The sequence below is a fragment of the Streptomyces sp. NPDC034037 genome (genome assembly GCF_055575715.1).
This window is the reverse complement of record NZ_JBVISC010000002.1, coordinates 915,705-971,775: the sequence shown is the minus strand read 5'-3', so window position 1 is coordinate 971,775 and position 56,071 is coordinate 915,705. Positions and strand designations below refer to the sequence as shown.

Annotated in this window: 49 protein-coding genes and 1 tRNA gene (2 of these 50 only partly in view); 21 read left to right on the top strand and 29 right to left on the bottom strand. The window is 73.0% G+C overall.

Annotated elements, in window-relative coordinates; all coding sequences use genetic code 11:
* On the bottom strand, positions 1-470 hold the 5' portion of the coding sequence (locus ACZ516_RS09855; protein WP_469009451.1) for a helix-turn-helix domain-containing protein. Its footprint begins 385 nt before the window's first position; the window shows 470 of its 855 coding nt (coding positions 1-470); its start codon is at positions 468-470; its stop codon lies off the left edge, out of view.
* Between the two features lie 65 nt (positions 471-535).
* On the opposite strand from ACZ516_RS09855, the gene ACZ516_RS09850 reads away from it, so the two are divergent.
* From ACZ516_RS09850 to ACZ516_RS09835, 4 genes are all read left to right on the top strand, one after another.
* A complete protein-coding gene (locus tag ACZ516_RS09850) occupies positions 536-841 on the top strand; it encodes a 4a-hydroxytetrahydrobiopterin dehydratase (protein ID WP_469009449.1) in 306 nt (101 codons plus the stop codon).
* Positions 842-849: 8 nt separating this feature from the next.
* Positions 850-1,599, top strand: coding sequence for a class I SAM-dependent methyltransferase (locus ACZ516_RS09845; protein WP_361086547.1), 750 nt, complete (start codon positions 850-852; stop codon positions 1,597-1,599).
* 112 nt (positions 1,600-1,711) lie between these two features.
* Positions 1,712-2,728 (top strand): class I SAM-dependent methyltransferase, encoded by a 1,017-nt coding sequence (locus ACZ516_RS09840; protein ID WP_469009448.1) that lies wholly within the window; start codon positions 1,712-1,714, stop codon positions 2,726-2,728.
* A 135-nt stretch (positions 2,729-2,863) separates the two neighbouring features.
* Positions 2,864-3,250 carry a CU044_2847 family protein gene (locus ACZ516_RS09835; RefSeq protein ID WP_469009447.1) on the top strand — a complete coding sequence of 129 codons (387 nt, stop codon included), beginning with the start codon at positions 2,864-2,866 and terminating at the stop codon, positions 3,248-3,250.
* A gap of 98 nt (positions 3,251-3,348) precedes the next feature.
* Here ACZ516_RS09835 and ACZ516_RS09830 read toward each other — a convergent pair whose 3' ends face one another.
* The 3 genes from ACZ516_RS09830 to ACZ516_RS09820 form a co-directional block, all read right to left on the bottom strand.
* Positions 3,349-4,140, bottom strand: a complete 792-nt coding sequence (locus ACZ516_RS09830; RefSeq protein ID WP_469009637.1) for an aldo/keto reductase — start codon at positions 4,138-4,140, stop codon at positions 3,349-3,351.
* A 217-nt stretch (positions 4,141-4,357) separates the two neighbouring features.
* A complete protein-coding gene (locus ACZ516_RS09825) occupies positions 4,358-6,181 on the bottom strand; it encodes an AMP-dependent synthetase/ligase (protein WP_358584412.1) in 1,824 nt (607 codons plus the stop codon).
* Positions 6,182-6,470: 289 nt separating this feature from the next.
* Positions 6,471-7,982, bottom strand: coding sequence for an MFS transporter (locus ACZ516_RS09820; protein WP_469009446.1), 1,512 nt, complete (start codon positions 7,980-7,982; stop codon positions 6,471-6,473).
* Between the two features lie 121 nt (positions 7,983-8,103).
* Between ACZ516_RS09820 and ACZ516_RS09815 the strand changes: the two genes are divergently transcribed.
* Positions 8,104-9,084: an Lrp/AsnC family transcriptional regulator gene (locus ACZ516_RS09815; protein ID WP_469009444.1), complete on the top strand. Its 981-nt coding sequence runs from the start codon at positions 8,104-8,106 to the stop codon at positions 9,082-9,084.
* Here ACZ516_RS09815 and ACZ516_RS09810 read toward each other — a convergent pair.
* A complete protein-coding gene (locus ACZ516_RS09810; RefSeq protein WP_358584415.1) occupies positions 9,081-9,986 on the bottom strand; it encodes a LysR substrate-binding domain-containing protein in 906 nt (301 codons plus the stop codon). The genes ACZ516_RS09815 and ACZ516_RS09810 overlap by 4 nt on opposite strands.
* A 167-nt stretch (positions 9,987-10,153) precedes the next feature.
* Between ACZ516_RS09810 and ACZ516_RS09805 the strand changes: the two genes are divergently transcribed.
* Positions 10,154-11,251: a bile acid:sodium symporter family protein gene (locus tag ACZ516_RS09805; protein ID WP_469009443.1), complete on the top strand. Its 1,098-nt coding sequence runs from the start codon at positions 10,154-10,156 to the stop codon at positions 11,249-11,251.
* On the opposite strand, the gene ACZ516_RS09800 is transcribed toward ACZ516_RS09805, so the two are convergent.
* The 3 genes from ACZ516_RS09800 to ACZ516_RS09790 all read right to left on the bottom strand — a co-directional run bounded on the left by ACZ516_RS09800 (position 11,187) and on the right by ACZ516_RS09790 (position 15,643).
* Positions 11,187-12,452 (bottom strand): hypothetical protein, encoded by a 1,266-nt coding sequence (locus ACZ516_RS09800; protein WP_469009442.1) that lies wholly within the window; start codon positions 12,450-12,452, stop codon positions 11,187-11,189. The genes ACZ516_RS09805 and ACZ516_RS09800 overlap by 65 nt on opposite strands.
* Positions 12,453-12,462: 10 nt before the next feature.
* The gene (locus ACZ516_RS09795; protein WP_469009440.1) at positions 12,463-14,361 is read right to left on the bottom strand and encodes an exo-alpha-sialidase; all 1,899 of its coding nucleotides are present in this window, start codon (positions 14,359-14,361) and stop codon (positions 12,463-12,465) included.
* A 358-nt stretch (positions 14,362-14,719) separates the two neighbouring features.
* Positions 14,720-15,643: a quinone oxidoreductase family protein gene (locus tag ACZ516_RS09790; protein ID WP_469009439.1), complete on the bottom strand. Its 924-nt coding sequence runs from the start codon at positions 15,641-15,643 to the stop codon at positions 14,720-14,722.
* Between the two features lie 107 nt (positions 15,644-15,750).
* On the opposite strand from ACZ516_RS09790, the gene ACZ516_RS09785 reads away from it, so the two are divergent.
* Complete coding sequence (locus tag ACZ516_RS09785; protein WP_469009437.1) at positions 15,751-16,191, top strand: MarR family winged helix-turn-helix transcriptional regulator; 441 nt, start codon at positions 15,751-15,753, stop codon at positions 16,189-16,191.
* 90 nt (positions 16,192-16,281) lie between these two features.
* Here the strand turns inward: ACZ516_RS09785 and fdhD are convergent, their stop codons facing one another.
* The gene (fdhD, locus tag ACZ516_RS09780; protein ID WP_469009435.1) at positions 16,282-17,130 is read right to left on the bottom strand and encodes a formate dehydrogenase accessory sulfurtransferase FdhD; all 849 of its coding nucleotides are present in this window, start codon (positions 17,128-17,130) and stop codon (positions 16,282-16,284) included.
* A gap of 327 nt (positions 17,131-17,457) precedes the next feature.
* Between fdhD and ACZ516_RS09775 the strand changes: the two genes are divergently transcribed.
* Entirely contained in the window at positions 17,458-18,405 is a 948-nt protein-coding gene (locus ACZ516_RS09775; RefSeq protein WP_469009434.1) for a beta-ketoacyl-ACP synthase III, read from the top strand.
* A gap of 58 nt (positions 18,406-18,463) precedes the next feature.
* On the opposite strand, the gene ACZ516_RS09770 is transcribed toward ACZ516_RS09775, so the two are convergent.
* Positions 18,464-18,892: a PaaI family thioesterase gene (locus ACZ516_RS09770; RefSeq protein ID WP_358587877.1), complete on the bottom strand. Its 429-nt coding sequence runs from the start codon at positions 18,890-18,892 to the stop codon at positions 18,464-18,466.
* Positions 18,893-19,167: 275 nt separating this feature from the next.
* On the opposite strand from ACZ516_RS09770, the gene ACZ516_RS09765 reads away from it, so the two are divergent.
* Positions 19,168-19,255: transfer RNA gene (locus ACZ516_RS09765), tRNA-Leu, on the top strand.
* Positions 19,256-19,763: 508 nt separating this feature from the next.
* On the opposite strand, the gene ACZ516_RS09760 is transcribed toward ACZ516_RS09765, so the two are convergent.
* The 7 genes from ACZ516_RS09760 to ACZ516_RS09730 all read right to left on the bottom strand — a co-directional run bounded on the left by ACZ516_RS09760 (position 19,764) and on the right by ACZ516_RS09730 (position 26,869).
* The gene (locus ACZ516_RS09760) at positions 19,764-20,426 is read right to left on the bottom strand and encodes a GntR family transcriptional regulator (RefSeq protein ID WP_469009432.1); all 663 of its coding nucleotides are present in this window, start codon (positions 20,424-20,426) and stop codon (positions 19,764-19,766) included.
* A 111-nt stretch (positions 20,427-20,537) separates the two neighbouring features.
* Positions 20,538-21,542 (bottom strand): proline racemase family protein, encoded by a 1,005-nt coding sequence (locus tag ACZ516_RS09755; RefSeq protein ID WP_469009431.1) that lies wholly within the window; start codon positions 21,540-21,542, stop codon positions 20,538-20,540.
* A 77-nt stretch (positions 21,543-21,619) separates the two neighbouring features.
* Positions 21,620-22,528 carry a dihydrodipicolinate synthase family protein gene (locus ACZ516_RS09750; protein WP_469009429.1) on the bottom strand — a complete coding sequence of 303 codons (909 nt, stop codon included), beginning with the start codon at positions 22,526-22,528 and terminating at the stop codon, positions 21,620-21,622.
* A complete protein-coding gene (locus ACZ516_RS09745) occupies positions 22,525-24,270 on the bottom strand; it encodes an FAD/NAD(P)-dependent oxidoreductase (protein ID WP_469009428.1) in 1,746 nt (581 codons plus the stop codon). The genes ACZ516_RS09750 and ACZ516_RS09745 overlap by 4 nt, the downstream gene beginning before the upstream one ends.
* Positions 24,251-24,541 (bottom strand): (2Fe-2S)-binding protein, encoded by a 291-nt coding sequence (locus tag ACZ516_RS09740; protein ID WP_469009636.1) that lies wholly within the window; start codon positions 24,539-24,541, stop codon positions 24,251-24,253. The genes ACZ516_RS09745 and ACZ516_RS09740 overlap by 20 nt, the downstream gene beginning before the upstream one ends.
* 217 nt (positions 24,542-24,758) lie before the next feature.
* On the bottom strand, positions 24,759-25,979 hold the full coding sequence (locus tag ACZ516_RS09735; protein WP_469009634.1) for an NAD(P)/FAD-dependent oxidoreductase: 1,221 nt from the start codon (positions 25,977-25,979) through the stop codon (positions 24,759-24,761).
* Positions 25,980-26,074: 95 nt separating this feature from the next.
* Complete coding sequence (locus tag ACZ516_RS09730) at positions 26,075-26,869, bottom strand: AraC family transcriptional regulator (protein WP_361086764.1); 795 nt, start codon at positions 26,867-26,869, stop codon at positions 26,075-26,077.
* Positions 26,870-27,466: 597 nt separating this feature from the next.
* On the opposite strand from ACZ516_RS09730, the gene ACZ516_RS09725 reads away from it, so the two are divergent.
* Together ACZ516_RS09725 and ACZ516_RS09720 are read left to right on the top strand one after the other, a co-directional pair.
* Positions 27,467-28,666, top strand: a complete 1,200-nt coding sequence (locus tag ACZ516_RS09725) for an MFS transporter (RefSeq protein WP_469009427.1) — start codon at positions 27,467-27,469, stop codon at positions 28,664-28,666.
* Between the two features lie 334 nt (positions 28,667-29,000).
* A complete protein-coding gene (locus tag ACZ516_RS09720; protein ID WP_469009425.1) occupies positions 29,001-31,334 on the top strand; it encodes a collagenase in 2,334 nt (777 codons plus the stop codon).
* A gap of 31 nt (positions 31,335-31,365) precedes the next feature.
* Here ACZ516_RS09720 and ACZ516_RS09715 read toward each other — a convergent pair whose 3' ends face one another.
* Positions 31,366-32,877: a glycoside hydrolase family 3 protein gene (locus tag ACZ516_RS09715; protein ID WP_469009424.1), complete on the bottom strand. Its 1,512-nt coding sequence runs from the start codon at positions 32,875-32,877 to the stop codon at positions 31,366-31,368.
* Between the two features lie 236 nt (positions 32,878-33,113).
* On the opposite strand from ACZ516_RS09715, the gene ACZ516_RS09710 reads away from it, so the two are divergent.
* Both ACZ516_RS09710 and ACZ516_RS09705 read left to right on the top strand, forming a co-directional pair.
* A complete protein-coding gene (locus tag ACZ516_RS09710; RefSeq protein ID WP_469009423.1) occupies positions 33,114-34,115 on the top strand; it encodes a zinc-dependent alcohol dehydrogenase in 1,002 nt (333 codons plus the stop codon).
* A gap of 25 nt (positions 34,116-34,140) precedes the next feature.
* On the top strand, positions 34,141-35,091 hold the full coding sequence (locus tag ACZ516_RS09705; RefSeq protein WP_469009421.1) for a Gfo/Idh/MocA family protein: 951 nt from the start codon (positions 34,141-34,143) through the stop codon (positions 35,089-35,091).
* A gap of 16 nt (positions 35,092-35,107) precedes the next feature.
* Here ACZ516_RS09705 and ACZ516_RS09700 read toward each other — a convergent pair whose 3' ends face one another.
* From ACZ516_RS09700 to ACZ516_RS09680, 5 genes are read right to left on the bottom strand one after another with little or no spacing between them, the layout of a single operon-like run.
* On the bottom strand, positions 35,108-35,968 hold the full coding sequence (locus ACZ516_RS09700) for a phytanoyl-CoA dioxygenase family protein (RefSeq protein WP_361086675.1): 861 nt from the start codon (positions 35,966-35,968) through the stop codon (positions 35,108-35,110).
* Between the two features lie 16 nt (positions 35,969-35,984).
* Positions 35,985-37,106 (bottom strand): acyl-CoA synthetase family protein, encoded by a 1,122-nt coding sequence (locus tag ACZ516_RS09695; RefSeq protein ID WP_469009420.1) that lies wholly within the window; start codon positions 37,104-37,106, stop codon positions 35,985-35,987.
* A 9-nt stretch (positions 37,107-37,115) separates the two neighbouring features.
* Positions 37,116-38,303: a hypothetical protein gene (locus tag ACZ516_RS09690; RefSeq protein ID WP_469009418.1), complete on the bottom strand. Its 1,188-nt coding sequence runs from the start codon at positions 38,301-38,303 to the stop codon at positions 37,116-37,118.
* The gene (locus ACZ516_RS09685; RefSeq protein WP_469009417.1) at positions 38,300-40,438 is read right to left on the bottom strand and encodes a DegT/DnrJ/EryC1/StrS family aminotransferase; all 2,139 of its coding nucleotides are present in this window, start codon (positions 40,436-40,438) and stop codon (positions 38,300-38,302) included. Before ACZ516_RS09685 ends, ACZ516_RS09690 begins: the two co-directional genes overlap by 4 nt.
* Before the next feature lie 7 nt (positions 40,439-40,445).
* On the bottom strand, positions 40,446-41,651 hold the full coding sequence (locus ACZ516_RS09680) for a radical SAM protein (protein WP_358586516.1): 1,206 nt from the start codon (positions 41,649-41,651) through the stop codon (positions 40,446-40,448).
* Positions 41,652-41,878: 227 nt separating this feature from the next.
* Here ACZ516_RS09680 and ACZ516_RS09675 point away from each other — a divergent pair, with 227 nt between their 5' ends.
* Complete coding sequence (locus ACZ516_RS09675; protein WP_469009414.1) at positions 41,879-42,955, top strand: NAD(P)H-dependent amine dehydrogenase family protein; 1,077 nt, start codon at positions 41,879-41,881, stop codon at positions 42,953-42,955.
* Positions 42,956-42,958: 3 nt separating this feature from the next.
* Positions 42,959-43,450 (top strand): carboxymuconolactone decarboxylase family protein, encoded by a 492-nt coding sequence (locus ACZ516_RS09670; RefSeq protein WP_469009413.1) that lies wholly within the window; start codon positions 42,959-42,961, stop codon positions 43,448-43,450.
* A gap of 30 nt (positions 43,451-43,480) precedes the next feature.
* On the opposite strand, the gene ACZ516_RS09665 is transcribed toward ACZ516_RS09670, so the two are convergent.
* Both ACZ516_RS09665 and ACZ516_RS09660 read right to left on the bottom strand, forming a co-directional pair.
* A complete protein-coding gene (locus ACZ516_RS09665) occupies positions 43,481-45,133 on the bottom strand; it encodes a GMC oxidoreductase (protein WP_469009412.1) in 1,653 nt (550 codons plus the stop codon).
* Positions 45,134-45,257: 124 nt separating this feature from the next.
* Positions 45,258-46,169: a LysR family transcriptional regulator gene (locus tag ACZ516_RS09660; RefSeq protein ID WP_469009411.1), complete on the bottom strand. Its 912-nt coding sequence runs from the start codon at positions 46,167-46,169 to the stop codon at positions 45,258-45,260.
* A 70-nt stretch (positions 46,170-46,239) separates the two neighbouring features.
* Between ACZ516_RS09660 and ACZ516_RS09655 the strand changes: the two genes are divergently transcribed.
* From ACZ516_RS09655 to ACZ516_RS09645, 3 genes are all read left to right on the top strand, one after another.
* The gene (locus ACZ516_RS09655; protein WP_469009409.1) at positions 46,240-46,890 is read left to right on the top strand and encodes a maleylpyruvate isomerase family mycothiol-dependent enzyme; all 651 of its coding nucleotides are present in this window, start codon (positions 46,240-46,242) and stop codon (positions 46,888-46,890) included.
* A gap of 93 nt (positions 46,891-46,983) precedes the next feature.
* A complete protein-coding gene (gene qcrB, locus ACZ516_RS09650; RefSeq protein ID WP_469009407.1) occupies positions 46,984-48,630 on the top strand; it encodes a cytochrome bc1 complex cytochrome b subunit in 1,647 nt (548 codons plus the stop codon).
* Between the two features lie 29 nt (positions 48,631-48,659).
* The gene (locus ACZ516_RS09645) at positions 48,660-49,511 is read left to right on the top strand and encodes a metallophosphoesterase family protein (RefSeq protein ID WP_358586555.1); all 852 of its coding nucleotides are present in this window, start codon (positions 48,660-48,662) and stop codon (positions 49,509-49,511) included.
* 16 nt (positions 49,512-49,527) lie between these two features.
* Here ACZ516_RS09645 and ACZ516_RS09640 read toward each other — a convergent pair whose 3' ends face one another.
* Both ACZ516_RS09640 and ACZ516_RS09635 read right to left on the bottom strand, forming a co-directional pair.
* Positions 49,528-50,826 (bottom strand): MFS transporter, encoded by a 1,299-nt coding sequence (locus tag ACZ516_RS09640; RefSeq protein ID WP_469009406.1) that lies wholly within the window; start codon positions 50,824-50,826, stop codon positions 49,528-49,530.
* Positions 50,827-50,896: 70 nt separating this feature from the next.
* Positions 50,897-51,757, bottom strand: a complete 861-nt coding sequence (locus ACZ516_RS09635) for a hypothetical protein (RefSeq protein WP_469009404.1) — start codon at positions 51,755-51,757, stop codon at positions 50,897-50,899.
* Between the two features lie 95 nt (positions 51,758-51,852).
* Between ACZ516_RS09635 and ACZ516_RS09630 the strand changes: the two genes are divergently transcribed.
* Both ACZ516_RS09630 and ACZ516_RS09625 read left to right on the top strand, forming a co-directional pair.
* The gene (locus tag ACZ516_RS09630; RefSeq protein ID WP_469009403.1) at positions 51,853-53,229 is read left to right on the top strand and encodes a 6-phospho-beta-glucosidase; all 1,377 of its coding nucleotides are present in this window, start codon (positions 51,853-51,855) and stop codon (positions 53,227-53,229) included.
* Positions 53,226-53,615 (top strand): (2Fe-2S) ferredoxin domain-containing protein, encoded by a 390-nt coding sequence (locus ACZ516_RS09625; RefSeq protein WP_469009402.1) that lies wholly within the window; start codon positions 53,226-53,228, stop codon positions 53,613-53,615. Before ACZ516_RS09630 ends, ACZ516_RS09625 begins: the two co-directional genes overlap by 4 nt.
* 9 nt (positions 53,616-53,624) lie before the next feature.
* On the opposite strand, the gene ACZ516_RS09620 is transcribed toward ACZ516_RS09625, so the two are convergent.
* Positions 53,625-54,125: an FBP domain-containing protein gene (locus ACZ516_RS09620; protein WP_358699746.1), complete on the bottom strand. Its 501-nt coding sequence runs from the start codon at positions 54,123-54,125 to the stop codon at positions 53,625-53,627.
* Between the two features lie 65 nt (positions 54,126-54,190).
* Positions 54,191-55,396: a serine hydrolase domain-containing protein gene (locus ACZ516_RS09615; protein WP_469009400.1), complete on the bottom strand. Its 1,206-nt coding sequence runs from the start codon at positions 55,394-55,396 to the stop codon at positions 54,191-54,193.
* Between the two features lie 272 nt (positions 55,397-55,668).
* Here ACZ516_RS09615 and ACZ516_RS09610 point away from each other — a divergent pair, with 272 nt between their 5' ends.
* Positions 55,669-56,071: the beginning of a phosphocholine-specific phospholipase C gene (locus ACZ516_RS09610; RefSeq protein WP_469009398.1), read on the top strand. The gene runs 1,655 nt beyond the window's last position; only the first 403 of its 2,058 coding nucleotides appear in the window; its start codon is at positions 55,669-55,671; its stop codon lies beyond the right edge, outside the window.

The window sequence follows — 56,071 nt, the reverse complement described above, 5'->3', positions numbered from 1 at the left end:
GGCGCCAGCAGACGCTCCGGAAGGCCCTCCAGCAGCAGCGCGATGCCGCGGTTCGCCGCGACCACGTCGTACGCCGCGTCGACCACCAGCGCCGGATACGGCTCATACCCCGTCAGAAGCTGCTCCAGGCCCTCGCGGAGCATCCCCATCGAGGGGTCCCCCAGCGGCGTCTCCCGGAAGCGCGGCGCGTAACCGGCTGCCAGCAACAGGGAGTTGCGCTCCCGCACCGGCACGTCGAGGTGGTCGGCGAGGCGCAGCACCAGCTCCTCGCTCGGGCGTGAGCGGCCCGTCTCGATGAAGCTGATGTGCCGCGCGGACGAGTCGGCGCGCAGGGCCAGTTCCAACTGGCTCAGCCGGCGCCGCTCGCGCCAGCAGCGCAGCAGCGGGCCCACTCCGGTGGCGTTCCCCCTGATGTCGTTGCCCTTGGCCTTGCCTTTGATGGTCCCCGTGGCGGGCGCGGCGGTGGTCATACGTAGACGGTAGTCCAAAGGGGCTGTGGCAAGGTGGGAGCGACCCCGAGGAAGGACCATCCCCCATGTCCCGCGCACCGCTCCCGCACGAAGAGATCGAGGACCGTCTGACCGAGCTGCCCGGCTGGTCCCTGGCCGACGGCAAACTCACCCGCTCCTACCGGCTCGGCTCGCACTTCGCGGCGACCGGCCTGGTCGTCCACATCGCGCGGACGCAGGACGAACTCGACCACCACGCCGACCTGACCCTCGGCCACCACACCGTCACGCTGTCCGTGCACACGCACAGCGCGGGCGGCGCGCTCACCGCCCTCGACTTCGAACTCGCCCGCAGGGTCGAGGGGTTGGCCCCGGCCCACGGCGCCGAGTGAGCCTCGCCATGCTGGACTACAGCGAGGAAGCCGACCGCTACGACGCCTCGCGCGGCGGCGAACCCCGCGCCGCGGCCGCCGCGGCCGCCGTCCTCGGCCTGCTGCCGTCCCCCACCCGCACCCTCCTCGACGTCGCCTGCGGCACCGGCCTGGTCACGCGCCGCCTCGCCGCCCATGAGGGCCTGCGGGTGACCGGGGTCGACGCGACGTACCGCATGGCCCGGATGGCGGCGGACCGGCTGCCGGGCGCCATCGTCCTCGGCGACAGCCGACGACTGCCCTTCCCCGACGACACGTTCGACGCGGTGAGCACCGTGTGGCTGCTGCACCTGATGCCCGGGCCCGAGGAGACGGCGGCGGTCGTCGGCGAGTGCGCGCGCGTGCTGCGGCCCGGCGGCACCTATGTCACCACCGTGGACAAGGCCGCCTCGCACGACGTCGGCAGCGACATCGACGTCGTGCTCGCCCCGCGACCGGTGCGCCCCGCCGTCGACCGCGCCGAGGCCGTCGCGGTGTACGCGGCCGAGCACGGCATGGCTCCCGCCGGCCGGTCCCGCTTCACCGGCCACGGCCAGGGCCGCTCGCCCCGCTCCACCGCCGACGACCTCCGCCGGGGCTGGTTCACGCAGATCCCGCCCGACGGGCCACTGGCCGCGCGCCTCGCGGCCCGGCTCGCCGCCCTCCCCGACCAGGACGTGCCGCGCCCCGACCCGCGCTTCGGCCTGCGCGCGTTCCGCAAACGGACACGAGCCGCGTGAGGGCCCTGCCGTCTTTTGCGGTATCGGCAACGTGAGTGGGCGAAAACCGGGAGGCGGGAGCAGGCTGGTCCCTGACCACCACGAGGGCAGCGAACCGGAAGGCGGCACAGCGATGGCGCAGCGGCAGGGACAGGTCCAGGACGAGAACCAGGCGCCGGGAGACGCGCGGGGGGAGGGTGTGGGCGCGGGCCACAAGAGCGACGGCCACGGAGGCGGGCACGGCCACAGCGGCCACAGCCACAGCGGTCACAGTCACAGTCACGGCCACGGCCATGACGGCAAGGACATGGACTGGGCCGCCATGGGCACCATGCTGGAGCGTTACGCGCGGATCGCCGCGCCGCTGTACGGCGAGGTCGCCGCCTGGCTGCGCGCCTGGGTCCCGGAGCCCGGCGTCGTCGTGGACGTCGGCAGCGGCCCGGGCGCCGTCTCCTTCCTGCTGGCGGAGGCCTTCCCCACGGCGCGGATCGTCGCGGCGGACCCCGAGGAACCCCTCCTGGAGCGGGCCCGCGAGCGCGCCGCCCGCGAGGGCCTGACCGGCCGCTTCGACGCCGTGCGCGCCGCGCTGCCGGACGACATCGGCGACGTACCGACCGCCGACCTCCTGTGGCTGTGCAAGTCCCTGCACCACGTCGGCGACCAGAGCGCCGCGCTGGCCGCGCTGGCCGGCCGCCTCGCCCCGGGCGGCGCGATCGCCCTCCTGGAAGGCGGCCTGAACGCCCGCTACCTCCCCCGTGACATCGGCTTCGGCCGCCCCGGCCTCCTCTCCCGCCTCGAAGCCTCCGACGAGGCGTGGTTCGCCGGCATGCGGGAGAGCCTGCCGGGCACCAAGGACGCGCCGGAGGACTGGCCGGCGCTCCTCACCGGCGCGGGCCTGCGCCACGTGGCGACCCGCAGCTTCCTCCTCGACCTGCCGGCGCCGCTCCCCGAGGACGCCCGCGCCCACGTGATCGAGGAGTTCACCCGCCGCCGCGAGATGCACGAGGAGCGCTTCACCCCCGAGGACCTCGCCACGTTCGACCGCCTCCTGGACGAGAACGACCCGCAGAGCCTGCACCACCGCCCCGATCTGTTCCTGCTCTCGGCGCAGACGGTGCACGTGGCGGTGAAGGACCCGGCCGACGTGTAGGGGTCAGCAGCGGCTCGGGCGCGCCCAGTGGCACACGTATCTGCCGAACACCCGCTACCGCAAGCCCTGTTGACGCTACCTTCGAGAGCCGGGGCAGCGCCGGGCGAGGCCCGAACCGTGGAGGGGGAGCCGCACGTGGGTGAGTTGGTGCGCTGGGAGTCCGAGCAGGGGCCCGTCGTGGTCGAAGTGGAGTCCACGGACCCTGGTTTGCGGTCCGTGTCGCGGCGGGGCGAGGCCGGTGAGGTCCACGAGGTCGAGGGGCGCTTCGAGTCGGCGCTCGGGCAGGTGCGGGGCGCCGCGCTGTCGGCGCTGCGGACCTTCCGGGAGCGGGCCCTGGACCCCGACACGATCGAGCTCGAATTCGGCGTCAAACTCACGGTGGCGGCCGGCGCGGTCATCGCCAGGACGGCGACCGAGGGCCATCTGACCGTACGGCTGACCTGGTCGCGCCGCGCTGAGCCACAGGGCGGCGGGCGGACGGATCAGGACGCGGGGGACGAGGGGCGCCGGGACGCGGGGTAGGAACGGGAAGGGCCCGGGCAGGCCCGGGTAGGCGAACGGGCGGGCCCGGACCCTTGCCTGTCCGGGGCCGCCCGCCCGTCTTGCACCGCTTACACCGCTTACACCGTGTCGAACGTCGCCGGGTCCGGGCCGAGACGGCGGTCCTCGTTCAGGGCCGAGATCGCCGCCATGTCCTCGGGGTCCAGCTCGAAGTCGAAGACGTCGATGTTCTCCTTGATCCGCGACGGGGTCACGGACTTGGGGATCACCACGTTGCCCAGCTGGATGTGCCAGCGCAGCACGATCTGCGCGGGCGTGCGCCCGTGCTTGCGCGCGATGGCGACGATCGCCGGGACGTCCAGGAGCCCCTTGCCCTGGCCGAGCGGCGACCACGCCTCCGTGGCGATGCCCTGCTCGGCGTGGAACTCGCGCGAGGCGCGCTGCTGGAGGTGCGGGTGCAGCTCGATCTGGTTGACGGCGGGGATGACCGACGTCTCGGAGATCAGCCGCTCCAGGTGCTCCGGCAGGAAGTTCGACACGCCGATGGACTTGGCGCGGCCGTCGGCCTGGATCTTCTCGAAGGCCTTGTACGTGTCGACGTAGGTGTCCTTGGACGGCATCGGCCAGTGGATGAGGTACAGGTCCACATGGTCGAGCCCCAGCTTCTCGAGCGAGGTGTCGAAGGCACGCAAGGTCGCGTCGTGACCCTGGTCGCTGTTCCAGAGCTTCGTCGTGACGAACAGCTCCTCACGGGGCACACCGGAGGCGGCGATGGCCTTGCCCGTGCCCTCTTCGTTGCCGTAGATCGCCGCGGTGTCGATACTGCGGTACCCGGCCTCCAGTGCCGTCGTGACGGCCGCCTCGGCCTCGTCGTCCGGCACCTGCCACACGCCGAAACCGAGCTGCGGCATCTCGACGCCGTTGTTCAGGATGATCGGGGGGACCTTGCTCACGAGCTCTCGATCCTTCAGTCGTCGGGTGGTTCTCCCATGGTCAACGATCAGGGGCGACGCCGCATTCCTGAGACGGAAGCATGCGGTCCCGCACGCCCCGGACGTGCGACCACATGCCATCGTGTGCCCACGATCACGCCACCGATGCGCGGGGCCGGGCGAGGGAAGTGCCTGGTCAGACGTGGTACAGGGCGTCGACCTCGGCCGCGTAGAGGTCCTCGATGGCCTTCCGCTTCAGCTTCAGCGAAGGCGTGAGCAGTCCGTGCTCCTCGCTGAACTGATGCGCCAGTATCCGGAACGTACGGATCGACTCCGCCTGCGAGACGAGCGTGTTGGCGGCGACGACGGCCCGCCGCACCTCCGTCTCCAGATCCGGGTCCCGCACCAGCTCGCCGGCGGGAAGGAGCGGCTTGCGCCGCATCGTCAGCCAGTGCTCGACGGCTTCCCTGTCCAGGGTGACGAGGGCGGCGATGTAGGGGCGGTCGTTGCCGACGACGATGCACTGCGCGACCAGCGGATGGTCGCGCACCCGCTCCTCCAGCTGGACCGGCGAGACGCTCTTTCCGCCGGACGTCACCAGGATCTCCTTCTTGCGCCCGGTGATCGTCAGGTAGCCGTCCTCGTCGAGCGAGCCCAGGTCGCCGGTGGCGAGCCAGCCGTCGCGCAGGGTCGCCTCCGTGGCCTGCGGGGCGTTCAGATAGCCCTGGAAGACGTTGTCGCCGCGCAGCCAGATCTCCCCGTCCTCCGCGATGTGCACCGTCGTCCCCGGGATGGGCTGCCCCACCGTGCCGTAGCGGGTGCGCTCGGGCGGGTTGGCGGCCGCGGCGGCCGTCGACTCGGTCAGCCCGTACCCCTCGTAGATCGTCACGCCGGCGCCCGCGAAGAACAGGCCGAGCCGCCGGTCCATGCCCGAGCCGCCCGACATCGCGTGTCGCACCCGGCCGCCCATCGCCTCGCGCACCTTGGCGTAGACGAGCTTGTCGAACAGCTGGTGCTGCACGCGCAGGGCGGCCGACGGGCCGGGGCCCGAGCCGAAGGCCTTCGCCTCCATCGCGTCCGCGTAGCGCACCGCGCACTCGACGGCCTTGTCGAACGGACCCGCCCTGCCCTCCTTCTCCGCCTTGCGCCGCGCCGCGTTGAACACCTTTTCGAAGATGTAGGGCACGGCCAGGATGAACGAGGGCCGGAACGCGGCCAGGTCCGGCAGCAGCGCCGCCGCGTTGAGGTTCGGCTGGTGCCCCATCTTGACCCGCCCCCGCACGGCGGCGACCTGCACCATCCGGCCGAACACGTGCGCGAGCGGCAGGAACAGCAGCGTCGTGGCCTCTTCGCCGCGCTTGGCGCGGAAGACCGGCTCCCAGCGTGCGACCATCACATCCGCCTCGAACATCAGGTTCGCGTGCGAGATCAGACAGCCCTTGGGGCGGCCGGTGGTGCCGGACGTGTAGATGATCGTGGCGATCGAGTCCGGGGTGACCGCCCGGCGGTGGCGGTGCACCACCTCGTCGTCGATGTCCAGGCCCGCGCCGTTCAGTTCGGCCACGGCGTCGGCGTCCAGCTGCCACAGGCGGCGCAGCTGCGGCAGCCGGTCGACGACCGAGCCGATCGTCATCGCGTGGTCCTCGTGCTCGACCATCGCGGCGCTGACCCCCGCGTCGTGCAGCATCCAGTGGACCTGCTCGGCCGAGGAGGTCGGATAGACGGGCACGACCTGGGCGCCGATGGTCCACAGCGCGAAGTCGAACAGCGTCCACTCGTAGCGGGTGCGGCACATGATGGCGACGCGGTCACCGAACCGTACGCCCTGCGCGATCAGGCCCTTCGCCAGGGCCAGCACCTCGTCACGGAACTCTCCCGAGGTGACGTCGTGCCACCGTCCGTCCGACTTGCGGCCCAGGGCGACGCGCGTCGGATCCGCACGGGCATGGTCGAAGACAGCGTCGGCAAGACCGCCCGCCGGCGGCGCCGACGCCGTCGGAGGGTTCGTGAACTCGCGCAATGATGCTCCTCGTGGCGCTCCGCACAGCGCCGTGACCGTACCCCACGCCACGGCGTCGCGGGAGGGGGCCGATGGGCGGGCGGTACGGACCATCAGCACAGGTCAGCAGGTGGAAATGCGGCCACAAGGGGAACGGCGGGACAGATTACTTACGCTTGAGTAAGTTTCGGTACCGTAATCTCCACCGAATCTGTACGTGGCGTGCAGAGGCGCGGCACCCCCCAGCTCGGACCCCCGCGCGGGCAGCACCCTGCGCCCGCAGGGTGCCGCCCACCGCCCGCCGCCGTGCCTACGCCCGCTGCCGGGCGGTGGCGGGCTCCCGCTCGTCGCGGGACACGCCCGAGGCAACCGCGTCCGCCGCCCCCGGCCGCCGCCCCGGCGTCCGCACCAGGACGAGCACCAGCACCCCGGCGGCGAGCCCCGTGACGCCCGCCGCGAGGGACGCCCCGTTCAGCCCGTCCGCGAAGGCCGCCCGCACCGCGTGCTCGGAGAGGGTGCCGTGCGGGTCCCGCGCGCCGCCGCCCGCGACGGCGTGTGCCGCGTCGTGCCCGAGCGAGTCCGCCATGCGCGAGGTCAGCACCGTGCCGAACAGGGCGACCCCGACCGCGTAGCCGAGCTGGCGGAAGGTGTTGACCGCGCCGCCCGCCATCCCGGCGTTCGCGGGCGGCACCGCGGCCAGCGCCGCCCCGGCGAGCCCCGGCGCCACCAGCCCCGTACCGAGCCCCGCGAGGGTCAGCCCGGGGGCGAGCGCCGTCCAGGACGAGGAGGCGTCGAGCACCGCCGTGCACAGGCCGCCCGCGCCGACAAGGAGCAGACCGACGCCGATGACCAGGCGCGGCGCCACACCGTGCAGCAGGCGCCCGCTGATCAGCGCGACCACGAACGACGTGGCCGCCAGCGGCAGCAGCACGAGTCCGCCGCGCACCGGGCTCAGGCCGAGCACGGTCTGGAGCCACAGCGAGAAATAGGGGATGACCCCGAACGCCGCCGCGTTGTAGCCGAGCGCGCCGATCAGCACCCCGGTGAACGCGGGCTTGCGCAGCAGCCGCAGATCGAGCAGCGGATGGGCGACCCACCGCTCCACCAGCACGAAGCAGAGCAGCGCGAGCGCGGAGAGCGCGAAGGCCGCGGCGGTGGGCGCCGACGTCCAGCCCTCGGCGCCGCCGCGCAGCACGCCATACGTCCCCGCCCCCGCGAAGCCCGCGAACGCGACCGTCCCCGCCCAGTCGACCCGCCGCCCGGCGGCGGCCCGGGACTCGGGCACCACACGCAGCGTCAGCCAGATCGACACCACGCTCACCGGCAGGTTCACGAAGAAGATCCAGCGCCAGCCCGGCCCCTCCGCGAGCACCCCGCCGACGATCGGGCCGAGCGCGGCCGACGCCCCGCTCACCGCGCCCCACACGCCGAGGGCGACCGACCGCTCGCGCCCCTGGTAGGCGGCGCCGAGCAGCGGCAGGGTCGTCGCGAACATGGCGGCGGCGCCCACTCCTTGCAGCGCCCGGGCCGCCACCAGCAGCTCGGCGTCCGACGCCAGGCCGCACCCCAGTGAGGCCAGGGCGAACAGCGCGGTCCCCGCCACGTTGAGCCGCCGCCGCCCCAGCACGTCGGCGGCGGCGCCGATCCCGAGCAGCAGCGCGGCGAGGGCGAGGGCGTAGCCGTCGATGACCCATTGGAGGTCACTGAGCGAGGCGTCCAGCGCCCGCGCCATGTCGGGCAGCGCCACCACCACGATGGTCACGTCCAGCAAAAGCATGAAGGTCCCGAGAGACACCGCCGTGAGCGGCCCCCATCTGCGCATTTCCCTCTTCCTCCGACTTGTCGTACGAGCATGTGTGCGTATCCGTACGATGAGGCGGCGGCGACCGGTCCCGGTGCCTGGAGGCCTCTGCGCGCACGGATCCGACACAGAGGAGGGCTCAGTGGTGGAATCCGATGTCTTCGACGCCCTGGACCGCCAGGTGGTGCACGCCCTGGAGATCGACGGCAGGGCGTCCTTCAGCCGCATCGCGGGCGTGCTCGGCGTCTCCGACCAGACCGTCGCGCGCCGCTTCCGCCGGCTGCGCGCCGGCGCGGGCCTGCGCGTCATCGGCGTCCGGGACAGCGCGCTGCTCGGCAGGGACCAGTGGATGCTGCGGCTGCGCTGCACACCGGACGGGGCCGAGGCCATCGCGGCCGCCCTGGCCCGCCGCCCCGACACGGCCTGGGTCCACCTGACGTCGGCGGGCACCGAAGTCGTCTGCATGTCGCTGCCCCACACCCCCGGCGACTACGACGACCTGCTCTTCGGCAAGCTCCTGCGCACCCGGAAGCTCATCGAGATCACCGCCCACCAGCTCATGCACCGCTTCTACGGCGGACGCACCGGCTGGATCGGCAAGCACCGCCCGCTGACCGACGCACAGGCCGCCGCCCTGCGCCCGGCCACGGTCGCCGCGCCCCCGGGTCCCGTGCGCATCGCCCCCGACGACGAGCCCCTGGTCGCCGCCCTGAAGGCCGACGGACGCGCCACCTACCCCGAACTCCAGCGGCGCACGGGCCTGTCCGAGTCCTCCGTCAAGCGCCGCGTCGCCGCGCTGTTCGGCTCCGGGGCGCTCTACCTGGACACCGAGTACGACACCGCGTGCTTCGGTTTCGCCACCGCCGCGATCCTGTGGGTCACCGTCGCGCCCGGCGCCCTCGACGCGGTGGGCCGGGCGATGGCCGCACACCCGGAGGTCGCCCATGTCTCGGCGACCTCCGGCTCCGCCAACCTGATGGCGAGCGTCCTGACCCGCGACACCGCGGAGCTGTACCGCTATGTGAGCGGCAGGCTCGGCCCGCTGGACGGCGTGCGCCACATCGAGACGGCCCCCCTCCTGCGCCGCTTCAAGGAACTCACCTACCCGCGGCCCCTGCGCTAGAGCGTGCCGTCCCTTTCCGGTCGTCCGCCCGGCGGGCCGGCCCCGTGCCGCAGCCGGTCGCCGCTCGCGAGGATCGCCGCCGCCAGCGCGTCCGCGGCGCCCTGGTCGGCGGCGCGGCGCTCGCCGTGCAGCAGGACGAAGTCGACCCGGCCCAGCTCGGGCAGGCCCGCCCGGTCCGGGACGCGGACCAGGCCCGGCGGGATCAGACCGCGCGAGTGCGCCATCACCCCGAGCCCCGCGCGGGCCGCCGCCACCAGGCCGTTGAGGCTGCCGCTGGTGCACGCCACCCGCCAGGCCCGGCCGCGCCGCTCCAGCGCCTCCAGGGCGAGGGCGCGGGTGATGCCCGGCGGCGGATAGACGATCAGCGGTACCGGACGCTCCGGATCCAGCCGCAGCCGCTCCGCGCCGATCCACACCAGCTCGTCGTGGCGCACCAGCTCGCCGCGCGGATCCTCCGGGCGCCGCTTGGCGAGCACCAGGTCGAGCCTGCCCGCGTCCAGCTGCTCGTGGAGCGTGCCGGACAGTTCGACGGTCAGCTCCAGGTCGACGTCCGGGTGGTCGTGCCGGAAGGCCTCCAGGATGTCGGTGAGCCGGGTCAGGACGAAGTCCTCCGACGCCCCGAACCGCAGCCGCCCGCGAAGCCGCGTCCGCGTGAAGAACGCCGCCGCCTGCTCGTGCACCACGAGGATGCGGCGGGCGAAGCCGAGCATCGCCTCGCCGTCCTCGGTCAGCTCGACGCTGTGCGTGTCACGGGTGAACAGCTGCCGGCCGGTGGCCTCCTCCAGGCGCCGCACGTGCTGGCTCACCGTGGACTGGCGCAGGCCGAGGCGCCGGGCGGCCTGCGTGAAGTTCAGCGTCTGGGCGACCGCGAGGAAGGTGCGCAGCTGCGAAGGGTCGTACACCCGCACCAGCCTAGCCGCGCCCATCGTGTTCCGTGATGGCAGTCAGAGCGGTGTACGGGTTTCCCGATCGCCCGGCTCGGGAGGAGCATTGGGGGACGAGACGTTCCGGCCATCCCGGCGCCGGGACCGTCCGGAACCACACCCCCGCACCGAGAGCATGGAGCGCCGTGAAACGCCTGAAGTGGCCGTCCTGGATGCCGGTCGACCCCTACATCGTGGCGTTGCTCGCGACCGTGGGCATCGCGGCCCTCCTCCCCGCGCGGGGTACGTCCGCCGAGGTCGCCTCCGGGGCCTCCACCGCCGCCGTGTCGTTCCTCTTCTTCCTCTACGGGGCCCGGCTGTCCACCCGGGAGGCGCTCGACGGACTGCGGCACTGGCGGCTGCACCTCACCGTCCTCGCCTGTACGTTCCTCGTCTTCCCGCTGCTCGGGCTCGCCGCGAAGGGGCTCGTGCCCCACGTCCTGACGCCCGCCCTCTACAGCGGCTTCCTCTTCCTCACCCTGGTGCCTTCGACGATCCAGTCGTCCATCGCCTTCACCTCCATGGCCCGGGGCAACGTCCCGGCGGCGATCTGCGCCGGCTCCTTCTCCTCGCTCGCCGGCATCGTGCTGACCCCGCTGCTCGCGGCGGCGCTGCTCGGCGGCACGGGCGGCGGCTTCTCGGCGGACTCCGTCGTCAAGATCGTCGTCCAACTCCTCGTGCCGTTCGTCACCGGCCAGGTGCTGCGGCGCTGGGTCGGCGGTTTCCTCACCCGGCACAAGAAGGTCCTCGGACGCGTGGACCGGGGCTCGATCCTGCTCGTCGTCTACACCGCCTTCAGCGAGGGCATGGTCCGGGGCATCTGGCACCAGGTGACCTGGCCGCGGCTGCTCGCGCTGCTCGGTGTCGAGGCCGTACTGCTCACCATGATGCTGGCGCTGACCTGGTACGGCGCGAAACGGCTCGGCTTCGGGCGCGCCGACCGGATCGCGATCCAGTTCGCCGGGTCGAAGAAGTCCCTGGCCGCCGGCCTGCCCATGGCCAGCGTGCTGTTCGGGGCGCACGCCTCCCTCGCCGTCCTGCCGCTGATGCTCTTCCACCAGATGCAGCTCATGGTCTGCGCGGTCATCGCCAAGCGCCGCTCGCGCGATCTGACCGACTCCGCCGTGACCGACTCGGACCTGACCGACGGCGTGACCGACTTCGACGGGCGGGACCCCGTCAGCGGGGCTCCGCCAGCCGCAGCGACACGAAGCGCGGCCGGTACAGCGACACGTTCCGATTGACGTTCGCCTGCGCGCTCGCGGGCACCGGGTCCAGCCAGTTCACGTCGTAGCTCAGCACGACGCGCCCGTCCCCGCCGAGCGCCGGATGGGCCTGCGGGTTGTAGGCGGCCGTGTCCTGGCGCGCGGCACCGTCCTTCGGCAGGGGCGCCTCGAACGCCTTGGCCGGGCCGTGCCAGGGGCCGGTGGGGGAGCAGGCCCAGTACGACGTGACGTCGGTCAGCCCCTCGGCGCCCGCGGCCATGGTGAACAGCACGTACGTCCCCTTCTCCCGCACCACCGTGAACGCGCTGCCCACCCCCTTGCGTCCGCCGTTGCCGAGGACCGCCCGCGAGGCGCTCTCGCGGCCCCAACCCTGGCCGTCCCAGTACTCCCACGCGCCGGCCTCGGCGAGCCGGCCGTGCGGGACGCGCGCGACGTGCGCGTGCGAGGTGGGCCGCGAGGCGGCCTGCGCGTCCGTGCCGCCGAAGACGTACGTCCAGCGCTCGTCCTCGACCGTCGTCGTGCCGTACAGGACCCGCTTCTCGGGGTCCGCGACCCGCTGCTGGTCGGACACCTTCACGATGCCCTCGACGCGCAGGTCCGGCAGGGAGAGCGTGGCGACCTCCGTGGCCATGGGGACGCCGTAGATCCAGGGGCCCTGACCCGTCATCCGGCTCCACAGCAGGACGCGTACGACCCGCTCCTGCGAGCCCGGTGAGCGGGGTTCGACACGGGCCGCCACCGGCCAGCGCCACTGCTGGGGCCCCGGGTCGGCGAAGAGCGGGGCGGGCAGGGTGCGCTGAAGGGTGCCGGAGCGGGACATGACCAGGGCGGAGTTGCGGACCATGGGCGCGTTGGCGTCCCGCCAGGGGTGGGGCTGGCCCGCCGGGTTGGGCGGCGCGTGGACCTGGCCGAGGAAGGTGTCGGAGAACAGCCACAGCACGCGCCCGTCCGGCAGCCGCACCGAGTGGGTACCGTCGCCGCCGGTCCAGTCGTCGGCCCGGGCCGGGTCGTCGCCGTAGCGGGCGAACTCCCCGGTGGATCGGTCGTCGGCGGACCAGGAGGCCACCGTGCGCGGCCGGCAAGCGGCCGCCCGCGTGTCGTCGCCCTCGCGGTCGCGGCCGGGCAGGGCGACGAGCAGGACGGCCGCGCAGGCCAGGGCGAGCGGCAGGATCAGCCAGATCCTGCCGCTCGCCCCGCCGTGACGCTCTTGGTCGGACACGCCCGGGACGTTAGTTCCTGCCGCGCACGCGGTCCATGGGGAGCCGGGCGACGGTGTCGTGTGTCACAGCGTCGCAGGTGGTGCGCAAGGCGTCCGTCTCGGCGTCGCTCAGGGCCCTGTCGTACACCCGCACGTCGTCGACCGCCCCGGTGAAGTGGGCGCGGCTGTCCAGGCGTTGCCCGATGTGCACGCCGAACGGCGAGTTGCGGCTGACCGAGCCCGGTACGTCGGCGGCGGTGACCCGCGTCCCGTCGAGGAACAGCGTCAGACGTCCGTCACCGCGGCGCAACGCGATGTGGTGCCAGCGGTCGTCGTTGTACGCGCCCGTGGTGCGCACGGCGGCGGACCTCGGGGGCGCCGCGCCGTCCCGCGTGGTGATCAGCCCCGTGACGCGGTCGCTCGCCGGCTCGCCGCGCAGCCACACCTGCGGCTGGTTGGTGCCGATGCCGCCCATCCACAGCAGCGGCTGCTCGCCGGTGGTCGCGGAGTAGCGGAACCACATCGAGGCGGTGAAGTCCCCCGAGCCGAGGGCCAGTCGGCGGCGGAAGGGCAGCCGTACGGCGTCGTCGGTGCCGTCGAGGGTGAGGGCGCCGCCGAAGCGGCCCTTGGTCTCGCGCGCCCCGCCGAGCACGGCCGCGGCACGGGCACCCGGCGCGTGGTCGCGGGTCGTCGGGTCGGGGCCGCGGCGCGGCCGCAGCCACTCCTCGGTGAAGCGGGCGAAGCGGATCTCGTCGCGCGCGTCGACGGTGCCGCCCTCGTACAGCAGGCCGACGTGCGCGCCGTCGGCCCGCACCAGGTCGGAGTAGCCGGACCAGTCCGCGGTGACCGTCGTGCCCCGGTCGACGCTGTCCCAGGTGCGGCCGCCGTCGTAGGAGGAGCGGATCTGCATCGTGCGGCGGCGGTCGGGGTCGCCGGGGCAGCCGAGCAGCATCCGGCGGCCGAACTGGAGCGTGGAGCACTGCACTTGGGGCGCGTACAGGTCCGGGATCGCCTCGAAGGGGGCGGCGAAGGTGTCGCCGCCGTCACGGCTCACGGTGTGCGTGCGGTGGCCGAGGTCGGTGCCGTCCTGCTCGCGCCCGCTGACGTACACCGCCCCGTCGGGCCGTTCGGTGACCGTCATCTCCGACGGCTTCTGGCGGAACGTGCCGTCCGCGCCGACCGGGTACGAGTCGGTGGCGCCGACCTTCCAGTGGTCGCCGCCGTCGTCGCTGACGACCAGCGCGGCGTGATTGGCGCTTATCCGGCTGCCGTCCCACGTCTCGGCGTTGACGGCCAGGACGAGCCGTCCGGCGTGCCGGCCCCCGGAGAGCTGGACCCCGTGCACGGGACCGGTCGCGTACCAGGAGTTCCACTCCCTCGGCAGGATCTCCTCGCTCAGGTCGCGCGGCGCCGACCAGCTGTGGCCGTCGTCGTCGCTGTACTGGAGGTGGGGGGTGCGGTCGCAGGGCACCTCGCAGTTCTTGCCGTCCGTGCGGCCGGTGTTGTAGGTCTCCGCGAGCAGCACACGGCCGCTCTCGCGGTCGACGACCGGCGCCGGGTTGCCGTGCGTGTCGCCGGCGCCCTCGTTGATGACGCGGAGCGGGCCCCAGGTGCGGCCCCCGTCGTCGGACCGCTTCAGGACCAGGTCTATGTCGCCCGCGTCACTGCAGTCGTTGACCCGGCCCTCGGCGAAGGCGAGGAGGGTGCCTTTCGTCGTCCGCACGACGGCGGGGATGCGGAAGCAGGTGTATCCGGGATCCTGGGAGGCCTTGAACAGCACCTGCTGCTCGAACGGCGGCTCGGGTTCGGCCGCCGCCCGCGCGAGGGGCGCCGGCAGCAGGGCGCCGACGGTGAGCGCCAGCACGGCGGCGGTGGGCCCAAGGGATCTGAGGCGTACACGGAGGCTCGAACTCGACGACCTCGACGACATGGTGCGGCCCGCCTTTCCTGGCGACGGCGATGGCGACGGAGCGACGGCGGTGGTGATGGAGCGATGGCGACGGAGCGACGGTGAAGGCGATGGAGCGACGGCGGTGGCGGGGGAGCGACGGCGGTGGCGGGGGAGCGACGGTGAAGGCGATGGAGCGACGGCGGTGGCGGTGGAGCGGTGGCGGTGGAGCGGCGCGGTGACTTTGGAGCGGCGACGGCGACGGGACGTCCTGACATCCCACGTCCTACGTGCGCGCCACAGACGGTACTGGCGCCCACCGCACCTCACAAGAACCGTGCGCCGGGGGAGCCCCGCGTGCCGCTCCCCCTTCGACGTGCGGGGGGCACGGGCCGGGCGGTCACGGGACGAGGACCACCTTCCCGAGGTTGGCCCGCTCCTCGATCGCCGCATGGGCGAGGGCCGCGTCCTCCAAGGCGTACCGGGCGTGCACGGCGGGCCGCAGCTCACCGGCCGCGTACAGCTGCCACAGCTCCCGCCGCCAGGCCTCGTACAGCGCGGGCTTCCCGCGGGCGATGAGCGCCATCTGGAAGCCGATGACGGACTTCGCGCCGACGAGCAGGTCGTACGCCGCCACGGTGCCGCCGCCCGAGCTGTAGGCCACCAGGCGCCCGTGCGGGGCGAGGGCCGCCACGGCGGGCGCGAGCAGGTCGCCGCCGACCGCGTCCAGGGCGTAGTCGACGGGCTCGCCCCAGTCCTCGCGGTCGTACGTGATGACGTCGTCGGCGCCGAGTCCGCGCACGAAGTCGGCCTTGCCGGCGTCGGAGACCGCGCCGACGACCCGCCCGGCCCCCTTCGCCCGCGCGAGCTGCACCGCCAGGTGGCCGACGCCGCTCGCCGCCGCCGTGATGAGCGCGGCCTCACCGGGCTCGGGGCGCGCGGCCTCCAGCGCGCCCCTGGCGACGAGCCCGGAGCGCACCAGCGCGACGGCGTCGACCGCGCTCGTGCCGCCCGGCACGGGGGAGGCCATCGCGGTGTGGAGCAGGGCGTAGTCGGCGTAACCGTGCCCGAAGACGAGCCCCGTGACACGGTCGCCCACCGCGTGGCCGGTGACGCCCTCGCCGAGTGCGACGACCTCTCCGGCGATCTCACCGCCGAGGGCGATCGGCTCGCGGGGCTCGCGGACCTTGCGGACGACGGGCAGGGTCACACCGGCCGCCTCCACGCGGACGAGCAGTTCGCCGGGGCCCGGCCGGGGGACGGGCGCCTCCTCCACGAACAGGACCTCGGGACCGCCGCTGCGTTCGTAACGGACGCGACGCATCCGCACCACCTCCGGAGTGGATCAGAAAGTCATTGGGAGCCCCAACGGTATAGGAAATTTCATAGGGAGGTCCAATGATTTCGTTCCGCTCTCGCTAGGCTCCTCCCATGCCCACGACGCCACCCGCCCCCAGCGCGATCCGTACCCTCCCCAGCTGGCTGCTCGGCCGCGCCGCCGCCCGTGGACGTGCCCTGGTCGCCGACGCGCTGGCCCAGGAGGGCCTGAAGATGTGGCACCACGTGGTGCTCGCGGCCGTCGCCGACCTCGGCCCGGTCGCCCAGGCCGAACTGGGCCGCAGCGTGTTGCTCGACCCCAAGGACATGGTCGGCGTCCTCAACGACCTCCAGGCGGACGGACTCGTCGACCGCGCCCCGGACCCGAAGGACCGCCGCAAGAACGCGATCACCATCACGGCCAAGGGGCGGCGTCTCGTGGCGCGCTGCACCGAAGCGGCCGAGCGGGCCAACGAGACGCTCCTCGCGCCCCTGTCGGACGCCGAGCGCACCCGGTTCCTGGAGATGCTCACCCGGATCTCCGGGGTGTCCTGAAGCGACCGGTTGGCTGGCCGGCCGGCTGGCCGTCCGTCCGGCCGGACGGGTCGGGGCCGGGTCAGGGCCGTGCCGCTGTTCGGAGCCGGGTCAGCCCTGGGCGGCCGGGGCCCGCAGGGCGACGCGGTGCTCGCCCGCGTACACGTTCATGGAGGAGCCGCGCAGGAAACCGATCAGCGTCAGACCGGTCTCGGCGGCCAGGTCGACCGCGAGGGAGGACGGCGCGGACACGGCGGCGAGCACCGGGATGCCCGCCATCACCGCCTTCTGGGCGAGCTCGAACGAGGCGCGGCCCGAGACGAGCAGGATCGCGCGCGACAGCGGGAGCCGCCCGTCCTGGAGCGCCCGGCCCACGAGCTTGTCGACGGCGTTGTGCCGCCCCACGTCCTCCCGTATGTCCAGCAACCGCCCCTCCTCGTCGAACAGGGCCGCCGCGTGCAGGCCCCCGGTCCGGTCGAAGACCCGCTGGGACTCGCGCAGCCGGTCGGGCAGACCCGCCAGCAGCTCGGTGCCGACGCGCACCGGGGGAGCGTCGGCGATCGGCCACCGGGCGGTGGTGCGCACGGCGTCCAGGCTCGCCTTGCCGCACAGGCCGCAGGACGAGGTCGTGTAGACGTTGCGCTCCAGGGTGATGTCGGGCAGGAGGAGGCCGGGCGTCGTGCGGACGTCCACCACGTTGTACGTGTTCGAGCCGTCCTCGGTGGCGCCCGCGCAGTACACGATGTTCCGCAGGTCCTCGGCGCCCCCGAGCACCCCCTCGCTCACCAGGAAACCCGCCGCGAGCGCGAAGTCGTCGCCCGGCGTGCGCATGGTGATGGCGAGCGGCCCGCCGTTCAGCCGGATCTCCAGGGGCTCCTCGGCGACCAGGGTGTCGGGCCGCTCGGAGACGTGCCCGTCCCGGATCCGGATGACCTTGCGTCGCTCCGTGACTCGTCCCATGTCCTGATCAGCCCCGGTTCTGTACGTGCTGGCGGCCGAGGTGGCCGTCACCTTGCCATTGTCCTGCACGCGAGGCGCGCCCCCGCGGCCGAGGCCGCGGCGGGGCTCGTACACGCGGGACGCGACTCGTACACGCGGGACGCGTGGAACTCGTGGCAAGTCGTGAAAACTCGCACATAAGGTCACACAGTTCTTCGGAGGGTGACCGGATCATGAGAAGCATCCAAAGCACACGCGCCTTTCCTGTCGCTTTACACCCCCGGTTACCGGTGAGTCGCTGACCAGACTGGAGGGTCCCGCATCTCCGGCAACAAGGGGGACCCGTACATGCACGGCTCGCGCATCGTCGCCATCGGCCACTATCAGCCCGCCAAGATCCTCACCAACGAGGATCTCGCGGGCCTGGTCGACACCAGCGACGAGTGGATCCGGTCCCGGGTGGGTATTCGCACCCGTCACATCGCGGGCCCGCAGGAGCCGGTCGACGAGCTGGCCGCGCACGCCGGGGGGAAGGCCCTGGCCGCCGCGGGCCTGACCCCCGACGCGATCGACCTGGTCCTGGTCGCCACCTCCACGGCCATCGACCGGTCACCGAACATGGCCGCCCGCGTCTCGGCCCGGCTCGGCATCCCCTCGCCGTCCGCGATGGACATCAACGTCGTGTGCGCGGGCTTCACGCACGCGCTCGCCACCGCCGACCACACGCTGCGGGCCGGGGCCGCCACCCGGGCCCTGGTCATCGGCGCCGACAAGATGTCCGAGGTCACGGATTGGACGGACCGCACCACCTGCGTGCTGACCGGGGACGGGGCGGGCGCGGTCGTCGTCGAGGCCTGCGGGCCCGGCGAGGGGCCCGGCATCGGCCCGGTGCTGTGGGGCTCGGTGCCCGAGATGGGCAACGCCGTGCGCATCGAGGGCACCCCGCCGCGCTTCGCCCAGGAGGGGCAGAGCGTCTACCGCTGGGCGACCACCCGGCTGCCGCCGCTGGCCCGCACGGCCTGCGAACGCGCCGGGCTCACCCCCGCCGACCTCGCCGGGGTCGTCCTGCACCAGGCCAACCTCCGCATCATCGAGCCGCTCGCGGAGCGCATCGGCGCGGTCAACGCCGTCGTCGCCCGCGATGTGGTCGACTCCGGGAACACCTCGGCGGGCTCCATCCCGATGGCCCTGTCCAAGCTGGTCGAACGCGGGGAACTGCGCTCCGGCGACCCGGTCCTGCTGTTCGGCTTCGGCGGGAACCTCTCGTACGCGGGGCAGGTCGTGCGCTGTCCGTGAGCGCGGGGGCGCGCGGCGTGTTACGGGGGCCCCGTGCCGGGGCTCAGGCCGCTGGGGCTCAGGCGCCGCGGGCGGCGAGGACCGCCTGGGTCTGCGTGGTCTGCCCGACGAGGCGCTCCTGATCGTCGTACATCTCGGTCTGTACGACGATGAAGGAGCCGCCGATGTGCAGCGGACGGGCCACCGCGCGGGCCGTCCCGGAGCGCACGGCCCGCAGGAAGTTGGTCTTGGACTCGATCGTCGACGTGGCCGCGCCGTCGGGCAGATTGAGGTACGCGCACACCGCGCCGACCGTATCCGCGAGCGTCATCACCGCTCCGCCGTGCAGCACGCCGCCCGCCGTGCACAGCTCCGGCGACCAGGGCAGGGTGCCCTCCACACGGTCCGGCCGCGTCTCGGCGAAGGTGATGCCGAGGTGCCCGGCGAAGGGGACGGCGGCGAGCAGCTGGGCGCGCGGATCGTCGTTCTGGGGCAGGGTGTCCGACATGGGTTGACCTTCCGCTGGGGGGCGTGGCGACCCCATCGTGCGGCACGCCGGCGGCGGCCGTCGATTACCCCGGAGGTAAACCGGCCGGGATCACCGGGCCACCTTCGTCCCCGTACCGTGAAGGGATCATCACTCCGGGTGAGAACCCGCGCGAGCCGGGACACCCGCCGGGCATCCGGCGGCCGGCGGGCCGATACGCAGGTGAAAGGCACTCCGAAACCTTGGTATTGTTGTCCATGTCGCCGCGGGGAACACCACACGGCGACAGACACCTGGTCCGGGTGGCGGAATGGCAGACGCGCTAGCTTGAGGTGCTAGTGCCCTTTATCGGGCGTGGGGGTTCAAGTCCCCCCTCGGACACCAGCTGAGACCCCACTTCATGTGGGGTCTTCTGCGTTTCCGGGGTGCGGCGGGACCACTTCACGTGACCAACGGGCCCAGCGATCTTGGCCCAGGTCAGGGCGGCGGAGACCGAGTCGGCCCGCACCGGACCGGCCTCGCGTGGACGGGACTTGATGACGGTACGAGCGAGGGCCCCCTGGGGCGTCTATGAAGGAAGGCGACTATGCGCGTCTTCGCCTAAACCGGGTGCCGAACTGTCGGAGCGAGACCAACCGACGAGACAGGACTGCGACGTGAGCCGTGCGGCGAACCGGGATGAGGTAATGGAGGCGGACTACGCGGACGCTGCCGCCCGTCTGGAGAAGGCGGAGGAGCGCGCCGCCCGCTTCATGGCCGAGCGCGAGCGCTGACGCTGTTAGCTTCCGGCTACGCGCGGGGATATTCCCCGCACTGGAGTGGTTGGCCACGTGACCACCCCATGACCAACACCCCAACGAAGCCCCTGGGCAGGCCGAAACGGGCGAGGGTGTCAGGACGTGGCCCAGAGGGAGCGGACGTGGCCTAGGTGGCGGGCCATGCAGTGTTCCGCTGCCGTCGCGTCGCCCGACAGCATCAGGTCGAGGAGTTCGATGTGCTCCTCGGCCGACGGGGTCAGCTGGTCCCGTTCGTCCAGGGCGGTGAGACCGTAGAGGCGGGAGCGCTTGCGGAGTTCGCCGACGGTCTCGACCAGGCGGTCGTTGCCCGAGAGGGCGAGGAGCGACAGGTGGAAGCGGCGGTCCGCCTCCAGATAGGCGATGAGATCGTGCTCGCGGGCGGCCCGGACGATCTCCTCCGCGACCGGGCGCAGCACATCCAGGTCCTCGCGGGCCGCGGTGCGGGTGATCCGGCCGATCATGGGGATCTCGATCAGGGCCCGGATCTCCGTGTACTGATCGAGGTCGCGCTCGTTGACCTCCGTGACGCGAAAGCCCTTGTTGCGGACCGGCTCGACCAGGCCCTCGCGGGCCAGATCGAGCATCGCCTCGCGCACCGGCGTCGCCGAGATGCCGAAGTCCTCGGCGAGGCCCGGCGCGGAGTAGATCTCGCCCGGCCGCAGCTCGCCGGAGATCAGGGCGGCGCGCAGGGCATGGGCCACCTGGTCGCGCAGCCGCTCCCTGGTCGTGATGAGGTTCTTCTGCTTCAGGTGCCCCATGGTGCTCCCCTCCGGTGATGCCCGCGCCCGCGCGGATCACCAAAGTACAATGTCACGTTGCGAGTTGCGGGGGGTGGGGAGCGTTCCGGCCGGGACCGTTCCGGCCGGGGGTCAGAGGGTGAAGCCGGCCGGGAACGGGTCGGTGGGGTCCAGGAAGTACTGGGCCGTGCCGGTGATCCAGGCGCGGCCGGTGATCCGGGGCACGACCGCCGGCAGGCCCGCCACCTCCGTACGCGCGATCAGGCGGCCGGTGAACTCCGTACCGATGAAGGACTCGTTGACGAAGTCGCGGTCCAGCGGGAGTTCGCCGCGCGCGTGCAGCTGAGCCATGCGCGCGGAGGTGCCCGTCCCGCACGGGGAGCGGTCGAACCAGCCGGGGTGGATCGCCATCGCGTGCCGCGAGCGCTGTGCGTCGGAGCCGGGCGCGGCCAGGTAGACGTGCTTCAGCCCTGCGATGTCGGGCTGCTCGGGGTGTGTCGGACGCTCCGGCGAGGCGTTGATCGTCTCCATGAGGGCCAGCCCCGCCGCGAGGAGATCGTCCTTGTGCGCCCGGTCGAACGGCAGGCCCAGCGCGCCCAGCTGGACGAACGCGTAGAAGTTGCCGCCGAAGGCCAGGTCGTACGCCACCGTGCCGAGGCCCGGCACCTCGGCCTCGCGGTCCAGGGCCACGCAGAACGCCGGCACGTTGGTGAAGGTGACCGACGTCGCCACGCCGTCGGCCACCTGTACGTCGGCGCGGACCAGGCCCGCCGGTGTGTCCAGGCGGACCGTGGTGACCGGCTCGATGACCGGGACCATGCCGGTCTCGACCAGCACGGTGGCCACCCCGATGGTTCCGTGCCCGCACATGGGCAGTACCCCGGAGACCTCGATGAAGAGGACGCCGTAGTCGGCGTCGGGGCGTGTCGGGGGCTGGAGTATCGCGCCGCTCATCGCGGAGTGCCCGCGCGGCTCGTGCATCAGGAGGGTGCGCAGGTGGTCGAGGTGCTCGATGAAGTGGACCCTGCGCTCGGCCATGGTGGCGCCGGGGATCACCCCCACACCCCCGGTGATCACCCGGGTGGGCATGCCTTCGGTGTGCGAGTCGACGGCGTGGAAGACGTGACGAGTGCGCATGCGTCTCCTCTTGGAGTGTAGAGACGTGGAAACGTAACGGGACAGGGGATAAGGGCGGGTGGCTGATGGCTGGTGGGCTAGTGGTGGCCGGCCGCCAGTGCCTTTTCCGTGGCCGACCGCACCAGGGCCTCCGTGGCGCCCGTCAGCGCGAGACGCGGGGGGCGACTCGGCCCGCCGAAGCGGCCCGCGATGTCCATCGACAACTTGATGGACTGCACGAACTCGGTCTTGGAGTCCTGGCGCAGAAGCGGGTGCAGTGACCGGTAGAGCGGGAGCGCCGTTTCCAGATCGCCCGCGCAGGCGGCGTGGTACAACTCCGCGCAGGACGCGGGAAAGGCGTTCGGATAACCGGCGACCCAGCCGACCGCGCCCGCGAGGGCCAGTTCGACGAGGACGTCGTCCGCGCCGATCAACAGGTCCAGTTCAGGCGCCAGTTCGGCGATCTCGTACGCCCTGCGCACATCGCCGCTGAACTCCTTCACCGCCACGATGCTGCCGTCCGCGTGCAGTTGGGTCAGCAGGTCGGGCGTCAGGTCGACCTTCGTGTCGAGCGGGTTGTTGTACGCGACCACGGGCACCCACGCCTTGGCCGTCTCGGCGTAGTGGGCGCGCACGGCGCCTTCGTCGGCGCGGTAGGTGTTCGGCGGCAGGAGGAGCACCGAGCCGCAGCCCGCCTCCGCCGCCTGTTCGGCCCAGCGGCGGGACTCGGCGCTGCCGTAGGCGGACACGCCGGGCATCACGCGTGCTCCGTCGCCCGCCGCTTCGACGGCGGTGCGGACGACGCGGGCGCGTTCGTCGTCGGTGAGGGTCTGGTACTCGCCCAGGGAGCCGTTGGGGACCACGCCGTCGCAGCCGTTCGCGAGGAGGTGCCGGACGTGCTCGGCGTAGGCGTCGTAGTCGATCGAGAGGTCCTCGCGCAGGGGGAGCGCCGTGGCGACCATGATGCCGCGCCAGGGGCGGTCCGGGGTCCAGGTGGCGGAGGTCATGAGGGGTGCCCTTCTGTGGGGTCGTCGGCGGGGTGGCCCGTGGGCTGGTCTGGCTCTGTTCGGGGTGTGCGCTTAGGGGGGTGGGTCGGTGCGTCGGGTGTGTTGGGCGTGGTGGAGGTCATCGGGGGTGCGCAGGAAGTGGCGGGTGGGGCTTGTGCGGGGGGCGGGCCCTGAGGGGTGAGGCGTGGCTCGGGCAGGCGGGCCAGGACGCCGAGGGGGACGGGCGCGGCCAGTGGGCGCCGGTCAGGGGGCATGGTGGTGGGGGGTGCCGGGGTGTCGGGGGTCGCAGGGGTGGCGGAGGGCGCCGTGGTCTCGGAGGTCGCGGGGGTGCCGGTGGGCGGCGCCGCGAGACAGGCCACGGCGGTCCCGCACATGCGGCCCTGGCACCAGCCCATGCCCGCGCGGGTGAGGAGCTTGACGGTACGGGCGTCACGGGCGCCGAAGTCGGCCACCGCCTCGCGGACGCGCCCGGCCGGCACCTCCTCGCAGCGGCATACGTCCGTGTCGTCGGGCAGCCACCGCGTCCAGCCGGGGCCCGGCGCGTGCGCGGCGGTCATCGTCTCGGCGAAGACGCGGGCGCGGTCGCGACGCCGTCGCAGGGCGCGCAGGTGGGACAGTGGGGCCCGAGGGGCGCCGGTCAGGCGGGACACGATCGCGTGGGCCGCCAAGGTGCCTTCCGTTATGGCCAGTTGGGCGCCGCCGATACCCGATGTCTCTCCCGCCGCCCACAGGCCCCGGAGCGAGGTCTCCTGAAGGGGGCTCAGTTCGAGGGCGTGGGTTCCGTCGGGGGCGCGGCGGGTGGCGCAGCCGAGTGCGGTGGCCAGGTCGATCTGCGGGACGAGGCCGTGACCCACCGCGAGCGCGTCGCAGGCGATGCGGCGCGCCGTACCCGGGATCGGCCGCCAGTCGCGGTCCAGGCGGGTGACCGTCACGGCCTCCACCCGGTCTGTGCCGTGCGCCCGGGTCACGGCGGTGCGGGTGCGCAGGCGTACCCGGTGGCGCAGCAGGGCCGTGCCGTGGAGCGCGGCCTCCGCGAGCTTGTGCGGGTTGGCGGCGAGGGCGCCGGGGCGGCGGGCGTAGCCGAGGTATCCCGAGGCCTCGATCACCTCGGGGACGCGGGCCCCGGCCGCGGTGAGCGAGGCGGCGACGGTGAGCAGCAGCGGGCCGCTGCCCGCGACGACGACACGGCGGCCGGGCAGGGCGAGCCCCGACTTGAGCATGGCCTGGGCGCCGCCCGCGCCGACGACGCCGGGCAGGGTCCAGCCGGGGAAGGGCAGGTGGCGCTCGTACGAACCGGTCGCCAGGAGGACCGCTCGGGCCCGCACGATGACCGGCTCCCTCCCCGAGTCGGGCTCTTCTCCGGCAGACGGGTGATCCGGGTCTTCTCCGGTGAGGGCGTGGACGGCCCACTGGGGCGGCAGGGGTGCGCCAGGCGGCGCCGGGCCGTCGGCCGCCTCGCGTGTCACCGTCCAGACGTGGTGGCCGAAGAGCAGGGTGACGCCGCTCGCCGCCAGTCGAGCGCGCAGCCCGGCGAACGTGGACCAGTCATGGTGCAGGGCCTCGGGACGGGTGGCGCCCGTGGCCGGTGAGGGGTGCCGGTAGAACTGGCCGCCCGGCTGACCGGCGGCGTCCAACAGTGCGACCCTCAGGCCAAGTTCGGCGGCCGTCACCGCGCCGGCCAGGCCCGCCGGACCGGCGCCGAGTACCGCGAGATCGTACGTCTCAGACGGCGAGCCCGGCATGGCCGTCCCCTTCCTGTGTGGTCACCACGTCACCGGGCCGCGCGGTGACCAGGCACGCTCGCCGGTTCGGGCGTCCGTTGACGGTCGCGAGGCAGTCGTAGCACTGGCCGATGCCGCAGAACGCCCCACGTAACCGTCCGCCGATCCGGGTACGGCGCCAGGCGAGGATGCCCGCGGACCAGAGAGCGGCGGCGAGGGACTGCCCGGGCAGCGCGGTCAGTTCGCGTCCGTCGAAGGTGATGGTGAAGGCGGCGTCCGGGGTGACGCCCACGAGCGCTGCGGGTGAGCGGCTGCCGGGATACTTCCGGTCCTGGTCCTGGTCCTGGTCGTAGTCCTGGTCCTGGTCCCCGTCCCGGACCCGGCCGTCGGGCCTTTGGTCGGTGGATGTTACGTCGTCATCTGCCATGGGCCCGGCCCCTCTCGCGCCGCTCATTCGCTCGACCCGGTGTGCCTCATGGGCCTCGTACGTCTCGTGCGCCTCGTGCTTCTCATGTGTCCCGCACCTTCTCGTCGGCCTTTCCCGTGAAGCGTTCCGGGGCGAACGGCGTGACGTCCAGCGGTGGCTCACGGCCCGTCAGCATCGCGGCGATGAGCAGGCCCGTCGCCGGTGCGAGCCCGATGCCCGCGCCCTCGTGGCCGCACGCGTGCAGCAGCCCGGGGACGCGGGGGTCGGGGCCGATCGCGGGGAGGTGGTCGGGGAGGTAGGGCCGGAAGCCCGCGTAGGCGCGGATCGCTCGTACCTCGGCGAGGGCGGGGAAGAGCCGGGTGGCCTGGGTCGCGAGGCGCCGCAGGACCTCTATGGACAGAGTGCGGTCGAAGCCCACCCTCTCCCGGCTCGCCCCGATGAGCACCGGGCCCGCCGGGGTGCCTTCCACCACCGCGGAGGTCTGGAGGGCGGCGGAGCCGCTCGCGACGTCCGCGACATAGTCGGCGGAGTACACCTTGTGCCGCACCACGCGCGGCAGGGGTTCGGTGACGAGGACGAAGCCGCGACGGGGCAGCACCGGCAGTTCGACGCCCGCGAGGCGGGCGAGCCGGCCGCCCCAGGTGCCGGTGGCGTTGACGACGTGCGGTGCGCGGAGGTCGCCCTGGGGCGTCCGCACTCCTCGTACCGCGCCGCCGGACCCGGTGAGTACCGCGGTGACTTCCACGCCGAGCCGCAGTGTGAGGCGTCCCCTGTCGCCGCCGTCCTTATTTCCTTCCAAGGCTGCCGCCCGGAGCAAGAGCGCTGCTGCCAGGGCCGGTTGGACCTGGGCGTCCTGCGGGTAGTGGATGCCGCCCGCGAGACCGTGGGCCAGGTGGGGTTCCAGGTCGGCCAGGCGGTCGGCCGGGACCTCGGCCGCTTCGACGCCCGCACGTTGCTGTCCTGCCGCGAAGTCCCACAGCGCGGCCAGCCCGGCCTCGGTGGAGGCGACGACCAGGCCGCCCTTCCTCTCGTACTCGACGCGTGCGGGGAGCGAGGTCGCGAGGTCGCGCCACAACTGGGTCGACAACAGGGCCAGTTGGAGTTCCGGGCCCGGCTCCTTGTCGGAGACGAGCAGGTTTCCCTCGCCCGCGCCCGTGGTGCCGCCCGCGACGGGGCCGCGGTCGACGACGGTGACGTCGAGGCCGAAGAGGCAGGCGTAGTAGGCGCAGGCCGCGCCGACGACTCCCGCTCCCACGACGATGAGATCCGAGGTTTCCGGCCGTCCGTAAAGGTGTCCCGTCAGCACGGTAGTAATATTTCACATGGCACTGGTGCTGCCAAGGGTGCGTGCGGGGACGGGAGTTGGCGCAGGCGAGGGCGGGGCGGTCGGGGGAGTGGTCAGTCGCGTCGGTTGTGGGTGCCGGGGGTGTAGCCGTACGCGCGGCGGAACACGTCGATGAAGGCGCTGGTGGACGACCACCCGCAGCGGTGCGCGACCGTGGTGACCGGCAGTCCGTCGGCCAGCATCCGCAGGGCGTGATAGAGCCTGAGCTGGGTGCGCCACTGCGGGAAGGTCATGCCCAGTTCGCGGCGGAAGAGGCGGCTGAGGGTGCGTTCGCCGGCCCCGGCCGCGGCCGCCAGTTCGGCCAGGCCGCGTGGGTCGGCGGGGTCGTCGCGCAGCAGGTCGCAGACGGTCGCGAGGCGGGGGTCCGAGGGGGTGGGCAGCTGGACGGGCTGCTGGGGTGAGGCGCGCAGTTGGTCCAGGAGCACCGCGCGCAGGCGCCGGCGCTCCGGGGTGTCCTCGTGCGGCTCCCGTGTGCAGGCGAGGATCAGTTCGCGCAGCAGCGGGCCGACGGTGAGGACCGTCGGGGCATCGAGGCCCAGCGGGTTCGTGGTGGCGGGCAGGCCCAGCAGGTGCAGGGCCAAGTGGCCGTGGGCGCGGTGGGCGTGGACGCATCCGGCGGGAACCCACAGGGCCCGGGTACCGGGCGCGAACCAGGTGCCGGCGCCGGTGGTGACGGCCACGACGCCGGAGCCCGCGTAGATGATCTGGTGGTCGTCGTGGCGGTGCGCGTCAATGCGTTCGCCGGGGGCCAGGGCCTGGGTGCGGGTGGGAGCCTCGGGGGTGTGGCGGATGCCGGGGGCCGGCTGGGCGGCGGGGGTGACCGGCTCTGGCTTCTGGGGGTGGGGGATGTCGCGCGCTGGCTGGGGGTGGTGGGTGCCCGGGACTGGCTGGGGGTGGTGGGTGCCCGTCACAGGCGGCGGATGGGCGACGTCCGGTGCTGGGTGGGTGTGGCCAATGTCCGGTGCTGATTGGGGGTGTTGGGTACCTGGAGGCGGCCGATGGGCGGCGTCCGGCACTGGCTGGACGTGGCGGGTGCCCGGCACAGGCGGGAAGTGCGCGACGTCCGGCATGGGCGGGGCGTGGGCGACATCCGGCTCTGGCTGGGCGTGGTGGGTGCCCGGCACAAGCGGGGGCTGGGCGGTGCCCGGCACTGGCCCGGGATGGTGAATGTCCGGCTCCGGCGAAGAGTGGCGGTTGTCCGGCATGAGTTGGCATTTTATCGGAAGCGCGCCAGCGGAACGGGTCGCGACGATGATGCGGTGAACCATTCCCGAGTCGGCGGGCCTCTGCGGAGCATCCGCCACGCCCAATTCATCCGCCGCCCCCAACGCTCCCAGTCCACTCGTCGCACCGGCACCAAACGCCCCCGCCTTACCCGCCGTTCCCGAACCGTCGACCGCCCCCGCCCCACTCGCCGCCCCCGCCTCATCCGCCGCTCCCGAACCGTGGACCGCCCCCGCCCCACTCGCCGCCCCCGCCCCATCCTCCTCCTCGCCCTCAGTCACGCCTGCGTGGACGTCTATCAGGGAGCCGTCGCCGCGCTCGTGCCCTTCTTCGTGGCGGAGCGTGCCTACAGCTACGCCGCCGCGTCCGGCATCGTGCTCGCCGCGTCCCTCCTCTCCTCCCTCGTGCAGCCGCTGTTCGGCGCGCTGACCGACAGATGGGCCATGCCGTGGCTGCTGCCGGTGAGCACGTTGGTCGGCGGGGCCGGGGTGGCCCTCGCCGGGGTCGGCGGGCACTACGTCCTGACGCTGCTCGTCGTCGCCGTGTCCGGGATCGGCGTCGCCGCGTACCACCCGGAGGCGGCACGCGTGGCGCGGCGGGCCGGCCGGGGCGATCACACCGCCATGGGGTGGTTCTCCCTGGGCGGCAACCTCGGTTTCGCGACCGCGCCCCTGCTGACCGCCGCCGTCGTCGCCACAGGCGGCCTGCGGGCCTCCCCGCTCCTCGTGGTCCCGGCCCTCGCCGGGGCGGCGCTGTGCGTGGCGGCGCTGCGGGGCATCCGGGCGGTCGAGACGGCCGCCGCCCCGAGCGGGGCGCCGGACCCCGTCCTCGCGGAGGACGACTGGCCCTCATTCCTGCGGCTGTCCGCGGCCATCGCCTGCCGCTCCATCGTCTTCACCGGGCTGAGCACGTTCATCGCCCTGTACGTGCGGCAGCGCACCGGCGGCGGGGAGACCGCGGGCACCCTCGCGCTCTTCGTCCTCTACCTCGGCGGCGCCGTCGGCACCGTCGCCGGCGGGAAGCTCGCCGCCCGCCACGGACGCCTGCCGGTGGTGCGCTGGTCGTACACCCTGACGGTGTTCGCCGTGGCGGGCGTCGTCCTCGCCCCGGCGCCGCTGCTCCTGCCCTTCGTCGTTCTCACGTCGGCCGGCCTCTACGTGCCGTTCTCTCTGCACATCACCCTCGGCCAGGACTATCTGCCCCACCGCGTGGGCACCGCGAGCGGGGTCACGCTCGGTCTGACGGTGAGCATCGGCGGCCTCGCGAGTCCCCTCGTCGGAGCACTCGCCGACGCCACCTCCCTGCGCACCGCCCTCGTACCGCTGATCGCCCTGCCCGCCCTCGGCCGGTTCCTGCTGCGCACCCTGCGCGAGCCGGGGGAGCCGGGGGAGCCGGGTGAGAAGGCCGCCTCGCAGCCCTGACCGGCGATGAATGACCCTGACCTGACCTGACCTGACCTGACCTGACCTGACCTGACCTGACCTGACCTGACCTGACCTGACCTGACCTGCCACGCCCCGTCCCGCGTGCCCCCCCGTGACCCCGCGCGGGGCGGTCCGCAGAGTCCCCGGGACCCGGGAGATTTCCCGTTTCCTCGTTCCTGAGGGGTTGTCAGTGCAATATCACATTACTACGTTACGCATCACATGGTCAGGCGGCGGCCATGCACACGTCACTCGCACGCCACCTCAAGGGCCGTCGCGCACAAGGCAGTTGACCGAGGCAGTACCTTCCCACCCCACACAGGAGCCATCGGTGTCCCAGCCACGTCCACGAACCCTGCGCAGATCCGCGCTCGCCGGCGCGATAGCGGCGACCCTCTGCGCCACGGCCGCCCAGTACGGATACGCGGCGGCCGACCCCGCCCCCGCGGCCCCCCGCCACGCCTCCGCCTCCGTCGCCACGGGCAAGGCCGCCGAACCGAACCCCTTGGACATCGTCGACCGCCGGGCGAAGGCCCCCAGGCCCGGCGTGTACAAGATCCCGGCGCCCGGTGGCCTCACGGGCGGCGGCACCCCCGGCCGTACCGCCAAACCGCAGGGCGCCGGGGCGAAGGGCGCGGTGGCCCCCTGCACCCTCGACGGCGTCACCGGTCTGTCCCCCGAGCGGTTCACCGACTTCCTCGCCGACCCCGCCGTCACCGCCAACGGCTGTCTGAGCGGGCTCATCTGGAACTGGGACCGGCGACTCGCCCCCGTCATGTCCGACGCGCACGTCCAAGCTGTCTCCGCCCGCGTCACCCGGCTCGCCGCCACCCACGACGGCAAGAACGGCAGCAACCTCCTGGAGCTGCTCACCTACCTCCACGCCGTCGCCTACCAGGACTTCTCGCACGACGAGATCGACGTCACCGACGCCCCGACCGTCGACGCCATGCGCCGGGCCGTCGCCGCGTACGGCACGGCCCCCCGCACCTTCGACGTGACCCGCTCCAACGCCGAGTCCCTGCGCGAGGCCCTCTACGCGGCGAGCGCCCCCGGGCTGCGCCAGCACCAACTTCCGCTCGTCAAAAGGGTGCTGGCCACCATGGACGCCGCGCACCCCGAGACCGCCAAGGACACCTTCTGGGCCGGGTCGGCGCTTGCCGCGCTGTCGCTGAACTACCTGGGCGTGTATCCCGGCAACCAGGACACCGCCTTCCACGCGGCGGTCAAGGCCGACCCGTCCTACCGCGCCGCCTTCAAGGCCTTCGCCGGCCACACCCACCTCAAGGGCACGGCCAACGCCTGGGTGGTCCGCGACGCGCTCAGCGAGTACGGCAGGTTCGGCCAGATCGAGGGGCTGAGGAGCGAGATCGTCTCCGGACTCGGCGGCCTGGTCGCCGTCACCACGCGCAACTTCGGCGAAGGCAGCGCCCCTTGGGCCAAGGTCGCCACCTGGCTGAACGAATACGGGGCCTGCGCGCCGTACAAGGTCTGCAAGGCGGACATCGAACGCCGCCTCTTCCCGCGCACCTTCACGTACGACAAGGGCGGGATGAAGGCCCGTACCGCACTCGACCGGGGGACCGTCGACCAGCTCTACTACGCGAGCAAGCAGGTCAAGGCCCAGTTCCACCGCGTCATCGGCACCCGGGAACCACTCGCCGGCGACCCCAACACCACTCTGACCACGGTGCTTTACGCCTCCCGCGCCGACTACGAGAACTACCACCCGCTGCTCACCGGGATGGACACGAACAACGGCGGCGTCTACATCGAGCAGGGCGCGACCTTCTACACCTACCAGCGGCGCGTCCCGCAGGACTCGACACTGACCCTGGAAGAGCTCTTCCGGCACGAGTACACGCACTATCTCAACGGCCGCTGGGCGGTCCCCGGCTTCTTCGGCGAGGGTCCCTGGTACGAGGGCGACCGGACCACCGCGATGGACGAGGGCACCGCCGAGTTCTTCGACGGCGCCACCCGCGACGACGGCGTCAAGGTCCGCAAGTCACTGGTCCAGGGCATCATCGACGACACGGCGGGCGGCGGCCCGAGGATGAGCGTCGACCGGCTGCTGCACGCCACGTACGACGGGGACGGCTTCCGCTTCTACGACTACGCGGGCACCTTCTTCGAGTTCCTGTGGAGCGAACGGCCCACGCTCATCCGGGAGATGTACGCCCTGCTGCGCGCCGACGACCCGGCGGGCTTCGACGCCTGGCGCGACCGGCTCGGCAAGGACAGCGGGCTGCAGAGCGCGTACGACGCCTTCCTCGACCGGCAGATCGCCCACGTCGACGAGCTGTTCGTGCCGGACACGACGTACGTGCCGGTGGCGCGGCTGCGCGACACCACGGCCGCCCAGGTCCGCGACTCCTTCAAGGCGACGACGGGCAGCACGCCCGAGTGCCGCTCGAACGGCGCCCCGGAGCGCCCCCGCTACCTCTGCACCGGGCGGATCACCGCCAACCTGAGCGCGTCCGGCGATCCGGACGCCGTGTTCGAGGACATGTCGGAGACGGTGGACTACTACCTGCTCGACCGTGCCGAGGCAGGGCACAACAACCTCGCCGACATGAACTGTTCGTTCGGCCAGGTGGAGATCTGGTCCAACGGCCGGGCGGGCAGCGCCGATTACGACTGCGAGGGCCCACTCAAGGGCTGAACCGTACGGGGCCGGCGCCCGGCGGGGCGGGTCAGGCGCCGGCCCCCACCAGGAGTTCCGCCGCCGCGATCCCGGACACCCGGGTCGCACCGTGCGTGATCAGATGGGCGGCGCCCGGCGTGTCGCCCCCCGGGACGCCCATCTCGACCACCAGCGCGTCGGGGCGGCTGCGCAGGAGGCGGGTCAGCGTGTCGGTCATCCAGCGGTGGCGGGCCGCGTCGCGGACCACCACCACCAAGGCGCGGCCCGTCGCCGGAGCCAGGGCCTCCCGCTCCAAAAGGTCGCCCTCGTGGGCCAGTTCGGGCTCGGTCAGGCGTACGGACGTCGTGCCCGGGCGCAGGTCGCGCAGGGGGCCGGCGACGCCCCACGGGGTGTGGCCGTCGACGGCGAGGTTCATCGTGGGGGACAGCTCCACCACGTGCGGCGCGCCCGTGACGGGCAGCGCCGTCTTGGAGCGGTGGCGCACGCGGACCGCGCGGCGCGCCGCGACCAGGCCGATGTCCGAGTCCCGCACCGCCCCCGCCACGGCCCGGGAGCGCTCACCCGACCACGCGGCGAACGCCGCGACCCGGGCGCTCGCCGCCGCCAGCCGCTCCTCGGGGAGCGAGCCGCCGAGCACGGCCTTGACCAGGGCCGTGGCGAGCAGGTCGACCGTGGCCTCCGCGGCGCTCTCGCCGCCCACGCACACCGCGTCCACCCCGCCCGCGACCGCCCGGACGGTGGCCCCGTCGATGCCGTAGCGGTCGGTGACGGCGCCCATCTCGATGCCGTCGGTGACCAGGAGCCCGTCGAACCCCAGCTCGCCGCGGAGCAGGTCCACCAGAATGCGGTGGCTGAGCGTCGCCGGCAGGTCGGGGTCGTACGCGGGAGCCAGCACATGGGCGGTCATCACCGCGCGGACGCCCGCCTCCTGCGCGGCGATGAACGGCGGCAGCGCCGTGAGCGCGATCTCCTCGGCGGAGCCCCGCACCTGCGGCAGACCGTAGTGCGAGTCGACCACCGTGTCCCCGTGGCCGGGGAAGTGCTTGGCGCAGGCGGCGACGCCGGCGCTCTGCAGGCCGCGGATCCAGGCGGCCGTGTGACGGGAGACGAGGTCGGTGCGGGAGCCGAAGGAGCGTACGCCGATCACCGGGTTGAGGGGATTGGAGTTCACGTCCGCGCTGGGCGCGAAGTTGAGGGACACGCCGGCGGCGTGCAGGTCGCGGCCGATGTCGTGCGCCACGCGCTCGGTCAGGTCGATGTCGTCCACCGCGCCGAGGGCGAGGTTGCCGGGCCGGGACGAGCCCGTCCACGCCTCCAGACGGGTCACGTCGCCCGCCTCCTCGTCGATGGCGACGATGAGGTCCGGGTTCTCCGCGCGCAGGCTCGCGGTGAGGCGGGCGACCTGCTCGGGCGTCTCGATGTTCCGCGCGAACAGCACGACGGAGCGCAGGCCCTCGGCGATGCGGCGGCGCACCCAGTCGGGGGCCGTGGTGCCCTCGAAGCCGGGCTGCAGCACGGAGTTGGCCAGCTGCTCCAGAGTGGGGTCACTGCTCGGTGCCATGGCGCGACCTCCGAAGGTGCGGGTACGTGGCGTACGGGGCGTGGCCCGTGGGACGTGGGGCACCCAGCGGGGCTCCTGCAGATTGGTCCAGGCCAATCGGATAGTGGATATTGGCGCGCGGCGATCGGAGCTGTCAAGAAGCCGGAACCGGCCGAGGCGGGCGAATCGAACTCCCGCGAGGAGATGTTGGGCGATGCTGGAGTCGTCCGCTGATCGCAACCGGTGGGGGGAAGGCCATGCGCAGGTATGAACTCGTCGGCAGGCGCGACATCAGACTGGTCACCGACGTGGCGGTGCCGGAGCCGGGGCCGCTGGAGGTGCTCGTGCGCGTGCGCGCCTGCACGGTCTGCAACCGCAGCGACCTCGCCTACTTCCACTACTACGGCCTGCGCGCGCACTGCTCCGAGGGCTGTTTCGGTCATGAGATCGCCGGGACCGTCGAGGCGACCGGCGCCGGCGTGAGCCGGGTCGTGCCCGGGCAGCGGGTCTTCGTGCGGACCCCGCTCACCACCGGGTACGCCGACTTCGCGCTGGCCCGCGAGATATCCGTGGGTGCGCTGCCCGACGCCGTCCCCTTCGAGCAGGGCGCGATCCTGCAACTGCTGCCGCTGGCCGTGCACGCCACCCGCGGCGTGCGGCTCGGCGACCGTGTGGCGATCGTCGGGCAGGGTCCCGTCGGGCAGCTGGCGCTGCGTGTCGCGCTGGCCCGCGGCGCCGCCGAGGCCGTCGTCGCCGACCTCGACGCCTGGCGCCTCGAACGGTCGTCCGCCGCGGGCGCCGACGCGGTACGCCGCGTGGACGGCGGCAGCGAACAACTGGCGGCGATCGGCGCGGACTTCGACGTCGCCGTGGATGCCGTCGGCACGCCCACCACGCTCAACGCCTGCGTCGGACTCGTACGCCAGAACGGTCTCGTCGTCCTCCTCGGCACCCATCACATCGACACGCACGTCACCCTCGACCTGGTCACCTGGGAGCGCAAGGGACTGCGGGTGCACAGCTCCGCCGAACCCCTGGACACCGCGCGCGCCGAAGCCCTCGCCGCCGCCGAACGCCTCGCCCACCGCCGCACGGACGCCCTGCGCCTGCCCGACCTGCACACGCACACCTACCCCCTGGACGAGCTGCCGAAGGCCATGGAGCAGCTCTCCGCGAGCCGCGCCCTGTACCCCGACGGCGAGCACGCCCCCTACGCCGGGCCGCCGCGCGAGACGCTGAAGGTGGCGATCGTCCCGTGAACCCGCGGGCGTGCGCCCTGAACCCGTGAGGTGGGCCATCGCCGGATACGGCGACATCGTGACGCGCCGCGCGCTGCCGGCCCTGCGCGCGCTCGGCGAGGAACCGGCCGCCCTGTGGGGCCGCGACCCGCACCGCGCGGCGCGCGTCGCCCGGCGGTTCGGCGTCGCCAGGTCCGGCGCCGACCCCGGGCTGCTGCTCACGGACGTCGACGCCGTGTACGTCGCCACGCCCGTCGCGAGTCATGTGCCGCTCGCCCGCGCTGCGTTGGACGCCGGGCTGCCGGTCCTCGTCGAGAAGCCGCTCGCCGGGGGCCTGGCCACCGGCGGCACGCTGGCGGTGGCCGGGCGGTGCGCGGGCGTCGCGTACTACCGCAGGCTCGCGCCCGCCCCGCGCCGACTGCGCGCGGAACTCGCCCGGTGGACGCCCGAGCGGGTCGACGTGCGCTTCCGGTGCTCCTTCGATCCGGGCCCCGGCGACCCGATGCGCTGGCGCACCGACCCCGCCGTCTCGGGCGGTGGCGTACTCGCCGACGCCGGAAGCCACCGCGTCGACCTGCTGCTCCACCTCTTCGGGCAGCCGTACGAGCTGACGGCGCGGCTCGGCGACCGCTTCCCCGAAGGCGCGGAGCGGCGGGCCGACCTCACCCTGACCTGGCCGTCGGGGCTGAGGGCGCGCTGCCTCCTGGAGTGGGGCGAGGGCCCGCCCGTGAACCGCGTCGAGCTGACCGGGGGCGGGCGCGCCGTGACGCTCGACCCGCTCGATGCGGGACGGCTCGTGGGGCTGACCGGGGCCCCGCTCCACCTGCCCCCGGCGGCCAACCCCCACCAGCCGCTGTTCGCCGACTTCGCGGCGGCCGTCAGGCAGGGCCGGGCGCCGGTGTGCCCGGTGGCGGAGGCCCGGCTGGTGGATGATGTGATCACGGCGGCACAGCGTTCGAACGCGATGGGCGCCCGCCCGATCCGACTCGGGACCTGATCGCCCGACGGGCACCTCACGCCCCGTCGTCCGCCGACCAGGGCCGCAGCCAGCGCGGGTCGGGTCGGTCGTCGCGGCGTACGAAGCGGGCGTCGACGGACAGGCGCATCGTGTCCGTCGTGGTGTCCAGGGACGCGTGGATGATGTGCGGCAGGTGCACCATCACGTCGCCCGCCGCGAAGTCCGCCCAGAGCCAGCGGCGGCCCAGCGTACGGGCGGTGAGCGCCAGGTCGTGGCAGATCTGGCGGCGGTCGCCCGGCCGGTCGGTGATGTCGCGCAGCGGCGCGTACTCCTCCGGTGCCAGCCGGTGCGAGCCCTCCAGGTACACGAGCGCGCCGGTCGCGGGCGGGCAGTCGCCGACGGGGATCCACAGGGTGACGACGCGCGGCGAACCCCGGTCCATGTAGTCGAAGTCGACATGGGCGCGCGAGGCGCGGCGCGTGCCCCGGTGGAAGTGGCGCAGGATGCGGCGCGGCAGCATCCGGACGTCGGCGTCGAGGAGCTGGGAGGCGAGCGCGGCGAGGGCGGGGTCGCCCACGAACCGGGCGAAGGGCGCCGAGCGCACGAAGGCGTACGCGGGATGCCCCGGAACCCCGTACTCCGGGATCCGCGCGGGCACCCGCCCGGAGAACACGCCGTCGCGCGGGTCGCTGCCCGCCGCGAGCAGCCCCGGCGGGAACAGCGAGAAGTACCGGCCGCGCAGCCCCAGCACCTCCCCGCGGTCGAGCAGCCCCGGCAGGTACAGGTAGCCGTCCGCATGGAGCCGCGCGCGCAGCGCCGCCGCATCGCGCGGCGACAGCAGGTCGGCGCTGGGCCGCAGCCGGCCGAAGAGTTCCGGCGTGAAGGGGATGGGCACGCCGTTCGACGACAAGTTCACTGGGGGTGTCCTTCGGTCAGTAGACGCCTTCCACCGCCTCGGCGGAGCCCTCGCCGTCCGCCCGGAAGGGCCGCACCGCGGCCACCCCGTCCCAGGGGAACCAGGGGTGCGGGCCGGTCCTGACCGCGCTGTCCCGCTCCAGGAGGTTCGGCAGGAAGAGGTCTTCGAGGAGCGTCGTGGCCCGCACGCGCCCGCGCCCGCCGACGGCGACCTCGCGCCACGGGTCGGCGGGGTCCACGACCCGCAGCACCGCGAAGGGCGGCGGCAGATGGTAGGAGTGCCCCGCCCCGTCCGGCAGCCCGGCCGCAGCGCCCGCCGCCGCGTCGCCCTGGAGCGCGTGCCCGACCAGCGTGTTGCCGTACGTGTCGATCCACTGCACGCCCGCCAGGTGCTCCTCGCGCAGGAACCGGGCCTCGGCCGCGGTGCACGACGTCCCGCCCGTGCACACCGCGCGGACGCCGAAGGCATGCAGGGGGCGCGGCAGCCGCATCGCGAGCTCCAGAAGCAGCCGCGAGGTGGTGAAGAGCAGTGCGGGGCGCTCGGCGGCCAGCAGGGTCAGGGTCTGGTCGACCAGGTGCGCGGTGTACGCGTCCGTCTCACCGCCCGAGCGCAGCGCGGCCTTCACCCAGCGCGGGTCGAAGTCGATGGAGTGCACGGCGCCGCACCAGCTGTCCGCGAGGCCCTCCACGAAGTGCCCGTAGGCGTGCGGGCCGCTCGGCGTCATGGCGAGGACGTCGCCGCCCGCCACGCCGCGCGCCTCCAGGACCGTGCGGTAGATCTCCACGTCGTACGCCAGGCGCGTGACGTTGACGATCCGGCAGGGCGCGCCGGTGGTGCCGCCGGTCTCGAAGACGCGGAAGGGCCGGTCGCGGTAGCCGCGGGGCAGCAGGTCACGGGCGTGGGCGGCGCGCAGTTCCGCCTTGTCGAAGAGGCCGAACAGCTTTAGCGCGGCGAAGCCGTCGACGTCCTTGACGGGGTCGAAGCCGAGCGAGCCGCGCCGGGCCGCCCAGAAGGGGCTCGCCGTCCGCGGGTCGAAGTGCCAGCGCATCATGCGCCGCGTCCACGAGTCGAGGTCGATGCCCAGCTCCGGGACCCGCGTGCGCAAGGTGGCGGCAAGCGTGCCGAAGGCGGTGGTCATCACGGGGCCTCACTTCGCTGGGCGGGGCGCGGACGGCACAGGGCGGTGCACGAACAGGGACCCGGCGGTGAAGGACCGCACGGCGTCGGGCCGCGCGTGCAGGACGGCGGCGAAGGGGAAGGGGACTTCGTGGCCGACCAGGGGATGGCCTTCGGGGTCCTGGATCAGCACGAGCCGGGGCAGTACGCAGGGGGCTCCGTCGACGAGGGCGATCGGGCCCCGGCGGGTGAGCATCCGGTCGTCCGGGCGCATCCGCTCCCGGACCGAGCGCAGGGCCTGGTGGGCCGTTTCCGGGTCACGGAAGACGGTGAGCGGCCAGTCGGTGTCGTGGCGGCCCGGGGCGATCGCGTCGAGGGCGTCGGCGAGAGAGGACGCGAGGGAGGCGCTCTGTTCTCGGTCCGCGCAGACGATGGTGCGTACGTTGCTGCAGAACCGCCCCGAATCGCCCGCGACCAGGGGCAGCAGCCAGGCCACGGCCTCGCCGGCCGGCATCCCGGAGGGCACCAGGGCGCAGCCCCGGCCCGGCCCGTGCAGGGTGAGCGTGGGGGCCGTACGCAGTGCCGCGGCCAGGCCGGTCCCGCCGTAGACCACCTGGCGGTCGGCGCGCCGCAACAGGCCGTGCAGCGACCGCTGCGCGCAGGGGTAGAGGCCGAGGCGGGCGGCGGGCCAGCCGACGGCGAGCAGGGCGGCGACGAGCCGGGCGGCGGAGAGCGGCTCGCGCCGGCTGGGGCGCACCCACACGGCTCCGGACCGCTCGGCCTCGCCGAGCACGGAGTCCAGGCAGGTGAAGGTGTTCCCCGGCAGCGCGACGAGGGCCAGCCGGTCGTCGGCCGGCGCCCCGGCGTCCACTTTCAGCAGGCTCTCGCGGAGCAGTGCGCACCAGCGGTCCACGAGCGGTCCGGGCAGCCCCGCCGTCTCCCACAGCGCCGCGCGGAAGCCGTCGGCGTCCTGCTCGCCGAGACCCCCGATCTCGACCCTGCCCTGGGCGAACAACTCCAGGGCGGCGAGCAGCAGTTCACGGCGGTCGGTGAGCGGCGGCAGATCGGTGCGCACGGCCTGCCACCACTTGTGGTCGGCGTCGGCGACGATCTCCGGGACCAGCGCGAGACGGTACGCCGTCCTCGTGCCCGGCAGCGCGGCGGTGTCCGGGGAGGTGTGCCAGCCACCCCTGCGGAACGCGCCGACCACCGCCGTCACGACAGCTCGCTGCGGAGCGCGGCGACCACCCGGATCTGCTCGGCCTCCGTCAGGGACGGGTACAACGGCAGCGCGACATGGTGCCGGGCGAACCAGCGGGCGTGCTCGAACCCGCCGGGCGCCGCCCGGTGGGCGCCGGACGCGAAGTAGGGGTGGTCGCACAGCAGATGGTCGTACACCTCACCGGCGAGCGCCACGCCGTGCCGCTCCCGCAGCCGCTTCTTCAGGAGCGCGCGGTCCAGCGGCCCGTCGGGGTCGGGATAGGCGAGGTACTTGTAGAAGTTGCCGCCCGAGGCACGGGGCACGGCGTGCGGCCGGATACCCGGCACGTCGGCGAGCAACGCGTCGTAGCGGGCCGCCAGTTCGCGGCGCCTCGCCAGGGTGCGGGAGAAGCGCTCCAGGTCGACCGTGCCGACGGCGGCGTGGAGTTCGCTCAGCCGCCAGTTGCCGCCCGGGCGGTCGTGCAGGGTGGAGCCCTGGGCGCTCTTGCCGTGGTCGCGCCAGCGCCGCACCTGCTCCAGATCGCCGGGCAGCGCGGCGGACAGCAGGCCGCCCTCACCGCTGACGGCGACCTTCGTCGGGAAGAAGGAGAAGGCGCCGAACCGGCCGAAGCCGCCCGCCGGACGCCCGTCCAGCGTGGCGCCGAAGGCGTGCGCGGCGTCCTCCACCACGGGGATGCCGCGCTCCCGGCAGTGCGCGAGGACCCCGTCGAGCGCGGGTGACACGATGCCGCCAATGTGGACCGGCAGCACGGCGGCCGTATCGGGATACCGGTCCAGGGCGACGCGCAGCGCGTCCGGGTCCATGCCGAGGCCGTCGAGCTCGATGTCGACGAAACGTATGGCCGCCTGGGCGCGCACCGCCGCCGCGGCCGTCGCGAAGAACGTGTTGACGGGCATGAGCACCGTGCGGCCGGACACGCCGATGACGCGCAGTGCGATCTCCAGGGCCGCCGAACCGGAGGCGACGGCGGCGGTCCGGGTGCCGGTCCAGGGGCGGGCCAGCTCCTCGAACCGGGCGACCTGCGGGCCCTGGGTGAGGACACCGGAGGCGAGCGCGGCGTCGACGCGGTCGAGCACGGCGCGCCGGTCGGACACGGTGAAGTGGACGCGCTGGGCCGGGACCGGAGCGGGAGCGGCCCGCCGCCCTGCGGACAGGGCGCGCGTGAAGAAGTCCGCCGCGTGGCCGACGTGCGTGCCGTGGCCCATGGGCAGCTCGTGCACCTCCAGCGCAAAGGCGCCCGAGGAGGCGGCTGCCGACCCGGCGCTCTCGTACGCCACGCGGACCGTCTCCGCGGCGGCCCGCGCGTCGGCCGGTTCCAGGTAGGCGTCGGCCGTGCCGTACTGGAGCTGGAGCGGGGCCGGAGCGAGCGCGGCATACAGGTCGGCCAGGTCGGCGTACTCCAGGATGCCGGGAAGCACCGCTCCCTCGTGGCCCGTCAGGAGCCGCACGAACAGCGCATGGTAGCTGCCCAGATGACTGGCCGCGCAGAGCGGCAGACCCGCGCGGGGTGCGAGCAGCGCGGTGTGCAGGGCGACCGCCGCGCCGAGGCTGTGCCCGAACAGGCCTACGCGTTCGGCGTCCACCCGTGGATGGGCCGCGAGGACGTCGAGTGCGCCCAGGGCGTCACCGACGAGCGCGCCCAGCAGCGAGCGGCCGGTCAGCGTGAACGCGTGGGCGAGCAGCGTGCCCTCGTCCCGCCCGGCCCTGCGCCCGCCGTCCAGGCCGCCGCCGATGCCGTGGTCGAAGGAGAGGGTGACGAAGCCCGCGCGGGCCAGCTGTTCGGCGACGTTGCGGTCCGGGTGGTCGGGGGGCTCGGCGCCGGTGAGCTGGTCGAGGCGGGCGTTCTTGCCGCCGAGGACGAGGACGGCCGGGCCGGGCGCGCCGTTCGGCGGGGCGAGGAGCGTGCCGGGGAAGGCGCCGCGTACCGGCGAGTCGAACATCAGCCGTTCGCGGTGCAGGCCGTCGCTCACGGCGGTGTGGCTCCCGGTGACGGTGAGCGGCGCCCGCTCCACGCGGGCCAGCCGCGCCACCACGGCACGCAGCCGCGAGGGGCGGCTTCCGGCGCCGTCCAAGGGCTCGTGGCGCAGGGCCGGTTCGGCGGCCAGGAGCCGGCGCAGGTGACGGAGCTGCATGCGCGGCTCAGACGAAATCGGCGTGCAGGGTGCTGGGCACTTCCAGCGCGTAGGCGTCCAGCGCCTCGTCCAGTTTGATCTGGCCGCGTTTGAGGAGTTCCAGGAGTTCGTTCTGCGGGCGGTAGAAACACGATTTGCACAGGTCGGTCCGGCGCGGGTTGGAGGCTTCCCACTCGGCGCGCGGGCCACCTTCGAGTACTTCGGCATACCCCTGCTCGACCACGTCGCCGATCAGATAGCGGCTGTTGAGATGCACCTGGGGGCACGGATACAGGTTCCCGTCGGCACCGACCGCCGTGACGAAACGGCTGTAGTGGCAGTGCTCGAAGTCGCCCTCCACCTCTTCCACCTGGTCCATCGGCCCGCGGTCCAGCTTGGGCACCGACACCTCGAAGTCCGGGGTGGAGAGCGCGGCGGCGGCGGTGAGCGACTCGGAGATCTCCGGCATCACCGATTCGATGGTCTCGTGGCCGAGGGCGCTGTAGAACTCCGGTTCGAAACGCACGTAATGCGCGCCGGAATCCCGGGCGATATGGGCGGCCGCCATGATCTCCCGGTAGTTCTGCAGGGTGATCACGTAGTTGAAGCCGATGCGGAAGTCGGGGTCGACGGCGCTCTGCCTGAGCCGGCCGACCGAGCCGATGAACCGGGAGAACGTCTGCTCGCGGTCCCGCGTGATCTCGTCGAAGGTCGCCTCCGTGCCCGCGTTCAGTCCGATGCGGACCCAGGTGTGGGTCTCGGCGACGCAGGAGGCCGTCTTCGGGCGGCCCAGCCGGGAGCCGTTGGTGATCAGCCCGATCCGCAGCCCGGCCGCGTGCCCCGCCCGGCAGATCTCGGTGTAGCCCGGGTGGATGGTGCACTCACCGCTGCCGCAGAAGGTCACCGCGCGTCCGTCGTTGGCGGCGAACTCGCGCAGCAGCGTGACGGCCTTGTCGGTGGCGATCGAGTCCTTGAACGAGAACAGGTCGTAGAACTGCTCCTCGTTGGGGGAGTGGAAGTTGCAGAAATTGCAGCGCATGTTGCAGGCGCCCATGATGCCGATTCGCATATGGACGGGCTTGATCTCCTGGCCCGCGACGAAGCGGCGCAGCAACTCACCGTGGGCGAGGACCTTCTGCGGGGAGTGCGCCTGATCGAGACTGACGATCGGCAGGCCTTCTCGATTGTGTGGGGCCGCGATGCGAATGTCGCCGGAACCGGGTGTGCTGTTCACGAACCCCCCACGCGATCGATGTGCGGTGACGCTGTTCGAGACGGTCCTTTGCGACATTAGGGAGACCGGTCCGGACTGTCAACGGGTCTAGACAACAAGGGAGTTGACGCCACAAGGAGCCCTTGGGCCGGGCCCCGGCCCCCAGTGGCCGGGCGCCGGCGAACTGCTCTGGGTTCAGGGGGCGCTTGGCTCTGTCATCCCTCAGGCCGGGCCGCTACCCTCCGCGCATGATTCCCACGGTGGTCTGGGGCACCGGCAATGTCGGGCGCGCGGCCGTCCGTGCCGTGGAGGCCCATCCGGCGCTCACGCTCGCGGGCGTACTCGTGCACAGCGCGGCGAAGGTCGGCCGGGACGCCGGCGAACTCGCCGGGCTCGGACAGGAGGTGGGGGTGGCGGCGACGGACGACGTCGACGCCGCGCTCGCCGCCGGACCGCGCGCCGTCGTGTACGCGGCCTCCGGCGACCTGCGCCCCGCCGAGGCCCTGGACGACGTCGTCAGGGCCGTCCGTGCGGGCGCCGTGGTGGTCACGCCCGCGCTGTACCCGCTCTACGACCGGCACGGCGCGCCGGCGGAGTTCCGGGACCCGGTCCTCGCCGCCGTCGCCGCGGGCGGGGGCTCGCTCTTCGTGTCCGGGGTGGACCCGGGCTGGACCAACGACGTACTGCCCCTGCTGATCAGCGGACTCGGCACCACCGTCGACGCGATCCGCTGCCAGGAGATCTTCGACTACTCCACGTACGACCAGGAGGACTCCGTCCGCCACCTCATCGGCATGGGGCAGCCGATGGAGTACGAGCCGCCGATGCTGGCGCCGTCGGTCCCGACACTGGTGTGGGGCGGCCAGATCCGTCTGATCGCCAGGGCGCTCGGCGCCGAACTGGACGCCGTCACCGAGTCCTTGGCGCGGCGACCCCTCGGCGCGACGGTGCGCACGCGCACGATGGGGGAGTTCGCCGCAGGCACCCAGGGCGCCGTCCGCTTCGAGGTGCGGGGCATCGTGGGAGGCGAACCCCGCATCGTCGTCGAGCACGTCACCCGTATCCATCCGTCCTGCGCGCCGGACTGGCCCGCGCCGCCCGGCGGCGGGGACGGCGCGCACCGCGTGATCGTGGAGGGCCGCCCCCGCATCGAGGTGACGGTCGAGGCCGCGGACGAGGGCGAGAACCGCTCCGCGGGCGGCAACGCCACCGCCGTCGGCCGCCTGGTGAACGCCATCGACTGGCTCGTTGACGCCCGACCCGGCCTCTACGACGCACTCGACGTCCCGCTGCGCCCGGCGGCGGGCCGGCTCGGAAGGAAGTGACCCATGGGCGCGGTCCCGCGCATCGACATCCCCGAGGGCAAGGACGCGATCCCCTACGTGTGGGGCGAGATGGTCCCCGAGATCGGCGCGGCCGCGTCGCACTTCTCCCTCGCGGTCTACGCCCACACGACGCTCGGGCTGCGCGAGTTCGAGGCGGCGCGGCTGCGGGTCGCGCAGCTCAACGGCTGCGCGTTCTGCCTGGACTGGCGCACCGAGCGCGACGGGCGGAAGGTGGAGGAGGAGTTCGCCGACGCGGTCGCCCGGTGGCGTACCACCGACGCCTTCGACGACCGCACGAGGCTGGCCGCGGAGTACGCCGAGCGGTACACCCTGGACCACCACGGTCTCGACGAGGAGTTCTGGACGCGGATGACCGCGCACTACGACCAGGCCGAGATCGTGGAGCTGAGCATGAGCATCGGGTCGTGGCTGGCGTTCGGCCGGCTCAATCATGTGCTCGGCCTCGACACGGTGTGCGTGCTGCCGAAGCACTGACGGGGTGCCGGTGGGGCGCCGGCGAGGGACTCATAGATCGGTGGCGACGATCTTCTCGATGTTCCGCTCGGCGAGCGCCGTGATGGTCACGAACGGGTTGACGCTGGTGTTGCCGGGGATCAGCGCGCCGTCGATGACGTAGAGCCCCGGATAGCCCTGCAGGCGCCCGTAGTTGTCCGTGGCCCGGCCGAGGACGGCCCCGCCGAGCGGGTGGTAGGTGAGGTGGTCGCCCCAGATCTTGTACGCGCCGAAGAGGTCGGTGCGGTAGATCGTGCCCTCCTTGGCGTTGATCTTGTCGAAGATCGTCTTGGCGGCGTCGATGGAGGGCTGCTTCCAGGCGGTCTGCCAGTCCAGTTCGGCCCGGCCCGCCGCCGCGTTCCAGGTGAAGCGGGCGCGGTGCGGGTTCTTGGTGATCGACAGGTAGAACGAGGCGTACGTCTCGATCCCCGTCGGCAGCGGCGCGACCTCGGCGAACGCGCCGCCCGCCGCCCAGTTGTCGATGCCGGCCGTCGGGATGGACGACTGGAGAGCGCCGGTCGCGTCCCACATGTGGTTGGCGCGCCCGCACATGACGTTGCCGTTGTCGCCCCAGCCCGTGCCGACCTCGTCGTTGAGGCGCGGCAGCGCGCCCGTCGCCCGCAGCTTGACGAGCAGCTTGCTGGTGCCGACGCTGCCGGCGGCGAAGAAGACCCTGTCGGCCGTCACCTCCTTGGTGGCGACGGTGTTCCCGTCGGTGTCGATCTGGTCGATCGTGACCCGGTAGCCGCCCCCGGCGGCCGGGGCGACCGTGGTGACCTTGTGCAGCGGTGAGACGGTGACCCGGCCGGTCGCCTTGGCGCGGGCCAGATAGGTCTGCTGGAGCGTCTTCTTGCCGTGGTTGTTGCCGTAGAGGATCTCCCCGGCCAGCGCGGACCTCGGGGCGGTGCCCGCCTGCTCCCGCTTCATGTGGTCCCAGTCGTACACGTCGGGCACGAACACGAAGGGGAAGCCGGAGCGCCGGGCGTGCTCGCGGCCCACCCGGGCGTACTGGTAGCACTCGGCCGTCTCAAACCAGGCCGGGTCGACGGTGTTCACGCCGAGCCCGGCGTTGGCCCGCGGGTAGTAGGTGCCGTACATCTCGGCCGCGTCGACCGTCGGCAGTACGGCCGCGAAGTTCTCGCGCCTCGGGGTGACCGCCATGCCGCCGTTGACCAGTGAGCCGCCGCCGACGCCCCGGCCCTGGTAGACGGTGATGCCGCCGAACTCCTCGGCGTCCAGGATGCCCGTGTGGCGCGGCACGGCCTTGTCGATCGGGAAGCCGAGGAAGTTGCTCAGCGGCTGCTTGGTCCTGGTGCGCAGCCAGTACGAACGGTAGTCGGGGCTGGTGGTGTTGGCGAATATCTTGCCGTCGGGGCCGGGCGTGTCCCAGGCCATGCCCATCTCGGCCATGTGGACGTCGACCCCCCCCTCGGCCAGCCGCAGGGCGGCGACGGAGCCGCCGTACCCGGTGCCGATCACTAGGGCGGCCACGCGGGCGCCGTCCGTGAGGGGAGCGGCCGACGCTGCCCGTGGCCCGCTCCGGGCACCGGCCGGCGTGGCGCGGCCCGCGAGTGCGAGGCCACCGAGAAGAGAACCTGTTCCAGCGATGAACCTCCGCCGTGATGTCGCGCCGGACAACGTGCCGGGCTCGGATGCAGCGTCCATGGGATCTTCCTTACTCTGGGGCGAACTGGAACGAGTTCTACTGCTCCCCGCAAGGGAAGTCACGCCATACCTGGAAGTAATTTCTGTCCGGTCCCGCCTCTCGAACGGCCCGCTCCCTCACGGCTCACCCGGCGCCGTTCAACTCCGCCCGCAGGCAGGCGAGGAGGGCGCGGGCCGCGGGCGTCGCCGGGCCGTCTGCCCGCCAGGTCAGCGCGATCCGGCCGCGCGGCCGCGGGTCGGTGAGCGGCAGCGTGCGCAGGCCGAGGCCGGCGGCGGTCCCTTCGGGCAGCGCGGGCAGCACGGCCACGCCGAGACCCCGGGCCGCGAGCCGGGTGAGGACCTCGGGCGAGGCGGCCTCGAAGGCGATGACCGGCCGGAAACCCGCCTCGGCGCAGGCCGCGTCGAGAACTCCGCGCAGCCCGGTGCCGCGCGGCAGGCTGATCAGCGGACGGCCCGCCAGCTCGGCCAGCGGCACGCTCGCCCGGTCCTCGGGGCGCAGCAGCGGATCGCCCGGCGCCACGGCGGCGACCAGCGGCTCGTCGACCACCACGTCGAGCGCCACGTCCGGCGGCGGCTCCCGCGACGTGAGGCCCAGCAGCGCGAAGTCCAGCTCGCCCCGGCGCAGCGCGGCGAGCATCCGGTCGGAGGTGTCCTCGGTGAGGGAGATCTCCACCCGCGGATGCGCGTCGTGGAAGTCGGCGAGCACGGACACCACGTCGAACTCGTGGGTGGCCGCGCCGGACACGAGACCGAGCGAGACATGACCGCGCAGCAGCCCCGTGAACTCGTCCGCGGTCCGCCGCGCCCCCTCGGCGGCGGCCAGCGCCGCCCGCGCGTGGGTCAGTACGGCACGACCCACCTCGGTCGGCGTCACCGTACGGCCGGAGCGGTCGAGGAGCCGGTGGCCCAGCTCGCGTTCGAGCCGCCGGATCTGCGCGCTCACCCCGGGCTGGGCCAGATGCAGCCGGGCCGCGGCGCGGGTGAAGTTGGCCTCCTCCACCACGGCGACGAAGTACTGCAACTGCCGGAGCTCCATAACGGATGATGCTAGTGGCGAGAACGGGAAGCTCTTGGACTTATGGCCGGTTCTTGATCACCCTGAGGTCATGGGGAAGACACGCAGGACGACACCGACCGAGAGCCGCATCCGCGCCGAGATCGCCGCCGAACGCCGTGAACTGGCCGACGTGTTCGACAGGTTGCACCGCTCCCAGTGGAACGCCCCCTCGCTCTGCGCCGGTTGGCGGGTTCGCGAGGTCGTCGCCCACATGTCCCTGGGCTTTCGCCACTCGCTGCCGAGGACCCTGTGGGAACTGGCGAAGGCGCGCGGCAGCCTGCACCGCATGACGGACCGCTGCGCCCGCGCCGACGCCGCCGCCTTCACCACCGAAGACCTCGCCGCGCAGATCCGGGACAACGCGCACCACCCGTGGACGCCTCCGGTCGGCGGATACACCTCGGCGCTGGGCCACGACGTGGTGCACGGGCTCGACGTGACCGTGGCCCTCGGCCTGGACCGCCGCGTCCCGCCCGAGCGCGTGCGCCTCCTCCTGGCCGCCGTCGACGCCAAGAGCCTGAAATTCTTCGGGGCCGACCTCAGGGGCGTCGCCCTGTACGCCGACGACCTCGACTGGACGTACGGCAGCGGCGCCCCGGTGCGTGGCGCCGCGCAGGACCTTCTGCTGGTCGCGTTCGGCCGCAAGGTGCCACCGGGCAGGCTGCGCGGCGAGGGTGGCGAGCGCTATCTGCTGCGGTGAACGAGGCGGCTGCGGCGCGCGGTTGTCACATTCGGGCCTGTTGGATCCGTCCTGTGGGGGACCTACTCTGGTAGCCGCCTGAAGGGGAGTCGCATGAGTGGAAACACCGAGCGCACCGGCACGCGAGGACGACGCGCACGGCCCGGCAGAGGTGAACGGGTGGCCGACTGGGCGGACGGGCGCCTGGGCATCAACACCCTGGCCAGGACCCAGATGCGCAAGATCTTCCCCGACCACTGGTCGTTCATGTTCGGTGAGATCTGCCTCTACAGCTTTCTGATCCTCATCCTCACCGGCACCTATCTGACCCTCTTCTTCGAACCGAGCATGGCCGAGGTCACCTACGACGGGCCCTACGTACCGCTCAAGGGCCTGCAGGTGTCGCGGGCGTTCGAGTCGACGCTGGAGATCAGCCTGGAGGTGCGCGGCGGTCTGCTGATCCGGCAGATCCACCACTGGGCGGCGATCGTCTTCATCGCCGGCATGTTCGTGCACATGATGCGGGTGTTCTTCACCGGCGCCTTCCGCAAGCCCCGCGAGGTCAACTGGCTCTTCGGCTGGACGCTGTTGATGCTCGCCATCATCACGGGGCTCACCGGGTACTCACTGCCCGACGACATGCTCTCGGGCACCGGTGTGCGCTTCGCGCACGGCGCGATCCTCTCCGTCCCGGTGGTCGGGACGTACCTCGACTTCTTCCTGTTCGGCGGGGAGTTCCCGGGCCAGGACATCGTGGCGCGGTTCTATCCGATCCACATCCTGCTGCTGCCGGGCATCATGCTCGGCCTGGTCGTCGCGCACCTGATCCTCGTCTTCCACCACAAGCACACGCAGTTCGCCGGGCCGGGCAAGACCGAGAAGAACGTCGTCGGGGCGCCGTTCCTGCCCATCTACATCGCCAAGGCGGGCGGCTTCTTCTTCCTCGTCTTCGGCGTACTGGCGATCATGGGCGCGGTCGCCTCCATCAACCCCGTCTGGGCGATCGGCCCCTACCGCCCCGACGTGGTCTCCACCGGCGCCCAGCCCGACTGGTATCTCGGCTTCTCCGAGGGCCTGATCCGGGTTATGCCGAGTTGGGAGATCAACATCTGGGGGCACACCCTCGCCCTCGGTGTCCTCATCCCCTTCTCGCTCTTCCCGCTGATCATGATGGCCATCGCCGTCTACCCGTTCGTCGAGGCGTGGGTCACCGGCGACAGGCGGGAGCACCACATCGCGGACCGCCCCCGCAACACCCCGGTGCGCACCGGTCTAGGCGTCGCCTGGCTGACGCTGTACTTCGTGCTCCTGATCGGCGGCGGCAACGACGTCGTCGCCACCCACTTCCACCTCTCCATCAACGTCATCACGTGGTCCGTGCGGATCGCCTTCTTCGTGGCGCCCGTCCTCGCGTACCTCATCACCCACCGCATCTGCCTCGGCCTGCAGCACCGGGACCGCGACAAGGTGCTGCACGGCCGCGAGACCGGCACCATCAAGCGCCTGCCGCACGGCGAGTACGTCGAGATCCACGAGCCGCTGCCCCAGGGGGAGCTGTACCGCCTGACCGCGCACGAACAGCCCCGGCCCTACGAGATCGGACCCCTGGTCGACGCGGGCGGCGTGGTACGCAAGGTCTCCCGCTCCGAACGGCTGCGCTCACGCCTCTCCCACGCCATGTACGGCCCCAAGGCGCAGGTGCCGAAGCCGACGACGGAGGAGTACCTGGCGATCCAGCGGGGCGAGGGTGATCACCACTGACGGGGCAACTCGGTTAGCCTCGCACGGTGATGGCATTCGAGAGCACTCCCAAGCTGCTGGCGATCAGCGACCTGCACGTGGCGTACGCCGAGAACAGGAAATACGTCGAGACGATCCGGCCGCACACGGACGACGACTGGCTGATCGTCGCCGGTGACGTCGCCGAGCGGGTCGCCGACATCGAGTGGACGCTGCGCACGCTCGCCGGGCGGTTCGCCAAGGTGATCTGGTCGCCCGGCAACCACGAACTGTGGACGCCCAAGGACGACCCGGTCCAACTGCGCGGCGAGGAGCGCTACCAGCACCTCGTCGCGCTCTGCCGCGAGCTGGGCGTGGCCACCCCCGAGGACCCCTACCCGGTGTGGCGCGGCGCGGGCGGCCCGGTCACCGTCGCCCCGCTGTTCCTCCTCTACGACTACAGCTTCCGCCCCGAGGGGACGCACACCAAGGAAGAGGCGCTCGCGGTCGCCCACGAGGCGGGCGTCGTCTGCACCGACGAGTACTTCCTGCACCCCGACCCCTACGCCACCCGCGACGACTGGTCCCGCGCCCGCGTCAAGCTCACCGAGGAACGCCTCGCCGAACGGCCCGCCGGCCTGCCCACCGTCCTCATCAACCACTGGCCGCTGCTGCGCGAACCCACCCGGATCCTGCGCTACCCCGAGTTCGCCCTGTGGTGCGGCACCGAGCTGAGCGCCGACTGGCACGTGAAGTACGACGCGGCGGCCGTCGTCTACGGCCATCTGCACATCCCGCGCACCACCTGGCACGACGGCGTCCCACACGTGGAGGCATCCGTCGGCTACCCCCGCGAGTGGCGCCGCAGCTTCCACCCCGACCCGCACCTGCGCCAGATCCTGCCGGCGCCGCAGGAGGGCTGAGCGGGGCCGCGCCGGGTCACCGCGCCAGCTCGCGGTGCGCCGTCTCCGGCAACCGCGCATACACCGCCGACGACACCAGGCAGAGCACGGCCACGTACCCGGGGAACAGCCCGGGGGAGCCGATCTCCTTGAACAGGGTCCCCACGTACGGGGCCGTGCCGCCGAACAGCGCGACGGTGAGCGAGTACGGGAAGCCGATCCCGGCGGCCCGCACCCGCGCCGGGAAGACCTCCGCGTTCACCGCCGCCGAGACCGACGTGAAACCGGTGAGCAGCACCATCCCCGCGCACTGCACGAGCAGCAGCGAGACGAACGACCCGGTCAGGGCCTTGAGCAGCGGCACGCTGAGGACGGCGAACCCGACGCCGAAGAACAGCAGGAGCGGCCGGCGGCCGACCCGGTCGGACAGCAGCCCGCCGACCGGCTGGAGCAGGGCGAAGAACGCCAGCGAGAGGGTGCCCGCGAGCAGCGCGCCGCTCTTGCCGATGCCGGTGTTCAGCTCGGCGTACGTCGGCAGGTAGGACGTCCAGGTGTAGTAGGCGAGGGTGCCGCCCGCCGTGATGCCGCAGATCAGCAGCGACTGGCGCGGATGGTGGCGCAGCGCGTCGAAGAGCCCGGGCCGCTCACCCCGTGCGGCCGGCGCGATGTGCGTCTCCCGCGCCCCCTGCCGGATCCAGAAGCCGACGAGGCTGAGCAACGCCCCGACGAGGAACGGCAGCCGCCAGCCCCAGCCGTCCATCTGCCCCTCGGAGAGCGTGGCGACCAGCAGGGCCGCGACGCCCGACGCGGTCAACTGCCCCACGGTCGTGGAGACGTACTGGAAGCTGGAGAACAGCCCGCGCCGCCCCGGGCCCGCCGACTCCACGAGGAACGTCGTCGACGCGGCGAACTCCCCGCCCACCGACAGGCCCTGGAGCAGCCGCGCGACGACGAGCACCACCGGCGCGAGGACGCCCGCCGCCGCGTAGGTCGGGGTGAGGGCGACCAGCAGACTGCTGCCGCCCATCAGCAGGATGGTGACGGTCAGCGCGGCGCGCCGGCCGCGCCGGTCGGCGACGGCGCCCATGAGCAGGCCGCCCACGGGCCGCATGAAGAAGCCGACGGCGAAGACGGCGAACGTGGAGAGCAGCGGCACGAGGGAGTTCCCCGAGCCCTTGGGGAAGATCTGGCCGGCGATGTAGGTGGCGAGGAAGGTGTAGGCGTACCAGTCGTACCACTCCACGGCGTTGCCCACCGAAGCGGCGAGCAACTGCCGTATCGGGTGCCGCTCGGGGGCGGGGGATGCGTCGGTCGCCTGCGGGACGTGCTGTGTCATGATCACGACTTTCCCCGGCGCGGCGGCGCCCCACACGTGGTGTCCGCCTGGCGGACACGGCCCCCGGATCTCAGCCCGTCGTCGGCTTGTACGCGTACACCGCCGTGGTCACCAGGCACGGCGCCGGGGGCACCACCTGGACCCGCAGGGTGCGGCGCGCCGCGTCGTAGTCCACGCCCTCCGTCTCGAACGAACCGGAGCAGACGCTGCGCCGCGGGGACGCGAAGAGGACGGAGACGCGGCCGGTCACCGGCTGCCCGTCGAGGGCGCGGTCCAACTCGACCTGGAGCACGGGCCGCTCCTCGGGGAACAGCTCCTTCGACGCGTCGTCGGAGGCGCACACCAGCCGCCTGGCGGCCACGAAGTCACAGCCCTGGATGTCGCGCACGGGCTTGTCCAGCGTGATCTGCCCGGCCTGCGGCAGGGCCCCGCCCGTCGGCGGCGTCGCGGGATTGAGCAGCGGCGCGGGGAAGACCTGGAGGCGGTTCTGGTCGCCCCACTCGCCGGACACCAGCCAGCGCGAGTCCGGCGAGACGGCGGCGAAGGAGTTGTTGAGCTTCTCGCCCGCGTCCAGGCGATGCTCGTACACGTGCCGTTTCCCCCCGGGCGTGGTCACCGCGAACATCTTCGACGTCGCGCCGTCACCGCCCTGGTAGGCGTCGAAGGTGTGCCCCTCCGCGATGTCGGGGTCGCCTATGTGCCCCCAGCCCTTGACGCGCAGATCCAGCGGCACCGAGCCGAGCCCCCGGTACAGCAGAGTGCCGTCCGCGCGGCTCGCGAGACCCTGGCCGCCGGTCAGGGAGTTGACGTACGAGGTGCCCGCCGCCTGCCAGCCGCCGGGCGAGGCGGATGCCGCCGACGCGGCGCCGCCCGTCGTCACCGCCAGCACGGCGGCACAGGACAGGGCGGTCGATGCCTTCCACAGGGTCATCGGGGCACTCCTCGGTGGGGGGTCGGAACGCTGCCGCGCCATCGTACGTAACGTGAGTCCCGGTGATAACGGCCCGACAGAAGGTGGTTGACGACATGAAGCTCGCGATTCTCGGCGGGGGCGGGTTCCGGGTGCCGCTCGTGTACCGCGCCCTCCTCGGCGACCGGGCCGAGGGCCGGGTCACGGACGTCGTCCTGCACGACCTCGACGCGGCGCGGCTCGACGCCATCGCCCGCGTCCTCGCCGAGCAGGCCGCGGACATCCCCGGCGCGCCCGCCGTCACCGCGACCACCGACCTGGACGAGGCGCTGCGGGGCGCCGACTTCGTCTTCTCCGCCATCCGCGTCGGCGGCCTGGAGGGACGGGCCGCCGACGAACGCGTCGCCCTGGCCGAGGGCGTACTCGGCCAGGAGACGGTCGGCGCGGGCGGCATCGCGTACGGACTGCGCACGGTCCCGGTGGCGGTGGACATCGCGCGGCGCGTCGCCCGGCTCGCCCCGGACGCCTGGGTCATCAACTTCACCAACCCCGCCGGCCTGGTCACCGAGGCCATGGCGCGCCATCTCGGCGACCGCGTCATCGGCATCTGCGACTCCCCGGTGGGCCTCGGCCGCCGGGTCGCGCAGGTCCTCGGCCACGATCCCGACGAGGCCTTCATCGACTACGTGGGCCTCAACCACCTCGGCTGGCTGCGCGGGCTGCGCGTCGCGGGCCGCGACGAGCTGCCGCGCCTGCTCGCCGACCCCGCACTCCTCGTCTCCTTCGAACAGGGCCGGCTGTTCGGCGCCGACTGGCTCCAGTCCCTCGGCGCGATCCCCAACGAGTACCTGCACTACTACTACTTCAACCGCGACACCGTGCGCGCCTACCAGCAGGCGCGGCAGACGCGCGGCGTCTTCCTCCACGGCCAGCAGGGCCGCTTCTACGCCGCGATGAGGCACCCCGGCACCCCCGCCCTCAAGGCGTGGCACGACACGCTCGCCGAGCGCGAGGCGGCGTACATGGCGGAGAACAGGGAGGCGGCGGGCGTGGGGGAGCGCGCCGAGGAGGACCTGGAGTCCGGCGGGTACGAGAAGGTCGCGCTCGCGCTGATGCGGGCCATCGCGCGGGACGAGCGGGCGACGCTCATCCTCAACGTCCGCAACGGCACGACCCTCGCCGCCCTGGACGCCGACGCCGTCATCGAGGTGCCGTGCTCCGTCGACGCCAACGGCGCCCACCCGATGGCCGTCGCCCCGCTGCCCGGCCACGCCACCGGGCTGGTGTGCGCCGTCAAGGCCGTCGAGCGCGAGGTGCTCGCCGCGGCGGACAGCGGCTCGCTCGCCACGGCCGTCAAGGCGTTCGCCCTGCATCCGCTCGTCGACTCCGTGACGGTCGCCCGCCGCCTGGTGGACGGCTACCGCCAGGCGCACCCCCAGCTCGCCTACCTGGGCCGCCGGACGCCGGACGGGCCTGAGATGATCACGGGATGAGTCCCGTCGTCTCCATCGGTGCCGCAGCCCGCCGCCCCTGCACCCTCGTCGTGTGCCGGGGCTGTTGCTGCGGCGACGCCCGCAAGAACCCCGGCATCGACCACGCCTGGCAGCTGGAGCGGCTGCGGTCCGCCGCGGCGGCCTCCCGCGGCCGGTTCGCGGTGCGCACGAGCGACTGCCTCGGGCCGTGCGGCCAGGCCAACATCGTCGTCGTCCAGCCCTCGTACGAGGGGCGCAGGCGAGGCGGCCGGGCGGCCTGGGTCGGGTTCGTCACGGACGACGAGTCCCTGGAGCAGATACTCGACTGGGCCGAGGCGGGCGGACCGGGGCTCGCGGAGCCCTCCCCGACCCTCGCCCTCCAGCTGGTGGACCCGCGCGCCGGGTAGGCAGGGCCCTCAGCCCGCGAGGACCTGGTCGAGGAAGCCGTGCAGGTTCCGCAGGGTCCTGGCGTTCTGCTCCTCGAGCGAGAGGCTCTCCTCGAAGCGGCGGGCGAGCGCCGTGACCTTCTTGCCGCGCACGTACAGGGAGCAGGCGAGGTCCGCGCAGATGTACAAGCCGACCGAGTTGCCCTCGCGGCCCGCCGCGCCGGCCTTCGGGGCCACCAGCAGCGTGATGCCCGAACCGGCCTGCGGTGTCACGCACACCGAGCAGATGCTGGACTTCAGCAGGCTCTTGCGCGGCCCGGTCGAGGCACGCAGCGCGATGCCGACGGGCTTGCCCTCCCGGCGCGTCACCACATAGCCGCGCTCAGGGGCCTTGGGGTCGCGCCAGCCCAGGAAGTCCAGGTCGGACCAGGGGGTCTCGGCGTAGCCCGTCGGCAGCGTGAGCCGGTTCGCCTCGCCCTTCGAACAGTTCACGAAGGACGAGCGGATCTCTTTTTCACTGACGGGTTCCATGATCGGAAGGTATCAACGGACAAACGGAACCGTCCTGTCATTTTCCCCCACCCGACCCCGACGGTTCACTCGCCCCCGCCACCCGCCCCCAGCGCCTTGTACAGCGCGCCGACCAGGTGCGCGCTGCGCAGGTCCTCGCCGGACGTGCCGACGCCCATGCGGTTCATCGTGTACGCGTACGAGACGCGGTTCTCCGGGTCGGCGAAGGCGTACGACCCGCCCGCGCCGCCGTGCCCGAACGCGCGCGGGTTCGGGCCGGCCTGCCCGTACAGGTTGAGCATGAAGCCGAGGCCCCACGACCATGTCTCGGCGAGCGGCGTGCCCGCGCGCAGCACCAGGTCCGGTTCGTCGGCGCCGCTCTGCGACGTGCGCAGCCGCTCCACCGTGTCGGCGCCGAGCAGGCGCCCGCACGCCAACTCCCGGTAGACGGTGGCAAGGCCGCGCGCGGTGGCGTGGCCGTTGGCCGCGGGGATCTCGGCGCTCCGGTAGGCAGCGCCGTTCACGTCGCCGAGCGGCAGATAGCCGAAGGCCAGCGTGAGCGGGGCCGTGGGTGCTTCGTCGAGCCCGCTCACCGGGGGGTCGGGGATCCGGGCGAACGCCCCTCGCGAGGGGGTGTCGCCCGTGCCCGTGACCGGCGGCGCCATGTCCGCGCACCGCCCGTGTTCGCCCGGCGGTGTGCCGACGAAGACGTCGGCGTCCAGCGGCCCGGTCACCTCGGAGCGCAGGAAGGCGCCGAGCGTGACCCCGGTGATCCGCCGCACCACCTCACCGACCAGGAAACCGAACGTCACGGCGTGATAGCCCTGCGCGGTGCCCGGGCGCCACCAGGGCGTGGTGGCGGCCAGCGCGTCGGTGACCTTCTCCCAGTCGTACACCGCGCCCGGCCCCAGCGGCTCGCCGGGCGCGATCAGGCCGGCGCGGTGGCTGAGCAGCCACCGCACCGGCAGGTCCGCCTTGCCCGCCCGGGCGAACTGCGGCCAGTACCGCGCGACCGGGGCGTCCAGGTCCAACTCGCCGCGCTCCACCAGGAGATGGGCGCACAGGGCCGTCATGCCCTTGGTCGTGGAGTACACGTTCACCAGCGTGTCGCGCTCCCAGGGGCGCGTGCTGCTCCGGTCGGCGTCACCGGCCCACAGGTCCACCACGAACGCGCCGTCGACCGTGACCGCGACGGCCGCGCCCAGCTCGCCGCGCTCGGTGAAGTTCCGCTCGAACTCCTCGCGCACGCGCTCGAAGCCGGGCGCACAGGTGCCGTGGACGCGCACAGTCATGGGCTCTCCCCGAGGTGATGCGACGAATTTTCCCCTGCGCCCGCATGGTTGCCCACGGCACCTACCCCGTCAACGGGGGCGATAGGCACAGAAACGGTCCGGTGCCGCGCCCGTGGGGGTTCCGTGCCCTCCAAGCGAGGGACTTGTGCATCGCCGACCAGAGATTGGACTTCTCTTCACCCGGCGGACACCAGCCCTTCCGTATCGCTTGCTCCCCTTGACACACTGCACCCCCGCTCGCGTCCCCCACACCACACGAGGTCGACATACACATGCCTGAACTCAAGAGGCGCCGTTTCCTGCAGCTGGCCGGCGGCACCGCGGCCTACGCCATGCTCGACCAGAGCATCGCCCGCGCCGCGTCCCTGCCCGCCAGGCGCGTCACCGGCACCCTGAAGGACGTCGAGCACGTCGTGGTGCTGATGCAGGAGAACCGGTCCTTCGACCACTACTTCGGCACGATGAAGGGCGTACGGGGCTTCGGCGACCCGCGCCCGGTGACCCTGCCGAACGGCAAGCCGGTCTGGAACCAGCCGAACGGCACCAGGGAGGTCCTGCCCTTCCACCCGACCGCCGAGAACCTCGGCATGCAGTTCATCGCGGGCCTCGACCACGACTGGGCCGGCGGCCACAAGGCGTTCAACAACGGCAGGTACGACCAGTGGATCCCGGCGA

Excerpts from the sequence above, each read along its gene's own strand:
- ACZ516_RS09775 (WP_469009434.1), top strand. The coding sequence starts at position 17,458 with ATGCACGGCTCGCGCATCGTCGCCATCGGCCACTATCAGCCCGCCAAG.
- ACZ516_RS09625 (WP_469009402.1), top strand. The coding sequence starts at position 53,226 with ATGAGTCCCGTCGTCTCCATCGGTGCCGCAGCCCGCCGCCCCTGCACC.
- ACZ516_RS09745 (WP_469009428.1), bottom strand. The coding sequence starts at position 24,270 with ATGCCGGGCTCGCCGTCTGAGACGTACGATCTCGCGGTACTCGGCGCC.
- ACZ516_RS09630 (WP_469009403.1), top strand. The coding sequence starts at position 51,853 with ATGAAGCTCGCGATTCTCGGCGGGGGCGGGTTCCGGGTGCCGCTCGTG.
- ACZ516_RS09660 (WP_469009411.1), bottom strand. The coding sequence starts at position 46,169 with ATGGAGCTCCGGCAGTTGCAGTACTTCGTCGCCGTGGTGGAGGAGGCC.
- ACZ516_RS09795 (WP_469009440.1), bottom strand. The coding sequence starts at position 14,361 with ATGTCGTCGAGGTCGTCGAGTTCGAGCCTCCGTGTACGCCTCAGATCC.
- ACZ516_RS09820 (WP_469009446.1), bottom strand. The coding sequence starts at position 7,982 with ATGCGCAGATGGGGGCCGCTCACGGCGGTGTCTCTCGGGACCTTCATG.
- ACZ516_RS09760 (WP_469009432.1), bottom strand. The coding sequence starts at position 20,426 with ATGGGGCACCTGAAGCAGAAGAACCTCATCACGACCAGGGAGCGGCTG.
- ACZ516_RS09620 (WP_358699746.1), bottom strand. The coding sequence starts at position 54,125 with ATGGAACCCGTCAGTGAAAAAGAGATCCGCTCGTCCTTCGTGAACTGT.
- ACZ516_RS09640 (WP_469009406.1), bottom strand. The coding sequence starts at position 50,826 with ATGACACAGCACGTCCCGCAGGCGACCGACGCATCCCCCGCCCCCGAG.
- ACZ516_RS09770 (WP_358587877.1), bottom strand. The coding sequence starts at position 18,892 with ATGTCGGACACCCTGCCCCAGAACGACGATCCGCGCGCCCAGCTGCTC.
- ACZ516_RS09635 (WP_469009404.1), bottom strand. The coding sequence starts at position 51,757 with ATGACCCTGTGGAAGGCATCGACCGCCCTGTCCTGTGCCGCCGTGCTG.
- qcrB (WP_469009407.1), top strand. The coding sequence starts at position 46,984 with ATGAGTGGAAACACCGAGCGCACCGGCACGCGAGGACGACGCGCACGG.
- ACZ516_RS09755 (WP_469009431.1), bottom strand. The coding sequence starts at position 21,542 with ATGCGCACTCGTCACGTCTTCCACGCCGTCGACTCGCACACCGAAGGC.
- ACZ516_RS09670 (WP_469009413.1), top strand. The coding sequence starts at position 42,959 with ATGGGCGCGGTCCCGCGCATCGACATCCCCGAGGGCAAGGACGCGATC.
- fdhD (WP_469009435.1), bottom strand. The coding sequence starts at position 17,130 with ATGGGACGAGTCACGGAGCGACGCAAGGTCATCCGGATCCGGGACGGG.
- ACZ516_RS09790 (WP_469009439.1), bottom strand. The coding sequence starts at position 15,643 with ATGCGTCGCGTCCGTTACGAACGCAGCGGCGGTCCCGAGGTCCTGTTC.
- ACZ516_RS09850 (WP_469009449.1), top strand. The coding sequence starts at position 536 with ATGTCCCGCGCACCGCTCCCGCACGAAGAGATCGAGGACCGTCTGACC.
- ACZ516_RS09685 (WP_469009417.1), bottom strand. The coding sequence starts at position 40,438 with ATGCAGCTCCGTCACCTGCGCCGGCTCCTGGCCGCCGAACCGGCCCTG.
- ACZ516_RS09830 (WP_469009637.1), bottom strand. The coding sequence starts at position 4,140 with ATGCCGCAGCTCGGTTTCGGCGTGTGGCAGGTGCCGGACGACGAGGCC.
- ACZ516_RS09615 (WP_469009400.1), bottom strand. The coding sequence starts at position 55,396 with ATGACTGTGCGCGTCCACGGCACCTGTGCGCCCGGCTTCGAGCGCGTG.
- ACZ516_RS09785 (WP_469009437.1), top strand. The coding sequence starts at position 15,751 with ATGCCCACGACGCCACCCGCCCCCAGCGCGATCCGTACCCTCCCCAGC.
- ACZ516_RS09655 (WP_469009409.1), top strand. The coding sequence starts at position 46,240 with ATGGGGAAGACACGCAGGACGACACCGACCGAGAGCCGCATCCGCGCC.
- ACZ516_RS09710 (WP_469009423.1), top strand. The coding sequence starts at position 33,114 with ATGCGCAGGTATGAACTCGTCGGCAGGCGCGACATCAGACTGGTCACC.
- ACZ516_RS09840 (WP_469009448.1), top strand. The coding sequence starts at position 1,712 with ATGGCGCAGCGGCAGGGACAGGTCCAGGACGAGAACCAGGCGCCGGGA.
- ACZ516_RS09750 (WP_469009429.1), bottom strand. The coding sequence starts at position 22,528 with ATGACCTCCGCCACCTGGACCCCGGACCGCCCCTGGCGCGGCATCATG.
- ACZ516_RS09675 (WP_469009414.1), top strand. The coding sequence starts at position 41,879 with ATGATTCCCACGGTGGTCTGGGGCACCGGCAATGTCGGGCGCGCGGCC.
- ACZ516_RS09665 (WP_469009412.1), bottom strand. The coding sequence starts at position 45,133 with ATGGACGCTGCATCCGAGCCCGGCACGTTGTCCGGCGCGACATCACGG.
- ACZ516_RS09695 (WP_469009420.1), bottom strand. The coding sequence starts at position 37,106 with ATGACCACCGCCTTCGGCACGCTTGCCGCCACCTTGCGCACGCGGGTC.
- ACZ516_RS09715 (WP_469009424.1), bottom strand. The coding sequence starts at position 32,877 with ATGGCACCGAGCAGTGACCCCACTCTGGAGCAGCTGGCCAACTCCGTG.
- ACZ516_RS09845 (WP_361086547.1), top strand. The coding sequence starts at position 850 with ATGCTGGACTACAGCGAGGAAGCCGACCGCTACGACGCCTCGCGCGGC.
- ACZ516_RS09645 (WP_358586555.1), top strand. The coding sequence starts at position 48,660 with ATGGCATTCGAGAGCACTCCCAAGCTGCTGGCGATCAGCGACCTGCAC.